57 protein-coding genes and 2 pseudogenes (1 of these 59 only partly in view) are annotated in these 55,470 nt (G+C 73.0%); 25 read left to right on the top strand and 34 right to left on the bottom strand.

Translation table 11 applies throughout. The features are described 5' to 3' along the window. The 5 genes from LQ326_RS35915 to LQ326_RS35895 all read right to left on the bottom strand — a co-directional run. A protein-coding gene (locus LQ326_RS35915) for a ferric reductase-like transmembrane domain-containing protein (protein ID WP_234543257.1) crosses the window boundary here: on the bottom strand, positions 1–671 show its 5' portion. The gene continues 112 nt to the left of window position 1, outside the view; 671 of the gene's 783 nt are visible here — the first part of the coding sequence; the start codon lies at positions 669–671; the stop codon falls past the left edge of the window. Then, positions 668–1,630: an FAD:protein FMN transferase gene (locus LQ326_RS35910; protein ID WP_234543256.1), complete on the bottom strand. Its 963-nt coding sequence runs from the start codon at positions 1,628–1,630 to the stop codon at positions 668–670. Before LQ326_RS35910 ends, LQ326_RS35915 begins: the two co-directional genes overlap by 4 nt. After that, on the bottom strand, positions 1,627–2,016 hold the full coding sequence (locus LQ326_RS35905; protein ID WP_234543255.1) for a hypothetical protein: 390 nt from the start codon (positions 2,014–2,016) through the stop codon (positions 1,627–1,629). The genes LQ326_RS35910 and LQ326_RS35905 overlap by 4 nt, the downstream gene beginning before the upstream one ends. 232 nt (positions 2,017–2,248) lie before the next feature. Then, a complete protein-coding gene (locus LQ326_RS48445; RefSeq protein ID WP_234543254.1) occupies positions 2,249–3,646 on the bottom strand; it encodes a sensor histidine kinase in 1,398 nt (465 codons plus the stop codon). Between the two features lie 6 nt (positions 3,647–3,652). Continuing rightward, on the bottom strand, positions 3,653–4,348 hold the full coding sequence (locus LQ326_RS35895; protein ID WP_234543253.1) for a response regulator transcription factor: 696 nt from the start codon (positions 4,346–4,348) through the stop codon (positions 3,653–3,655). 209 nt (positions 4,349–4,557) lie between these two features. On the opposite strand from LQ326_RS35895, the gene LQ326_RS35890 reads away from it, so the two are divergent. Then, the gene (locus LQ326_RS35890; RefSeq protein WP_234543252.1) at positions 4,558–4,827 is read left to right on the top strand and encodes a hypothetical protein; all 270 of its coding nucleotides are present in this window, start codon (positions 4,558–4,560) and stop codon (positions 4,825–4,827) included. Between the two features lie 719 nt (positions 4,828–5,546). Here LQ326_RS35890 and LQ326_RS35880 read toward each other — a convergent pair. Beyond that, on the bottom strand, positions 5,547–6,671 hold the full coding sequence (locus LQ326_RS35880) for a DUF418 domain-containing protein (RefSeq protein ID WP_234543282.1): 1,125 nt from the start codon (positions 6,669–6,671) through the stop codon (positions 5,547–5,549). Positions 6,672–7,045: 374 nt separating this feature from the next. On the opposite strand from LQ326_RS35880, the gene LQ326_RS35875 reads away from it, so the two are divergent. From LQ326_RS35875 to LQ326_RS35865, 3 genes are read left to right on the top strand one after another with little or no spacing between them, the layout of a single operon-like run. After that, the gene (locus LQ326_RS35875; RefSeq protein ID WP_234543281.1) at positions 7,046–7,723 is read left to right on the top strand and encodes a response regulator; all 678 of its coding nucleotides are present in this window, start codon (positions 7,046–7,048) and stop codon (positions 7,721–7,723) included. After that, entirely contained in the window at positions 7,720–8,835 is a 1,116-nt protein-coding gene (locus tag LQ326_RS35870; RefSeq protein ID WP_234543251.1) for a sensor histidine kinase, read from the top strand. The genes LQ326_RS35875 and LQ326_RS35870 overlap by 4 nt, the downstream gene beginning before the upstream one ends. A gap of 47 nt (positions 8,836–8,882) precedes the next feature. After that, complete coding sequence (locus LQ326_RS35865; RefSeq protein WP_234543250.1) at positions 8,883–9,482, top strand: cation diffusion facilitator family transporter; 600 nt, start codon at positions 8,883–8,885, stop codon at positions 9,480–9,482. Positions 9,483–9,528: 46 nt separating this feature from the next. On the opposite strand, the gene LQ326_RS35860 is transcribed toward LQ326_RS35865, so the two are convergent. The 3 genes from LQ326_RS35860 to LQ326_RS35850 all read right to left on the bottom strand — a co-directional run bounded on the left by LQ326_RS35860 (position 9,529) and on the right by LQ326_RS35850 (position 13,129). Beyond that, positions 9,529–11,736: a bifunctional polysaccharide deacetylase/glycosyltransferase family 2 protein gene (locus LQ326_RS35860; RefSeq protein ID WP_234543249.1), complete on the bottom strand. Its 2,208-nt coding sequence runs from the start codon at positions 11,734–11,736 to the stop codon at positions 9,529–9,531. 14 nt (positions 11,737–11,750) lie between these two features. Next, the gene (locus LQ326_RS35855) at positions 11,751–12,536 is read right to left on the bottom strand and encodes a hypothetical protein (RefSeq protein WP_234543248.1); all 786 of its coding nucleotides are present in this window, start codon (positions 12,534–12,536) and stop codon (positions 11,751–11,753) included. 83 nt (positions 12,537–12,619) lie between these two features. Further along, positions 12,620–13,129, bottom strand: coding sequence for a DUF1877 domain-containing protein (locus LQ326_RS35850; protein ID WP_234543247.1), 510 nt, complete (start codon positions 13,127–13,129; stop codon positions 12,620–12,622). A 335-nt stretch (positions 13,130–13,464) separates the two neighbouring features. Between LQ326_RS35850 and LQ326_RS35845 the strand changes: the two genes are divergently transcribed. Together LQ326_RS35845 and LQ326_RS35840 are read left to right on the top strand one after the other, a co-directional pair. Beyond that, positions 13,465–14,097: an RNA polymerase sigma factor gene (locus LQ326_RS35845; protein ID WP_234543246.1), complete on the top strand. Its 633-nt coding sequence runs from the start codon at positions 13,465–13,467 to the stop codon at positions 14,095–14,097. A gap of 86 nt (positions 14,098–14,183) precedes the next feature. After that, a complete protein-coding gene (locus LQ326_RS35840) occupies positions 14,184–14,978 on the top strand; it encodes a hypothetical protein (protein WP_234543245.1) in 795 nt (264 codons plus the stop codon). A 369-nt stretch (positions 14,979–15,347) separates the two neighbouring features. On the opposite strand, the gene LQ326_RS35835 is transcribed toward LQ326_RS35840, so the two are convergent. The 3 genes from LQ326_RS35835 to LQ326_RS35825 are packed head-to-tail and all read right to left on the bottom strand — an operon-like array spanning position 15,348 to position 17,739. After that, positions 15,348–16,196: a phosphatase PAP2 family protein gene (locus LQ326_RS35835; RefSeq protein WP_234543244.1), complete on the bottom strand. Its 849-nt coding sequence runs from the start codon at positions 16,194–16,196 to the stop codon at positions 15,348–15,350. Beyond that, on the bottom strand, positions 16,193–17,098 hold the full coding sequence (locus tag LQ326_RS35830) for a polyphosphate polymerase domain-containing protein (RefSeq protein ID WP_234543243.1): 906 nt from the start codon (positions 17,096–17,098) through the stop codon (positions 16,193–16,195). The genes LQ326_RS35835 and LQ326_RS35830 overlap by 4 nt, the downstream gene beginning before the upstream one ends. Beyond that, complete coding sequence (locus tag LQ326_RS35825; RefSeq protein ID WP_234543242.1) at positions 17,095–17,739, bottom strand: DUF4956 domain-containing protein; 645 nt, start codon at positions 17,737–17,739, stop codon at positions 17,095–17,097. The genes LQ326_RS35830 and LQ326_RS35825 overlap by 4 nt, the downstream gene beginning before the upstream one ends. A gap of 151 nt (positions 17,740–17,890) precedes the next feature. On the opposite strand from LQ326_RS35825, the gene LQ326_RS35820 reads away from it, so the two are divergent. From LQ326_RS35820 to LQ326_RS35795, 6 genes are all read left to right on the top strand, one after another. Continuing rightward, positions 17,891–18,562, top strand: a complete 672-nt coding sequence (locus LQ326_RS35820; RefSeq protein ID WP_234543241.1) for a response regulator transcription factor — start codon at positions 17,891–17,893, stop codon at positions 18,560–18,562. Further along, on the top strand, positions 18,559–19,941 hold the full coding sequence (locus LQ326_RS35815) for a sensor histidine kinase (protein WP_234543240.1): 1,383 nt from the start codon (positions 18,559–18,561) through the stop codon (positions 19,939–19,941). Before LQ326_RS35820 ends, LQ326_RS35815 begins: the two co-directional genes overlap by 4 nt. A gap of 218 nt (positions 19,942–20,159) precedes the next feature. Further along, complete coding sequence (locus LQ326_RS35810; protein WP_234543239.1) at positions 20,160–20,498, top strand: helix-turn-helix domain-containing protein; 339 nt, start codon at positions 20,160–20,162, stop codon at positions 20,496–20,498. 228 nt (positions 20,499–20,726) lie between these two features. Then, on the top strand, positions 20,727–20,930 hold the full coding sequence (locus LQ326_RS35805; protein ID WP_007383480.1) for a cold-shock protein: 204 nt from the start codon (positions 20,727–20,729) through the stop codon (positions 20,928–20,930). A 471-nt stretch (positions 20,931–21,401) separates the two neighbouring features. Further along, positions 21,402–21,761: a hypothetical protein gene (locus LQ326_RS35800; RefSeq protein WP_234543238.1), complete on the top strand. Its 360-nt coding sequence runs from the start codon at positions 21,402–21,404 to the stop codon at positions 21,759–21,761. A gap of 356 nt (positions 21,762–22,117) precedes the next feature. Further along, complete coding sequence (locus LQ326_RS35795; protein WP_234543237.1) at positions 22,118–22,957, top strand: DUF1206 domain-containing protein; 840 nt, start codon at positions 22,118–22,120, stop codon at positions 22,955–22,957. A gap of 76 nt (positions 22,958–23,033) precedes the next feature. Here LQ326_RS35795 and LQ326_RS35790 read toward each other — a convergent pair whose 3' ends face one another. From LQ326_RS35790 to LQ326_RS35775, 4 genes and pseudogenes are all read right to left on the bottom strand, one after another. After that, on the bottom strand, positions 23,034–23,372 hold the full coding sequence (locus LQ326_RS35790; protein ID WP_234543236.1) for an STAS domain-containing protein: 339 nt from the start codon (positions 23,370–23,372) through the stop codon (positions 23,034–23,036). Then, positions 23,369–23,727 (bottom strand): annotated as a pseudogene (locus LQ326_RS35785) (PP2C family protein-serine/threonine phosphatase); the annotation flags it as partial. The pseudogene LQ326_RS35785 and the gene LQ326_RS35790, both read right to left, overlap by 4 nt. Then, positions 23,716–23,837 (bottom strand): annotated as a pseudogene (locus LQ326_RS35780) (alpha/beta fold hydrolase); the annotation flags it as partial. The pseudogenes LQ326_RS35785 and LQ326_RS35780, both read right to left, overlap by 12 nt. Positions 23,838–23,994: 157 nt before the next feature. After that, complete coding sequence (locus LQ326_RS35775; protein ID WP_181807042.1) at positions 23,995–24,165, bottom strand: hydrophobic protein; 171 nt, start codon at positions 24,163–24,165, stop codon at positions 23,995–23,997. A gap of 360 nt (positions 24,166–24,525) precedes the next feature. Between LQ326_RS35775 and LQ326_RS35770 the strand changes: the two genes are divergently transcribed. After that, complete coding sequence (locus LQ326_RS35770; RefSeq protein ID WP_234543235.1) at positions 24,526–24,978, top strand: ATP-binding protein; 453 nt, start codon at positions 24,526–24,528, stop codon at positions 24,976–24,978. A 3-nt stretch (positions 24,979–24,981) separates the two neighbouring features. On the opposite strand, the gene LQ326_RS35765 is transcribed toward LQ326_RS35770, so the two are convergent. The 3 genes from LQ326_RS35765 to LQ326_RS35755 form a co-directional block, all read right to left on the bottom strand. Beyond that, a complete protein-coding gene (locus LQ326_RS35765; protein WP_234543280.1) occupies positions 24,982–25,830 on the bottom strand; it encodes an RNA polymerase sigma factor SigF in 849 nt (282 codons plus the stop codon). 356 nt (positions 25,831–26,186) lie between these two features. Further along, positions 26,187–26,876 (bottom strand): GAF and ANTAR domain-containing protein, encoded by a 690-nt coding sequence (locus tag LQ326_RS35760; RefSeq protein ID WP_234543234.1) that lies wholly within the window; start codon positions 26,874–26,876, stop codon positions 26,187–26,189. A 210-nt stretch (positions 26,877–27,086) separates the two neighbouring features. Next, positions 27,087–27,320, bottom strand: a complete 234-nt coding sequence (locus LQ326_RS35755) for a hypothetical protein (RefSeq protein WP_234543233.1) — start codon at positions 27,318–27,320, stop codon at positions 27,087–27,089. Between the two features lie 537 nt (positions 27,321–27,857). Between LQ326_RS35755 and LQ326_RS35750 the strand changes: the two genes are divergently transcribed. After that, positions 27,858–28,211, top strand: a complete 354-nt coding sequence (locus LQ326_RS35750; RefSeq protein WP_234543232.1) for an STAS domain-containing protein — start codon at positions 27,858–27,860, stop codon at positions 28,209–28,211. Between the two features lie 177 nt (positions 28,212–28,388). Here the strand turns inward: LQ326_RS35750 and LQ326_RS35745 are convergent, their stop codons facing one another. Together LQ326_RS35745 and LQ326_RS35740 are read right to left on the bottom strand one after the other, a co-directional pair. Continuing rightward, positions 28,389–28,616, bottom strand: a complete 228-nt coding sequence (locus LQ326_RS35745) for a DUF6480 family protein (protein WP_234543231.1) — start codon at positions 28,614–28,616, stop codon at positions 28,389–28,391. Between the two features lie 216 nt (positions 28,617–28,832). After that, positions 28,833–31,472 (bottom strand): beta propeller repeat protein, encoded by a 2,640-nt coding sequence (locus tag LQ326_RS35740; protein WP_234543230.1) that lies wholly within the window; start codon positions 31,470–31,472, stop codon positions 28,833–28,835. Between the two features lie 350 nt (positions 31,473–31,822). Here LQ326_RS35740 and LQ326_RS35735 point away from each other — a divergent pair, with 350 nt between their 5' ends. After that, positions 31,823–33,742 (top strand): N-acetylmuramoyl-L-alanine amidase, encoded by a 1,920-nt coding sequence (locus LQ326_RS35735; RefSeq protein ID WP_234543229.1) that lies wholly within the window; start codon positions 31,823–31,825, stop codon positions 33,740–33,742. A gap of 121 nt (positions 33,743–33,863) precedes the next feature. On the opposite strand, the gene LQ326_RS35730 is transcribed toward LQ326_RS35735, so the two are convergent. From LQ326_RS35730 to LQ326_RS35705, 6 genes are all read right to left on the bottom strand, one after another. After that, positions 33,864–34,895, bottom strand: a complete 1,032-nt coding sequence (locus LQ326_RS35730) for a Ppx/GppA family phosphatase (RefSeq protein ID WP_234543228.1) — start codon at positions 34,893–34,895, stop codon at positions 33,864–33,866. Beyond that, complete coding sequence (locus LQ326_RS35725; protein ID WP_234543227.1) at positions 34,896–35,906, bottom strand: iron-containing redox enzyme family protein; 1,011 nt, start codon at positions 35,904–35,906, stop codon at positions 34,896–34,898. It lies immediately after the preceding gene. Then, complete coding sequence (locus LQ326_RS35720; RefSeq protein WP_234543226.1) at positions 35,903–36,115, bottom strand: CDGSH iron-sulfur domain-containing protein; 213 nt, start codon at positions 36,113–36,115, stop codon at positions 35,903–35,905. The genes LQ326_RS35725 and LQ326_RS35720 overlap by 4 nt, the downstream gene beginning before the upstream one ends. After that, positions 36,099–36,779, bottom strand: a complete 681-nt coding sequence (locus LQ326_RS35715; RefSeq protein ID WP_234543225.1) for a HemK2/MTQ2 family protein methyltransferase — start codon at positions 36,777–36,779, stop codon at positions 36,099–36,101. Before LQ326_RS35715 ends, LQ326_RS35720 begins: the two co-directional genes overlap by 17 nt. After that, a complete protein-coding gene (locus LQ326_RS35710; protein ID WP_234543224.1) occupies positions 36,776–36,985 on the bottom strand; it encodes a hypothetical protein in 210 nt (69 codons plus the stop codon). Before LQ326_RS35710 ends, LQ326_RS35715 begins: the two co-directional genes overlap by 4 nt. Positions 36,986–37,126: 141 nt before the next feature. After that, a complete protein-coding gene (locus LQ326_RS35705; protein WP_234543223.1) occupies positions 37,127–38,698 on the bottom strand; it encodes an FAD-dependent oxidoreductase in 1,572 nt (523 codons plus the stop codon). A gap of 118 nt (positions 38,699–38,816) precedes the next feature. On the opposite strand from LQ326_RS35705, the gene LQ326_RS35700 reads away from it, so the two are divergent. Beyond that, positions 38,817–38,993, top strand: coding sequence for a hypothetical protein (locus tag LQ326_RS35700; RefSeq protein WP_234543222.1), 177 nt, complete (start codon positions 38,817–38,819; stop codon positions 38,991–38,993). 154 nt (positions 38,994–39,147) lie between these two features. On the opposite strand, the gene LQ326_RS35695 is transcribed toward LQ326_RS35700, so the two are convergent. After that, the gene (locus LQ326_RS35695; RefSeq protein WP_234543221.1) at positions 39,148–40,104 is read right to left on the bottom strand and encodes a helix-turn-helix transcriptional regulator; all 957 of its coding nucleotides are present in this window, start codon (positions 40,102–40,104) and stop codon (positions 39,148–39,150) included. Positions 40,105–40,319: 215 nt separating this feature from the next. Here LQ326_RS35695 and LQ326_RS35690 point away from each other — a divergent pair, with 215 nt between their 5' ends. The 4 genes from LQ326_RS35690 to LQ326_RS35675 all read left to right on the top strand — a co-directional run bounded on the left by LQ326_RS35690 (position 40,320) and on the right by LQ326_RS35675 (position 43,958). Continuing rightward, positions 40,320–40,637: an ANTAR domain-containing protein gene (locus LQ326_RS35690; protein WP_234543220.1), complete on the top strand. Its 318-nt coding sequence runs from the start codon at positions 40,320–40,322 to the stop codon at positions 40,635–40,637. Positions 40,638–40,995: 358 nt separating this feature from the next. Then, positions 40,996–41,223, top strand: a complete 228-nt coding sequence (locus LQ326_RS35685; protein WP_234543219.1) for a ferredoxin — start codon at positions 40,996–40,998, stop codon at positions 41,221–41,223. After that, positions 41,220–42,614, top strand: coding sequence for an NAD(P)/FAD-dependent oxidoreductase (locus LQ326_RS35680; protein WP_234543218.1), 1,395 nt, complete (start codon positions 41,220–41,222; stop codon positions 42,612–42,614). Before LQ326_RS35685 ends, LQ326_RS35680 begins: the two co-directional genes overlap by 4 nt. Before the next feature lie 123 nt (positions 42,615–42,737). Then, positions 42,738–43,958 (top strand): cytochrome P450, encoded by a 1,221-nt coding sequence (locus LQ326_RS35675; RefSeq protein WP_234543217.1) that lies wholly within the window; start codon positions 42,738–42,740, stop codon positions 43,956–43,958. A 38-nt stretch (positions 43,959–43,996) separates the two neighbouring features. Here LQ326_RS35675 and LQ326_RS35670 read toward each other — a convergent pair whose 3' ends face one another. From LQ326_RS35670 to LQ326_RS35660, 3 genes are all read right to left on the bottom strand, one after another. Then, entirely contained in the window at positions 43,997–44,671 is a 675-nt protein-coding gene (locus LQ326_RS35670) for a GAP family protein (protein ID WP_234543216.1), read from the bottom strand. A gap of 274 nt (positions 44,672–44,945) precedes the next feature. Further along, positions 44,946–46,028 (bottom strand): sensor histidine kinase, encoded by a 1,083-nt coding sequence (locus LQ326_RS35665; RefSeq protein ID WP_234543279.1) that lies wholly within the window; start codon positions 46,026–46,028, stop codon positions 44,946–44,948. Continuing rightward, positions 46,021–46,725, bottom strand: coding sequence for a response regulator transcription factor (locus LQ326_RS35660; RefSeq protein ID WP_234543215.1), 705 nt, complete (start codon positions 46,723–46,725; stop codon positions 46,021–46,023). Before LQ326_RS35660 ends, LQ326_RS35665 begins: the two co-directional genes overlap by 8 nt. Before the next feature lie 162 nt (positions 46,726–46,887). Here LQ326_RS35660 and LQ326_RS35655 point away from each other — a divergent pair, with 162 nt between their 5' ends. Together LQ326_RS35655 and LQ326_RS35650 are read left to right on the top strand one after the other, a co-directional pair. After that, positions 46,888–47,967, top strand: coding sequence for an endonuclease/exonuclease/phosphatase family protein (locus tag LQ326_RS35655; RefSeq protein ID WP_234543278.1), 1,080 nt, complete (start codon positions 46,888–46,890; stop codon positions 47,965–47,967). A gap of 88 nt (positions 47,968–48,055) precedes the next feature. Continuing rightward, positions 48,056–48,211, top strand: a complete 156-nt coding sequence (locus LQ326_RS35650) for a DUF6131 family protein (RefSeq protein WP_234543214.1) — start codon at positions 48,056–48,058, stop codon at positions 48,209–48,211. Positions 48,212–48,273: 62 nt separating this feature from the next. Here the strand turns inward: LQ326_RS35650 and LQ326_RS35645 are convergent, their stop codons facing one another. After that, positions 48,274–48,993 (bottom strand): DUF4232 domain-containing protein, encoded by a 720-nt coding sequence (locus LQ326_RS35645; protein WP_234543213.1) that lies wholly within the window; start codon positions 48,991–48,993, stop codon positions 48,274–48,276. 196 nt (positions 48,994–49,189) lie between these two features. On the opposite strand from LQ326_RS35645, the gene LQ326_RS35640 reads away from it, so the two are divergent. Further along, entirely contained in the window at positions 49,190–50,590 is a 1,401-nt protein-coding gene (locus tag LQ326_RS35640; protein ID WP_234543212.1) for a helix-turn-helix domain-containing protein, read from the top strand. Between the two features lie 37 nt (positions 50,591–50,627). Here LQ326_RS35640 and LQ326_RS35635 read toward each other — a convergent pair whose 3' ends face one another. Then, on the bottom strand, positions 50,628–50,786 hold the full coding sequence (locus LQ326_RS35635; protein ID WP_234543211.1) for a hypothetical protein: 159 nt from the start codon (positions 50,784–50,786) through the stop codon (positions 50,628–50,630). Positions 50,787–50,903: 117 nt separating this feature from the next. Next, positions 50,904–52,226 carry a phosphatase PAP2 family protein gene (locus LQ326_RS35630; protein ID WP_234543210.1) on the bottom strand — a complete coding sequence of 441 codons (1,323 nt, stop codon included), beginning with the start codon at positions 52,224–52,226 and terminating at the stop codon, positions 50,904–50,906. Between the two features lie 278 nt (positions 52,227–52,504). Here LQ326_RS35630 and LQ326_RS35625 point away from each other — a divergent pair, with 278 nt between their 5' ends. Both LQ326_RS35625 and LQ326_RS35620 read left to right on the top strand, forming a co-directional pair. Beyond that, complete coding sequence (locus LQ326_RS35625) at positions 52,505–53,851, top strand: S53 family peptidase (RefSeq protein ID WP_234543209.1); 1,347 nt, start codon at positions 52,505–52,507, stop codon at positions 53,849–53,851. Positions 53,852–54,329: 478 nt separating this feature from the next. After that, positions 54,330–55,433: a sugar ABC transporter substrate-binding protein gene (locus tag LQ326_RS35620; protein ID WP_234543277.1), complete on the top strand. Its 1,104-nt coding sequence runs from the start codon at positions 54,330–54,332 to the stop codon at positions 55,431–55,433. Positions 55,434–55,470 lie beyond the last annotated feature (37 nt).

Raw genomic sequence — 55,470 nt, 5'->3', positions numbered from 1 at the left:
GCGCCGCCCGCTCGGTGCGCCCAGCCCGGTTGCAGCGGCCCCGCGCTCATGAACGCGGCCAGCACCACGGGCATCGCGGCCGCGGCGACCCCTGCCCAGATCCTCGCCGCGTTCCGGCCGGGCCCCGCCCGGAACAGCCGCCACCAGACGGCGGCGACCACCAGGGCGACGCATCCGGTGTACAGGGCGAGTTGCAGCGTGAGCCGGGTGTCGGTGCCGGTCCCGGCGGCGTGGAAGAGCGCCACCGGCCAGGCCGCGTAGGCCAGCCAGTGCACGCGCTTCCAGCGCCGCTGCCCCATGCGCAGCCGTACCGCGCTGGTGGCCGCGACCGCGAGCAGCAGGTCGAACGCGACCGTGCCCAGCCCCATCCAGAGCGGCCGGTACGACGCGGTGAACGGCACCACTGTCACCAGCCAGCCCAGGTGGACGAAGGTGTCCAGGACCGCGGTGACGATATGCAGGGCCAGGAAGGCCAGGGTCAGCACCGACAGGTTGCGGTGCAGCGCGCTCACCTCGAAACGGGCGAACCGGCGCGGTGTGTAGCGGCCGCCGACGGCGACGCCGAGCGCGACGGTCGTGGTGAGCAGGACCAGGGCGACGGTGCCGCCCGCCCGGGTCGCGTACCAGAGCGGGCTGGGGCCGGCCGCGGCCAGGGTGTCCAGACCGGTCACCGGGCACCTCCTTCGGTGTGTTCCACGGTCTGGTCCGCGGGCCAGCCGCAGACCCGTTCGACGGTTCCGTCCACCCGGACCAGCCGCGCGGGCAGCCCTGCCCGGCGCAGTCGGCCGAGGGCCCGGTCGCCGAGCACGACGGCCTCGGTGCTCGCGATGTTGGCGGCCACACAGCTGATGGCCGCCACGCTGACGGTCCGCCAGACCGGTGCGGGCACGTCACCGGTGACGGGATCGACGATGTGGTGCACCCGCCGGTCCCCGCGGCGCCAGGTGCGCACGGTGGTGCCGGAGGTGGCGAGTCCGCCCCCGGTGATGCTCACCGTGGGCCCGCCCGCCGTGTCGGTGGCCGCGTGGTCGTCGGCGACGGCGATCCGCCAGCCCCCCGGCGGCGGATCACCCGCGGCCGAGAGGTCACCGCCGAGGTTGACCAGGACGCCGTGGCCCGTCACCTCGGCCGCGCGGTCGGCGGCCCGGTCGGCGGCGAGGGCCTTGGCCGTCGCCCCGAGATCGAGCGCGACGCCCCGGGGTATTCGCAGCCGCCGGGCGGCCCGGTCCCACTCCACCGCCCGCCAGCCCGCGGACGGTCCGGCGACGCGCAGGGGGCCCAGGTCCTGCGGGCGCAGCGCGGCGAACGTGACGTCGTAGCCGAGCGCGCGCACCGCGGTCCCGACGGTGGGATCGACGACGCCGTCGGTGGTCTCCGCCGCGTACAGCGCCACGTCCAGCGCCTCGGCGAACAGGGCGCTCACGTGCACGGCCGCCCCCGCCGCCGCGTTGGCGCGGGACAGTTCCGAGTCGGGCCGGAAGCGGCTGCACGCCGCGTCGACGGCGGCGAGTTCCGCGTCGAGCACCCGGCGTGCCGCGTCCATGGCGACCGGGTCGGTGACGAGCAGTGAGGCGGTGGTGCCCAGGGCGCGGAAGGAGACCGAGGCCGGATGCGCGGTGGCGGGGGTCATGAGGCACCCGACGTGGTGTGCGAGGGCTGCGGAGCCGGTGCCGGTGCCGGGGGTGTGGTGGGAGCGGCGGAGCGGACCTTCGGGTGGCCGGCCGAGGCGGTCCGGTGCGGCGCGGTGGTCCGCTTGGCGGACTTGGACGGGGCCGCCGAGTGCGACGGCGCCCGCGAGCCGGCGGGTGTGTCCGGCGCGGGGGCCGACGGGTGCGAGGTGTTCCCGGTCGTGGCCGAGGACTTCCCGGGCAGGGCGTGCGCGTATCCGGTGGCGAGCACGACGGAGCCCGCCGCCGCGGCGGCGGCCACCCAGCGGGTGGTGCTGCCGACCCGGCGCAGGCCGCGTTCACGGCGTCGGGTGGCACCGGTCGACGTGCGGTGGTCGGGGTGGGACATGGTTCCTCCTCGGCCGCGGGTGTGCCCGGGAAGCGCTCGGCACCGTGCGGCCACGCCTGTGACTGTCCGGCCTCCAGCCTGCGCAGGCATCTGTCGGGATCCGGTTCAGGAATCCTTCACAACCCGCAAAGATCGGCGAACCTGCTGGTCAGAGCGGTGAGATGAATGTCCTGGTGAGAGGGGAGGGGCTGGGGACGGGTTCCGGTTCGGCTCCGGAGGGTGCCGGCGGGGCTCAGCCGCCGCTCGTCCCGGTACCGTCGGAGCCGGGCTCCCCGGTCCGCTCGCGTCGGCGCCGTGCCGCGGGCAGCGACAGCGCCACGGTCAGCCCGCCACCGGGCGAGTCCAGCAACTCGGCGGTGCCGCCGTTGGCGGTGATCAGCCGGTGGACGATGGCCAGGCCCAGCCCGGTGCCGCTCGCCTCGGGGTTGCCGAACCTGCGGAACGCGCTCTCCCGTGCGACGCGGCCCATCCCGGGACCGTTGTCGGCGACCCGCAGCCGGACGGTGTCGCCCTGCCGCTTGCCGGTGATCAGCACCCGGCCGCCCGCCTGGACCGCGTCGAGGGCGTTGGCGATCAGATTGTCGAGCACCTGCTCCAGATCGCCCGCCCCGAGGAGGGCGGTCAGCCCGGGGGCGCAGTCGGCGGCGAGCCGGACCTGGCCCGCGTCGGCGACCGGCTCCCACGCCGCGACGCGCTCGGCCACCAGGCGGTCCACCCGGACCGTGACCGGCCGCGGCACCGCGTGCTCGGCGCGCGCCACCGCCAGCATGCCGTCCACCAGCCGGGACAGGCGGGCGATCTCACCCTGTGCGTCGGCCAGCTCGGCGGCGGTGTCGCCGTCGGCGTCGGCGGCGAGCAGGTCGAGGCGCAGCCGGAGCGCCGCGAGCGGGGTGCGCAGCTGGTGCGACACGTCCGCGACCACGGCGCGGTGGCCGTGCACCAGGGCCTCGGTGCGCGCGGCCATCGTGTTGAACGTCGCCGCGAGACGCCGTACCTCCTGCGGCCCCGCCTCGGCCGGCGCCCGCGCGTCCAGCGCCCCCTCGCCCAGCCGCCCCGCGGCCTCGCCCAGCACCCGCAGCGGGCGCCCGACCCAGCGGGCCAGCAGGACCGACATCAGCACGGCGGCGCCGAGGCCGCCGACGCCGATCAGCGTGAGCCAGCCCCACATCGCCAGGATCCGGTCGTGCAGCGGATCGGCGGAGCGGCTGAGGACGGCGACCCCGACGGCGTCCGAGGTGTCGCCGATCGGCACGGCGGTGATCAGCCACTGATCGTCCTGGTGCACCCGGGTGGCCGGGTGGGCGAGCACGGCCGAGGCCAGCTCCGCGGAGTCGTCCCCGGCCGCGTCGGAGCACCCGGCCGAGATCACCACACGGCCCGCGTTGTCGTAGACGGCCGCGCATTCGCCCCTGCGGCGGGCCTCCTCGACGAGGCGGCGCGCCGGTGCGTCCGACCTGTGGTCGGACAGGTACTCCTCGGCGGCGGAGGCGATCGTCCTGGTGTTCGCGGCCGCCTCGGCCCGGAACGAGGTCTGCTCGCGCTGCGTCATCAGCAGCCCGAGCGGCACCACCGCCAGCACCAGGACGGCGGTGATCAGGGCGAGGACGCTGAGCGCGATACGGCGGGTCACGGTGGCTCAGCCCGCTTCGCCGAGGCGGAAACCGCGCCCGTAGACGGTCTCGACCAGTCCGGGAACACCCAGTTTGCGGCGCAGTGCGGCCATGTGGACGTCCAGGACCTTCGTGGGCCCGTACCAGTGGGCGTCCCAGGCGCGTTCCAGGATCTCCTGGCGGGTCACGACCCGGCCCGGATCGGCGGCGAGGCACTGCAGGATGTCGAACTCCTTGGGAGTCAGCGCGACCTCCGCGCCGCCGACCGTCACCTTGCGGGTGCGCGGGTCGACGACGAGCGGCCCGTGGGTCAGCAGTTCGGGCCCGGACGGCCGCACGCGCCGCAGTACGGCCCTGATCCGCGCCAGCAGCTCCGCCAGCCCGAAGGGTTTGACCAGGTAGTCGTCGGCGCCCTCGTCGAGTGCGGCGACCCGGTCGCCCTCCTCGCCGCGGGCGGTCACCACGATGATCGCCACGTCCGACCGGCGGCGCAGCGCGCGGCAGACGTCGACCCCGTCCATGTCCGGCAGGCCGAGGTCGAGCAGGACCACGTCGGGCGGCGGAACGTGGGTGAGCGCGCCGCGTCCGGTCCCGACGCCGGTTGCCCGGTACCCGGCTCGCTCCAGGCCGCGCACCAGCGACCCGGCGAGCCCGGGGTCGTCCTCGACGACCAGCACGGTGAGCGCTTCGGGCGCGGCGCGGGGGCCGGTTTCCTGTTCCACGGCATCCAGCGTAGGGGGACGCGGACGGATCCCGGACCGAGCGCGGGCCGGGCGGCGCACGGCGGCCGTTGCCGTGACCGACCGGCTTTGCCGCATCTGAAGCTTTCCCGAACGGCTCTCCGACGCGGTACGGCGCAAGCTGGTGACACGGCGCCCGCGACCCGACCGACCGCCTCGCGGTACCGCCTTCGCCAGAAGGAGGCCGACCCATGCCCCTGCCCGGACCCGCACAAGAAACCGAACCCGTGCGGCGGCGCGAACGCGGCCTGCGGCGGGTGGGCGCCACGACCCGTCTGACCGCCGTCGCCGCGACGGGCGCCGCCCTGCTGCTCGGAACCGGCTACGCCCACGCGCTGCCGGGCATCTCCGCCCTGGCGTCCCGCGCCGTCGAACACTCCACCCGCGACCAACCGCAGCCCTCGACCGGTGCCCCGGTGTCCACCACGCAGCCGGCCCAGACGACGACCGGCGCGTCCTGACCCGTGCCCGCCCATTGCGGACCGGTGCGCCACCGTCCGGCCGGCTCACGTCGAGCCGGCCGGCGGCCACGAGGGCGTCCGCGTCGGCGTGGGCTTCCGCGAACACATACCCCCCGAGGTATCTTGTAGCCGTGGGGCCCCGCCTTCACGGGCACGTACTTGTGCCACCCGCACATCGGCGTCCAACTCGACCGCGGCCTGCACGCCCCCCCTGATCGTCGAGGACCCCAGGGAAACCCTCGCCTTCCACGACGAGTTGGTCGTCCTCCTCGACGACTGAATCGACGGTGTCACCGGAACCGTTCCTGGAGACTGAGTGGGAGTGAGTCCTGTTGCCAGGTCTCGTGCTCAGCCGAACGCCCCGGACGGTGTTGGGCGTTCTGGTCGACCGCGTTCGCTGCGCGTCCGGGCGGCACGGATCGTGTCCGTGGTCCGGGGATGCGGGGGCGGTGTCCCTCACGTCCTGGGCTGACTGGTCGGGCCTGGACGGGCGGTGTGCTGGGCTCGTGGCTGCTGTGGCACGTGACCTCTCCGTCTCCGGTCTGGGTGGTCCTGTCCGCGGCCGGCGGCCAGGCGTACGACAGCGGGTACGGGTGAACGTCGGTGGCCGTTCACCCCGCACGCCACCCCGAGCCCATGAGGCGGCGGGCGACGACGTCGGTCCGCTCGCGGGCCTCCTGGCAGTTCACCGTGCGCCGGGGCGCCGGGTGCCGGGACGGCTACCTGATGCGGCGGGCCGGCTCGGTGGCCTTGTGCAGCAGGTACTCCAGGGGCCCGCGCCGGAACAGGCGAGTCCAGAGCACGGCCAGCAGCATCGCCGTGCCGATGAAGCCGAGGAGTACCGGCAGCCCCCCGTGCAGGGACTCGTCCTCGATCGCCGGCACGCGCCAGACGCCACCGAGGAACCAGAGGGCAAGGATGTGCAGGACGTACACCGTCAGCGCCATCGTGCCGACCGCCGCGACCGGCCTGGCCAGGCCCGTCAGGCGCGGCATCCGTTCGGCGACGGCCAGGCACCCGGCCACCACCGCGAGCGCGACGCCCGTGTTCCCGAGGACGGAGAAGGCCGTCTGACTGTGCGGCGCCGCCACCAGCAGCCAGGCGGCCGGAGGGTGGGCCACGGGATCGCCGACGGTGTCCGACCACCAGGCGGACGACGCCGACCCGCCGTCCGTGGCGGCCGCCACGGTGGACAGAGCGTGCGGAACCAGACGCAGGGCCAGCCAGGAGCCGCCGTAGCCGAGCACGGCGAGCCCTCCGCCGGCCAGGGCGAGCCGTGACCGGATGCCGGGCCGGTCGAGGTCCAGCCGGGCCACCGCCATACCCGCGACCATGAACGGCATCCAGGTGAGCACCGGGTACTCACCGGTGAACAGCAGTTCCACGAAGCCGTCCGTACCGGTGACGCGGGCCAGCGGATCCCGGGCGGTGACGGCGTCCGCCCAGCCCCCGGGCTCGATCGAGCTTCTGATCGCGTAGAGCAGCAGCGGCATGACCAGCGCGCCCGTGGCGGCGATCAGCGCGAGCGTGGCCGCCCGCAGCCGGTACAGCGGGAGGACGGCCAGGAAGAGCAGCCCGTAGAAGCTGAGGATCACGGCCACGTCGGTGTCCAGGGCGGTCAGGGCGTAGCCGAGAGCCGCCACGACCACGGCGCGGATCACGATCCGCGCCACGGCCTGGCGGCCGGCCCGCCCGGTCCGCGGGCGTGGCCGGCCGGTGATGATGACCAGCGAGAAGCCGGCCAGCAGCGCGAAGAGGGCGGAGGACCGTCCCCGAGCCGTCTCCAGCAGGAATCCCACCGGGCCGCCCACCGTCACGTCGGGGCCGACGTGCGCGGAGTACATCCCGAAGACCGCGAGGCCGCGGGCGAGATCGATGCCGACGAGCCGTCCCGTGGACGGGGTAGCGGCGCAGCGGGCGCGGGTCGCGCCGGAGGGGGCGGACGGGTGGGTGCGGGCGGCGGGGGAGGAGCGTGCCCCGGCGCACTCCTCCGGCACCTCCTCGGACACCTCCACCGGCATCGCCGACGGTGTTTTCAGCGTCATGCCTCGATGGTTCACCGTCGGGCCTCCCGATCCAGCCCGGCGGGTTTCCTGAGTCACCCCGCCGACCGGCTGATGTCACCCCCGCCAACCGGCGGGAATCGCGACCGGCCAGGCAGCGGACGGCTCCCCGGTGGTACGGATCCACCGGTGGTGGTGCGATGAGCGGAGCGCGGGTGATCCGGGTCCTGGTGGTCGACGACGAAGCCCTGGTCCGCATGGGCTTCTCGCACATCCTCAACGCGGCGGACGGCATCGAGGTCACGGCGGCGGTACCCGGCGGCGAGGCCGTGCGCACGGTGCGGGAGCTGATGCCCGACGTGGTCCTGCTGGACATCCGGATGCCGGACGTCGACGGGCTCACCGTCCTGGCGGAACTCCGCCGGCTGCCGGATCCGCCGGTGGTGGCCGTCCTCACCACCTTCGACACCGACGAGTACGTGGCCACCGCCCTGCGCTCGGGCGCCGCGGGGTTCCTGCTCAAGGACACCGACCCCGAGGAGCTACCCCACCTCGTGCGCACGCTGGCCGAAGGCGGCACCGCGCTGTCGTCCAAGGTCACCCGTACGGTGGTGGACGGCTACCTGGACGCCGGCGGGCGCGAGCCCTCCGCCGTACGCCTCGCCGGCCGGCTGACCGAGCGGGAGCGCGCCGTTCTCGTGCTCATGGCCGAGGGACTGGCCAACAACGACATCGGCAGACGGCTCCATCTGAGCACCGGCACCGTGAAAGGCCACGTCAGCGCGGTGTTCGGCAAGCTGAAGGTCAGCAGTCGCGTCCAGGCCGCGCTGATCGCCGAGCGCGCGGGCCTGCTCGTGTCACCGGACGCCGAGGACGCCGAGGACGCCGGATGACCGCCCCGAGACCGCCGGCCGCGGTCCTGGACGTCGCACTGGCCGCCGTCGCACTGGCGGACACCTGGGTGCACGTGGACAGCGGGGACCGGCCCGCCGTGGCCCTGTCGCTGCTCGCCGCCGGAGCGCTCACGCTGCGCCGCAGGCTCCCGCTGACGGCCTTCGTCCTCACGCTGCCGGCCGCCCTGATCACCGACGCGATGTTCGCCATCACGGTCGCGCTGTACACGCTCGCCTCGGTCAGCCGCCATCGCCTCCTGCTGGCCGGGTGCGCGCTGCTCTTCGCCGTCGGCGACTACCTCGCCTGGCCGCCGTGGTCGTCCCTGAGGGTCGCCCAGCTCACCGGGGCGGACGGCCTCCTCCACCTCACCTACACCCTGGCCACCGCGGCCGCCCCCGTCTTCCTGGGCCAGCTCGTCCAGGCCCGGCGTGACCTGTCCCTCAGGCTCGCCGAGATCTCCGAGGCCCGCGAGTACGAGCGGCTGCTGACCGCGCAGAGCATCCTCGCGAAAGAACGCGCACAACTCGCCCGGGAGATGCACGACGTGGTCTCCCACCAGGTCAGCCTCATCGCCGTACAGGCCGGAGCACTCCAGGTCGCCGGCCGGGACACCGAGACCAGACGGGCCGCGGCCACCATCCGGCAGCTCAGCGTGCAGACCCTCGACGAACTCAGACACATGGTCAGCGTGCTGCGCGCCTCCGGCAGCAGGCCCACGGAGCTCACCCCCCAGCCCTCCCTCGCCGACCTGCGGCACCTGGTCGACACCAGCTGCATCGAGACGAAACTTAAGGCGGACCTGCCGGAGAACCTTCCGCCCACCGTCCAGCGCGCCGTCTACCGCACCGTGCAGGAGGCCCTCACCAACGTCCGCAAACACGCCCCCGGCGCCACCGCCACCATCCACATCCACCACCGGGACGGCACCCTGCGCACCACCGTCACCAACACCGCCCCCACCCACCTCCCGCTCACCCTGCCCAGCGCCCACCACGGCCTGGCCGGTCTGCGGCAGCGCGCGGAGCTCCTCGGCGGCACGGTCACCTCCGGCCCCACACCCGACGGCGGCTACGAACTCCACCTGGAACTGCCCACGGAGCCGCCCCGGTGACGGGCAGCGGCTTCCGGATCCGTCCGCGGGTCTGCGAGGATCCCGCGGTGACCAGCACTGACGACACCACCCGCGGGACGCTCGTCCGCCGCGGCCTCGCCCTGGAGTACGCCACCCTCGGCTGGAACGTGATCGGCATCGTGGTGCTCGCCGGCGCCGCGGTCGCGGCGAGATCCGTGGCGCTGGCCGGGTTCGGTCTGGACTCCCTGATCGAGATCGGCGCCTCCACGGTGGTGATCTGGGAGCTGTCCGGTACCGGCGAGGACCGCCGGCGCCGTGCGCTGCGGCTGATCGGAGCGGGCTTCGCACTGCTGGCGGTGTACCTCCTGGTGCAGTCCACCTGGGTGCTGGCCGCCGGCTTCCGGCCCCACCACTCGCCGCTGGGCATCGCCTGGACCGCGGTGACGGCCGCGGCGATGTTCGCGCTCGCCGCGGGCAAGGCCCGCACGGGCGCCGCGCTGGACAACCCCGTGCTCAGGGCCGAGGGCCGGGTCACCCTGGTCGACGGCCTGCTGGCCACCGCCGTGCTGACCGGTCTCCTGCTGAACTCCCTGGCCGGCCTGTGGTGGGCGGACCCGGCCGCGGGCTACGTGCTGGTCTGCTACGCGCTGCGCGAGGTCAGGGAGATCTTCCCCGGCACGCACTGACGCGGGGTCCGGCGGACTCGGCCGGACCCCGCGCCGGGCGGCAGGTTCAGGCGGGGACCCGCGGCGGGCGGTCCTCGCCGGGTGTCTGCGCGTCCGTCGGCGTTCGCAGGCTGCCGTAGCGCTCCATGCGCTGCCACCGCAGCCGTGAGCCCGACACGGCGGTGAAGACGGACTGGACGACCACCAGGTACATCAGCTGGCGGTAGACGAACTGCTGCAGCGGCAGGCTCCACAGCGGCCCCGGGCGTTCACCGTCCAGGCGGAACGCGTACAGGCCCATCAGCAGTTGCAGGAGCAGGAAGGCGAGCCACAGGGCGGTGATCCGCAGGGGATCGAGGAAGACCAGGCCGTAGAGGGCGAAGACGTCGACCACGGGCGCGAGCAGCGGCAGCAGGACCTGGAAGAGGAGGAGGTAGGCCAGACCGCGGCGGCCGAGCTTGCCGGCGGAACCGCGTTGCACCAGCGCGCCGCGGTGCTTCCACATCGCCTGCAGGGTGCCGTAGCACCAGCGGTAGCGCTGCCGCCACAGGGCGCCGAGCGACGCGGGCGCCTCGGTCCAGGCGACCGCCCCCTCCTCGTACACCACACGCCAGCCGGCCCGGCACAGGGCCATGGTGAGGTCGGTGTCCTCGGCGAGGGTGACGTCGCTGACCCCGCCGAGGGCGAGCAGGGCCCGGCGGCGGAACGCCCCGACCGCTCCGGGCACGGTCGGCATGCACTCGGCGAGGTCGAACAGACGGCGGTCGAGGTTGAAGCCGACCACGTACTCGATGTGCTGCCAACGGCCCAGCAGCCCGCCGCGGTTGACCACCTTGGCGTTGCCGGACACGGCGCCCGTGCGCGGGTCGGCGAAGGGCTGCACGATGGTGCGGACGGCGTCGGGTTCGAAGACGGTGTCGCCGTCGACCATGACGACCAGCTCGCAGGTGGCCGCGGCCAGGCCGGTGTTGAGCGCGGCGGGCTTGCCCGCGTTCCGCTGCCGGATCACCCGCACACCCGGCAGCCCCAGGGACTCGACGAGATCGGCGGTGCCGTCGGTGGAGCCGTCGTCCACCACGATGATCTCCACGGGATGGTCCGAGGCGACCAGGGAGCGTACGGCCGCCTCGATCCCGGCGCTCTCGTTGTACGCCGGGACGATGACGCTGACCCGTTCGGTCACCGGCGGCCCCCAGGGTCTGGCCCGGCGCCCCCTGCGCAGGCGGCGGTGGCGGCGGGCCGCGACCAGCACGATCGCCGCGCGCAGCACGCTGACCGCGCCGGCCGCGTACATCAGCACGCCGAGCAGCCGGATCGTCCAGTCGCCGAGCTGGAGCATCTTGATGAGGGCGATGCCCTGGAGGTGGTCGCCCGTTCCGGCGGGCCGGACGGGGCCGGCCATGCCGACCGCGGCGCCGACCGTGGAGAACCGGAAGCCCTGTGCCTTGAGCCGGGGGATCAGGGTGCGCAGGGCGGCGACGGTCTGGGAGCGGTCACCGCCGGCGTCGTGCATCAGCAGGATCTGCCCGGCCGTGCCGTGCGGTGTCGCGTTCGCGAGGACGCGGGCCGTGCCGGGGCGCTGCCAGTCCTCGGCGTCCAGAGTGGAGAGGACCGTGACGTACCCGGCCGCGTCGGCCTGCTTCAGGACGGACCAGTCGGCGTCGTCCAGCGCGTCGTTCTGCGAGGAGTACGGCGGTCTGAGCAGCGCGGTGGTGACGTCGGCCGCGCCGGCCACCGCCAGCTGGGTCTCGCGCAGTTCCAGGGACCGCTGCCAGGGGGCGAGGCGGGCGAGGTCGGGGTGGGTGAAGGTGTGGATGCCGATCTGGTGGCCCTCGGCGACGATGCGGCGGACCAGTTCCGGGTGGGCCACGACCTGGGTGCCGACGACGAAGAACGTCGCGTGCACGTGGTTGCGGCGCAGCACGTCCAGGATGCGCGGTGTCCAGACCGGGTCGGGGCCGTCGTCGAAGGTGAGGGCGATGGTGCGGGCCTTCGGGCGGGCGGTGTGCGGGGAGCCGGCGGCGCCCGCGATCACCGGGCCGCCGCGGGCCACCTGCCCGGGCACCGTGTCGGCACGGCCGCGGGGGCCGGTCACGTCGTCCGAGGTGATCCCGAACATGTGGTGGGTGTAGCCCTGCAGCAGGAGGGCCGCGGACAGGGTCACCACGAGCACGCACAGCAGCAGCCAGTGGGTGCGGGGGGTCACCTGGCGGGTGCGGCCGCGGCCGCGGCGGCGGCGACCGGTCGGCTCGGTCAGGGTGGTCGGATCGGTCACGTCAGGGCCTTGGATCACTTCACGGGCTTGTGGGAGGCGGCGATGGTGCGTCCCTTGGCGGAGGACGTGGCGGTGGCGGTGGCGGTGGCGCCGGTGGTGGGGCTGGCCGTGGGGCTGGCGGCGCTGGTCGGGCCGGGGGTCGCGGAGGTGGTTCCGGCGGGCTGCGCGGTCGCGGCGGACGTGGCCGCGGGGGTGGTCGCGGCCGTCGGCGGGACGCTCTGGCCGACGGCGGCCCGTGGGGCCGAGGGAAGGGAGTTCGCGTCCCCCGCGCCGGAGGCCGTGCCCCCGGCCGGCTGACCGGTACCGGCGGACGAGCCGGTACCGGCCTTGTGGGGTGCGGCCGGGTGCGTGGTGTCCGGGAGCGGGAGCGGGACGAACGGAGCGCTGATGGTGGGGCCGCCGAGCAAGGTGCTGACCAGCAGGGCGACATAGGCGCCGGCGGGGATCACCAGCAGCCGTGCGACGCGCCGCACGCGGCGCTGGCGGCGCCCCGAGGCGTCCACGAAGACGGGCCGTGCCCGGTCGTGCTCGGGTGTGTCCGGCTCCGGTGCGTCCGGTTCATGTGCGGGACGGCCGGAGGCGTCGTGGTGCGTTGGCGGCACGGCGATGACGTCACCGTGGGCAGAGTCCCGCTCCGGCGCGCCGGGAAGGAGCGGGGCACCGGCGGCCCAGGGCGCAGGCTCCACCGTGGCCGTGCCGGCGGGGGTGCCGGTGTCCTCGTGGCCGTGGGCGTACCCGTACCCGATGCGGCCGTACGGCTGCTGACCGTACGCTGCGCCGCTGTCACTCGTCCGCTGCACGAGTCCTGCCCCTCTCCGTGACGACCGACGTGGTCGTCCGCATGGAAAGAGCGCGGGTGGCCGAAACTGTTACACCTCCTGCCTCAGACGGCCACGTGTCCCCCTCCGGACACCCACACGCGCCGCCTCGCGGCAGCTCCCCTGCCGCCTGGGACCGACCTCGCGCACGCCTCGGACCGCCACTTCACCACCGCGTCCCCGCACTCGGCGGTGTGCGCGTAGAACGCCCGCAACTCACGGTGCGCCAGGGCGAGGGCGCGTGGCGTCCCGGGCTTCGGGGTCATTCCGCCGCAGCGGGGCGGCAGCCCGCCCAGGGCGAAGTCCCACAGCGCCTCGAAGTCGGCGTGCTCCAGGAATCCGGCCACCCGGCGGGCCTGGGCCGCCGTGAGCACCAGCAACGGCGGCTTGCGCCGGTCGGTGCGGAACACCGGGCGGCCACCGAGCACCACCTGGGCCTGGGGCCGGTCGCCGGGACCTGCCGGCCCAGCGCCGGTGTAGATGTGCTCCTGATCCAGACAACGCTCGTCCAGAGAGCACTCGTCCCGTCGGCATTCGTCTAGCCGGTATTCGTCCGGACAACGCTGGTCAGGCACCTCCTCGCGGCACCGGCCGGCCGGGCCGCGGGCGGTATCCGCGTCGCTCGCGAAAAGCCGCTCCAGCCAAGCCGGACTGTTCCGCAGTGCCGGGGCGGGCACCGCTCGCAGACGCAGGTACGTACTCATGACAGGGGGAGCGCACGGGAGCGCCGAAGCGTCACCCGGCTCCTGGGGCGCTGCCCGGTGCCGCTGGTGCCCCTGATACGGCGGGGGATCCTGTGCCGTTGTGACGTTTCTGTGAGCGCGCACGCTGGTCACCTTGGGGCCGTCGTGTGACCGGAGCACGGCGGACGGCGTGGACTCGGCAGTGATCGGTGCGAACGAGGGCAATCTTGGGCCAGGTAGGGCAAACCCGGCGTGTGCAGGAGTACGACGGGGAACTGGGCGCGGCGGTGGCGCGTGCCCAGGACGGCGACGAGACCGCCTTCGCGATCGCCTACCGGATCGTGCAGCCGGGCCTCCTCGGCTTCCTGCGGGGGATCGTCGGTGACGACGCGGAGGACGTGGCGTCCGACGCCTGGCTGGAGATAGCCCGTGACCTGGGGCGTTTCCGGGGTGACGGCGCCGGGTTCCGCGGCTGGACCGCGACCATCGCCCGGCACCGGGCGCTGGACCACCTGCGTCGGCGGCGCGTGCGGCCACAGGCCGGCGGTACCGACCAGGACGTCCTGGATCTGGCCGGCCCGCACAACACTCATGAGCAGGCCCTGGAGTCCCTGTCCACCGAGTGGGCCCTGGAGCTGATCCGCGGACTGCCACGGGACCAGGCCGAGGCCGTGCTCCTGCGGGTCGTGGTCGGCCTCGACGGTCCCGCCGCCGCGCGCGTCCTGGGCAAGCGTCCGGGCGCCGTGCGCACCGCCGCCCACCGGGGCCTGAAACGCCTCGCCCGTCAGCTGGGCATCGGCGGTGAAGCGGAGGAGGGTGTGACGGATGTGGCTTCCCGCACGCTGGGGGAGTCGAAATGAACGACAACCGCGACAGGATCGACAGGCAGGCGCCGGATCCGGGACAGCGGACAGAACGAAGCGGTCGGACAGGAACGGAAACGGACATGGGTGAACGGCTGAGCGGCGACGGGCCACGGGGCCGTCGCCGTGTGCGGCCCGGCGGCACCCTGCCGGACCCTCGGGCCGCGGGTGACGACGCCGCACTGGACGCCCCGCTGGAGACGGCACTGGCCGCCGCCGTCCGTGCGGGCGATCCCGCACCCCAGGGCGAGCAGCAGGCCATGGCCGCGTTCCGGGCCGCCCGCGCCTCGGGCGCACCTCGTGCACGGACCCGGCGCCGCGACGACTGGCGCCCGGCAGCCGAGCGGCGGGCCCGGCGCCCGGCGAAACTGACGTTCGGTGTGGTCTTCGCCAGCCTCGCCCTGGGCGGGGTGGCGGTCGCGGCCATCGGTTCCGTCGGCTCCTCCACCGAGGGCGCCGGATCCGATTCCGGCCGGGGCACGACGATCCCCTCGGCGGCCGCCTCGAAACGGCCGGGCGGCGCGGCCCCGTCACCGTCCCAGGGCGGTGCCCGGCCGACGGACCGGCCCGCCACGGCAAAGGACACCGAAGCCCACTGCCGTGCCTACGAGCAGGTCAAGGCAGACGGCAAGGCGCTGGGCGCGACGGCCTGGCAGCGACTGGTCGTGGCGGCCGGCGGTGCGGACAAGGTGGCCGCCTACTGCTCCGGGCAACTGGCGGGGACGACGGCCAGGCCGAGCCACCCGACCCGTTCCGGTTCCGGCAAGCCCGCCAAGGGTGCCTCGAACTCCGCCAACGCCACGGCGCGCGCCACCGGCGCCGCCGGCAACAGCCAGGCGAACGGCGGCCAGGGCCAGGGCAACGGCAAGAACAATTGACGCCCTCTCCTGCCCGAGGGCAGGAGATTCCGGTCCGCACCGCTACGCGATGCCACCTCGGGTTCCTGCTTCACCGGCCCTTGCCGCTCTCCGGGGAGATCGGTCTTACAGGGGCCTCCACAGGCGTCACTTTCCGCCCGTCCGGCGGTAGATCCGACGACTCCGTCATCGGATGAGGCGATCCTAGCCCTGTCGCTGCGGCCCTCCGGGCCACTGAGGGCAGGATGCCCTTCACCTCCACCCTGAAGGGTGGAGGTGAAGGGCAAGTGTTCGGTAGCGCGACCATGCCCGGCCATCCGCGAGCACGCCCGGCCCCGCCCGGCCACGGTGTTCTTCCGCCGCTCGGGGTGGCAAGGGCGCGGCGCGGGGTCAGTGCCCGCTGACGGCGAGTTCGTAGTCGCCGATCAGGTCGCCGAGCAGCGTGCCCGCCGTGAGGTCGCTGGTGACGTGGCCCGCCATGTAGAGGCGGGAGTAGAGGACCTCGTCCTGCATCCACCGGTAGTCCGCGGCGCGGTGCGGGGAGAGGGCGCTGAGGAAGGTGACGGCCGCGGCGGAGCGGGTCGCGTGCCGGGAGGGGTAGGAGTACGGGCCCTTGGCACCGGGCGTGACGGGCTTGTCCGGGCGCAGGGTCGGGTCGAGGACGAACGGGGCCGGCTGCCGGTCCTCGGCCGCCACCTGGTCGCTGATCGTCTTGGCCAGCGTCAGAGCCGCCTTCAGCTCGGCCTTCTCGCTGTTGCCGCGCGTGCCGGGGACCAGTTCGCGCTGGTCGTGGAGGTAGAGCCGCCAGATGTCCTTCTTGCCGTACAGCTCCAGCCAGGTCGCGGCCTTCCTGCCCGCCGCCGTGCGGGACTTGGCGAGGGCCTGGTCCTGGCGGAGTTCGGCGGCGCGCTGCTTCGCCGACGGCGGGGCCGGGACCTGCCGCGCCGCCCAGGCGGTGAAGGCCCGGTCGTCGCGGGTGGTGCCGTGGGCCGTCCGCCACTGCGCGAACAGCGCGTCGGCCTGCGCGCGCTGGGCGTCCGCGGCCGTGCCGATCGCCGCGATCTCGGCGTCGGTGAAGAGCGTGGGCGGCGGGTCCTGCCTGATCCGCTCCGTCGCGCCGGGCTTCTTGGCGGTGACGGCCGTGACCAGTTGCGGTCGCAGGGTGCTGACGGCCACGGCCGCGACGGCGAGCAGGGCGATCAGGGGGTAGCGCCATTTGATGCCACGCAGGACGTTCATGCGGCGGGGGTCCTTTCGGGAAGCGGCGCCGGGAGCTGTCCCGGGAGCGGCGCCGGGCGGGGCGTTGGGCGCGGGGCCGGATGCGCCTCGGTGGTGAAGTGGGCGCGGGCGAGGCGGCGTACGTCGTTGTCGGGCAGGCCCGGGGTGAGCAGGGACTGGCCCACGACGTACTTGCTGAGCGAGACCGGCCGGGCCGCCATGCCGAGCAGCAGGCGGTCGGCGAGGGCGGGGCGCGCTCCGCCCTTGGTCTCGACCAGGACGTGCCCGGGGTCCAGCGCGGCGGTCCGGCCGTCGCGACGGCAGCTCAGGGCGCCGTCGAAGGTGACGCGGCTGCCGTGCCGGAGGTCGGCGAGGGCCGCGCGGACGTACCGGACCTCCACCGCGGCGGACAGCTCCCCGGCCGTGACGGGGACGCCGGCCCGCTCCAGCACCTGGTCGACGAACTCGGCCGCGTGGGCGGTCAGTTCGCCGTACTCGGCGGCCGGGACACGCAGCGCCTGCTTGACCGTGGCGCCGCGGCCGTCCTTCGTCTTCACCTCCACCCGGCACAGACCGTCCTCGGCGTACAGGCGGGTGCGGATCTTCCAGCGCCGCCGCCGCTGCTGGACGTGGGCCCGCCAGGCGCCCAGCTCCGCGGTGTCGAAGTAGGTACTGAGGTAGTTCGTCGTACGACGGCCGTCGCCCAGGTCGAGAACGTGGTGGCTGTCGGCGAGCCGGGCGACGAGGCGGCGGGCCCGGTCGAGCGGGACCAGGTACTTGCGGTCGACCCGGTGCTGCAGCGCCGCCGCCGCGTCCACCTCGGCGAGGGTCGCACCGCGCGGCTCCGCCAGGCCCAGCCGGGCCGCGAGAGACGGGCCGAGGGGCTGGCCGAGGGACTGGCCGAAGGATGGGGCGGCGGTCACGGCGCCATCACCGGCTCGCGAGGCTCGGAGTCCGCGGCGACGGCCGGGTCCGCGGGGTAACGGGCGGAGACCCGGGTGGTCTCACGGACGTAGTCGACCTCGTCCACGACCACCGACAGCGGTGCCTGGCCGAAGCGGAAGGCCACGTCGGCGGCGATCACCGCGGGGTCGGGGTAGATCCGGTCGAGGGTGAGCCGCACCGTGCGGGTCGGCGGCTCGTACGCCGTCGGGTCGTCGACCACGAGGACGGCGAGGAGCACCACCACGTCCAGCGCGACCACGAGCCAGGTCTGCCGCTGCGGCAACCCCGTGCACAGGGCGATCACCAGGGCCACGAAGGTGTAGGCGACGTCCCGGAGAGTGAAGGCCGCGCTGCGCAGCCGGACCAGGGAGAGGATGCCGAACAGCCCGAACCCGACCCCGGCCGGGAACTTGCCGGCGCTGATCGTGCTCATCGCGGCGAACAGGCCGGTGTTCAGCGCGGCCAGCACCAGCGGCATCGCGGGCACGCTGGGCCGGCGCCGGTAGAGCCAGCCGACCAGGAGCAGCAGGGCGATGACGTCGAGACCGCCGCGGGTCATCAGGTCGGTGACCGTGAGGTGGTCGGTGATGCCCTTGGCGGCGAGCACCGATGCGTGCATGGGGGTCCCTTCCGTCACGGCGCGTCGGACGGGGACCGGTCGCGGTCCGCGGAGCACCGCGACCTGAAGGACGGTAGGGACGTCACATGAACAGACCATGAAGCCTTCCCGGTGGCCGTGGCGGGCCCGGCGCGTGGTTAGCCTGACCGGCATGCACTGCCTGGTCGTCGACGACGAGACCCGCCTGACCGATCTGGTCGTCCGCTATCTGACCGAGTCCGGCCACACCGCCGAGGGCCGCTACGACGGGCCCTCCGGCCTCGCCGCCGCCCGCGATCCGCGCCTGGACGCCGTGCTGCTGGACGTGATGCTGCCCGGCATGGACGGCGTCGAGGTGTGCCGGACGCTGCGCGGCGAGGGCGTCGACGTTCCGGTGATCCTGCTCACCGCGCGTGGCGCGATCAGCGAGCGGGTGGCCGGGCTCGACGCCGGCGCCGACGACTACGTGGTCAAGCCGTTCGCGATGGAGGAACTGCTGGCCCGGCTGCGGGCGATATCCCGGCGGCGTCCCGAGTCCTCCGGGCGCCTGCGGGTCGGCGACCTCGTCCTCGACCCCGAACAGCAGCGGGCCTGGCGGGCCGATGCCGAACTGGAACTGTCCCGGCGGGAGTTCGACGTACTGCGGGTGCTCATGGAGAACGCCGGGCGCGTGGTCACCCGCGTCCAGCTGCTGGACGAGGTCTGGGACGGCGAGACCGACCTGCGCAGCAACGCCATCGACGTGCACGTCTCCAAGGTGCGCGGCAAGGTCGACCGGGCCTTCGGCCGTACGACGATCACGACCCTGCGCGGACGCGGCTACCGCCTGGAGGCCGCCCCGTGAACCGCCTTCCCGGGCGGCTGCGGCCGTGGCCGTGGTTCCGGCGGCTGCCCGTGGTCGCCCGTCTGGTGCTGGCCGTCGCCGTCACCATGTCGCTGGTGCTGGCCGGCACGGCGGGACTGGTCTACTGGCGGGTCCAGGCCGCTCTGGACCGGCAGCTGAACGACGACCTGACCACGTACCGACGAAGCCTCGACCAGGCGGTACGGGACGAAGGGCAGCTCCCGCCCGGCCCCAGCGGCAGCCTCCGGCAGGTCCTCGACGCACAGGGCCGGGTCCTGGTCTCCAGCGACGCCCTGCACGGCCGGTCCCTGCTGACCCCGGCCGAACTGGACGCCGCCGCGCACGGGGCCACCGTCCGGCGGGACGTCGGCTCCCTCCTGCCGATCACCTCGGACACCCTGCGTCTGCAGGCCGGCCGGGTCACAGCCGGCGGCCAGGGCCGGATCGTGGTCGCCGCCGTCCGGCGCGGACACCGCGACGAGGCGCTGCGCGAACTCCTCGCCCAGCTGGCCCTCGCCTCCGGCCTGACCCTGATCGCCGCCTCCGGCGTCGGCTACCGCACCGCGCGCGCCGCCCTGCGCCCCGTCGAGCGCTACCGCGGCGGGGCCGCCGGTCTCGCGGACGGCGCCCAGAACCTGCGCCTGGACGTGCCCGCCGACCGCGACGACGAGATCACCCGGCTCGGCCACACCCTCAACCACATGCTCGACCGCCTGGCGGCGTCCGCCGAACGCGAGCGCCGGTTCGTCGCGGACGCCAGTCACGAACTGCGCACCCCGCTCACCCTGATGCGCGCCGAACTCGACGTCGCCCTGCACCGGCCCCGCTCCGCCGGCGAACTCACCGAGACCCTGCGCTCGGTGGACACCGAGGTCCAGCGCCTGATCGAGCTCTCCAACGCGCTGCTGGACCTGGAGGAACTGGGCACCGCCCAGCACCTCAGCCGGGCTCCGACCGACCTCGCCGACCTCGTCGGCGCCGCCGTCGCCCCCCATCTGCGCACCGCCGAGCGGGAGGGGCGGACCGTGACCGTGGACGCCGCCCGCGTGACCGTGGACGTCGACGCCCGGTGGCTGCGGCCCGCCATCGGCAACCTGCTCGACAACGCCCTTCGGCACGGCACCGGGACCGTCCGCCTCACGGCCACCGTCCACGAGGACGCGCTGCGGCTGTGCGTCACGGACGAGGGAACCGGCTTCCCGCCGGAGTTCCTGCCCCGGGCGTTCGACCGTTTCGCCCGCGCCGAGGCCAGCCGCACCGGCGGCGGATCCGGCCTGGGGCTCGCCTTCGTCCAGGCGGTGGCCACCGCCCACGGCGGCACCGCCCGCGCCGCGGACACCGGGCGCGGGGCCTCCGTCGTCCTCGTCCTGCCCTGCTGACCGCCACCCGGACGGACCAGGGCGCCACGGCTGCCGGGCCCGCCGGCTTCACCGTGCCCCAGGGCCGGCCCGCCCGGAGCATTTCTGTCGCGGCGGGACCACATGTCCGTGCCCGGCGGAGTTACGCTTCTCGTACGGGGCGGATGGCGCTGAATTCCTCCGAGTGCGGGTGCCGCGCACGTCCGGGTCCCTCTCCGCGTCCCCGAAACGAAGGTCATATGCCCGCTGAGAATGCCCCGGTCACCGGCAACCTCGACGACGACGACTACCCCGCCTACACCATGGGGCGCGCCGCCGACATCCTCGGGACCACCCCCGCCTTCCTCCGGGCCGTCGGCGCGGCCGAGCTGATCACGCCCCTGCGGTCGGAGGGTGGTCATCGCCGCTACTCCCGCCGCCAGTTGCGCATCGCCGCCCGCGCCCGTGAGCTGGTCGGCCAGGGCACCCCCGTCGAGGCCGCGTGCCGCATCGTCTCCCTGGAGGACCAGCTCGACGACGCCCTGCGCCTGAACCGGGAAATGCGCCGGAAGCTGGACGAGCAGGGTGCGAATATCTAGTACCGCCGACACAGAAATCAGTAATCCAGCCGGATGAGGATTCCTGGAGGGCGCCAAAAGTGCCGGGCCACGCCGCCCCGACCTGTGTTAACGTGACAGCAGTTGCAGTTCTGGTTGCCAGAGATTTTTCTTTGCAGAGCTTTCCGGATTTTTCCGGAGGGGTGATCATAGCGGCGACCCGGCCCCGTAAAGTGCGGGTCCGAAACTGCCCCCCGAGGGAGATTCAATATGGCATCTGGCACCGTGAAGTGGTTCAACGCGGAAAAGGGCTTCGGCTTCATCGAGCAGGACGGTGGCGGCGCTGACGTGTTCGCCCACTACTCGAACATCGCCACCAGCGGCTTCCGCGAGCTTCAGGAAGGCCAGAAGGTTACCTTCGACGTCACGCAGGGCCAGAAGGGCCCGCAGGCCGAGAACATCGTTCCCGCCTGACGCCGACGCGCACGTCGCGAGCCACGGGTTCGCGCATCATATGGCTGGGGCCCGCACCCTTGGGGTGCGGGCCCCAGCCATATGCCTTTCGCGCCGCTTTTCCTGTCGCGTCGACAGTCCGGGCTCCCGCGTCGAGGGGTCCGGATTTTTGCTTTCCTTGTGATCCCCGCAGCGGTCCGGCCGTTGCGCGACGTGTCCCCCGAACGGCGTCCCCCTCGCTGTTACCGAAGCCATTGGGCCGTTCGACGGAGTCGAGGCGGGGACAGGCCGGTGCTCAGGCCTCTCCCGGTATCCATGACCCATACAAGGGACAGTTACAAATATATCCGCATTTCGTAACGTGAATCCGTTCCGTGCTCCGGTGTGGTCCTGCGGCGACACAGTGTGGCTCCTCGGCATCGAGCCGGGAATCCCGGACTGCTCGCCCGGCCCGACCAGGGCCGGTCCGCACGAACGTGAGGTGACGGATTCATGTCTGTTTCCCGTACGACGCTCCGCCTGATCGCCACCTGTGTGGCTTCGGGCGCACTCGTCGGCGCGGCCGCCCTGCCGGCCCTGGCCGCCGGACCCGGCCCTGACCGCGACAGCGGAAGGCGCTACTCACACAGCCACTGGAGCGACCGCGACGGCCGCTTCGACGACCGGGACCGGGACCGCGACCGGGGTGGGCGCCCCGGCTGGGACCGGGACCGGAATCACGACCGCGACCGCGACCGCTACCGTGACCGCGACTGGCGTGGGCACCGAGGCTGGGACCACGACCGGATCGGGCGCCCCGGCTGGTACGGCGACCGGCACGCGGATCACGACCGCTACGACGGGCGCCGCTAGGCGGCTCATCCACTCGCCGCCGTCCGTCGTCACAGCCGGCGCGGCCACCGCACCCCGGCCGGAGGGCCGAAGACCGTTTCTCCCGGTCTTCGGCCCTCCGGCCTTGGGGGCCCGGCACGCGCGCGGCGGCCCGCCGAGGCCGACAGCCGGGGCTCCGTCGGCCTCGGCGCGGAGGCCGGATCGAACGTGTGCGGGGCGAGGGTTCGCGGGTGGTCGACGCGCGCCGGTGGGGGAGCGGCGCATCACCTGGGGAGGTCGAGCGCCGCGCCCCGCCGACAGCGTGCCGAACCGTCGTGAACGGGCCGGCGGTGACTCCGCCCAGGATGGTCTCGCCCTTCGGGGGCATCCGGTAGGGCATGGCTACTGGATCGGCAACAGCAGGCGGGCGCGGTCAGGTTCGCCGTGCGGCGAACGGCAGAGCGGTCGCGGCGGCGGCCCGTGCGGGCTTCGTCGGCCGCGGGGTCATCTACGCGCTGATCGGTGTTCTCTCACTGCGGATCGCGTTCACCGGCGGGGGCGGGCAGGCCGACCGGGGTGGCGCGGTCGCCGAGATCGCCCAGAAACCCTTCGGCACCGTGCTGTTGTGGCTGCTCGGCATCGCCCTGGCCGGGATGGCCCTGTGGCGGCTGTCCGAGGCCGCCTTCGGGCAGGCGGGTCCCGGCGGCGAGAAGCCGGGCAGGAGGGCGATGGCCGCGGGCCGTCTCTGCTTCTACGGATTCGTCGCGTACTCCGTGCTCTCCTACGCGGCCGGGGACAGGGGCAGCGGCAGTGGCAGCTCCGACAAGAACTCCCGGGACGTCACGGCGAAGGCGCTGGCCTGGCCCGGCGGGCAGTGGATCGTCGGCGTCGCGGGCGCCGCGGTGGTCGCCGCCGGCCTGTGGATCGCCGTCCGGGCTGTCCTGCGCACGTTCGAGAAGCATCTGAGGATGTCCGAGATGTCCCGGAGGGTGCGTGAAGTCGTGTCCTTCCTCGGCATGTTCGGCGGTGCCGCCCGGGGCATCGTCTTCGCCACCGCGGGCGGCTTCGCCATCGCCGCGGCCGTCCACCACAAGCCCGGCAGGGCCAAGGGGATGGACGACACCCTGCGCACGTTCGCCGGCACCCCCGCGGGCCCCTGGCTGCTGGCGCTGATAGCGGTCGGCCTCATGGCCTTCGGGGCCTTCTCCTGGGCCGGCGCGCGCTGGCGCGAGGTCTGACGGACGCTGGAACGCGGTACCCGCCAAGTTGCCACCGCGCGACGGGAGATCGCGGACCTCCCCCGGTGAAGCGGCGTCAGGGCTGGGCGGCGCCAGGGCTGTCGGGGAGGACGGGGAAGATCTGGTCGAGGCCGACGATCCTCAGCACGCGCAGGGTGTGGGCCGGGACGGCGGCGAGCGCGACGTCGGCCCCGGTGGCGTGGGCGTGGTTGCGGGCGACGATCAGGGCGGTGCTGCCGCTGGAGTCGCAGAACTCCAGGCCGGCCAGGTCCAGGACGAGGCGCTGACCCGGCCGCAGGGCGAGGGTGGTGACCAGGGCACGCAACTGTGCGGCGGTGGTGTGGTCGAGTTCACCGAGGACCTCCGGAACGGGGCCGGTCGTCACGGAACGGGTGTTGATCTTCAGCGGGCTCATTTCGTGTTCTTCGTCGTGGAGCCGGCGGTGGGGACGCCGAGGGCGAGCAGGGCGTCGTCGTCGAGTCCGTCGCCGAAACTGTCCAGCAGGCCGCTCAGGGCGCGGATGACGGCGTGCGGGGACCGGCCGGCGTGGCCGGCCACGAAGGCGCGGAGCCGGTCGTCGCCTTACAGGGTGGTGCGGTCGGCACCGGTACGGGCCTCGGTGACGCCGTCGCTGTACAGCAGGAGGGTGTCGCCGGGACCGAAGGTGGTGGCGACGGTGGTGAAGGGCGCGGAGGGCACGATGCCGACCAGGAGACCGCCGGGGTGTGCAGGAAGCCGGCGGTGCCGTCCGCGCGCAGGACCAGGGCCGGTACCGTCAGCCGCCACATGTTCTGATCGCAGCCGAACCGTGGGCCAGCACCACCGCCGGCCCCCGCGGGTCGCCCATGACAGTGACGTTGTTCCTGCGGCCGACATCCATTGCCTCACCCTCTCCGACCCAGCTCACCACTCCAGCACGCCCGCGCGTCACCGCCCGGCCCGCCTGACACCGCGACAGGTGCCCGTGCACGGGCACACCCGCAGGGACCGGCCGTCATGACGGCCGGTCCCTGCGGACGGATATGCGCGACGTCAGCTCACCATCGATACCAACGTCCCCGGCCACCGCCGGCGCTGGTGGAGCGCGCCACGAATCCGAGCAGCCACACCACCAGGACGGCGAGGGCCACCCACCACAGAATCTTGACGGCGAATCCGGCACCGAAGAGGATCACCGCGAGAAGCAGGACAAGAAGAAGCGGAACCATAATTATCGACCTCCTGCCGTTCCGTGTGCCCCGCTGTCGCACTGTCATTCGCGTTCGGTGCCTTGTTTGTGAAGGGAAAGTGCGGGCACTGGTGGGGTTATCGCGACAGCTGCCCCATTACCACGAGAAGGCATGTTCCACGACTGGCGAAGGGCCTTCCCGGAAACAATCCGGGAAGGCCCTTTCTCGCTTGTGTCGTCATCGTGTCGATGTGCCCGGTCTCCTCATGAACCCTCATGAACAAGGAGACGGCGGGTAAGCGGAATTGCACGACGGCGAGAGCCGGGACGAATGGACGACACAAGACGACCTAAGACGGTACGACGACGAAAGAACAGGCCGACCCACGGGAAGAGTTCTATGGTCACCCCGCTGAAGAATCGGGCTTCGGACGAACAGGAACCGGGGGCGCCCCTGCGGTACAGCGCCACCTGGGAGACCACGGACACAGCGATCACTGACGCTCGAACTGCCGTACGCGCCCTGCTGGCCCGGGCCGGCCACCCTCCGGACCGACTGCCCAGCCAGGACGCCCAGCTCGTCGTCAGTGAACTGGTCACCAACGCGGTGCGTCACGCACCCGGTCCCGTCGGGCTGGCGCTGTGGGTGTCGCCCGACGCCGGCCTGCTGCGTATCACCGTGAGCGACACTTCCCCCTGTCCGCCCGAACTGCTCGCACCCGATCCCCGCCGCGTCGGGGGGCACGGCCTGCATCTGGTCGTCCGGCTGTGCGGCCGACTGGACACCGTTTCACGTGAAACCGGCAAAGAGGTCGTCGTACACCTCCGCCTGCGCGGGCCCGACAGGCCCTAGGAGTCAGGTGAGCATGCCTTCGCGCAGGCGGGCGAGGGTACGGGACAGGAGCCGGGAGACGTGCATCTGGGAGACGCCCAGGTGTTCGCCGATCTGGGCCTGGGTGAGCTCCTCCACGAACCGCAGGTGGATGATCTGCCGGTCACGCTCGGGGAGTTCGGCGATCAGCGGGGCCAGGGTGTGGAAGTCCTCCACCAGTTCCAGCGCGGTGTCCTCGGTGCCGATGAAATCCTGCAGGACGCTCTCGCCGTCCTCGCTGTTGTTGATCGTGGCGTCGAGAGAGGAGGAGTTGTAGCCGTTGGCGGCCAGGCGCGCCTCGCGCACCTCGTCCTCGGGCAGGCTCATCAGGTCGGACAGTTCCTTGACCGTGGGGGTACGGCCGAGGCGGCTGCGGAGTTCGTCGGTGGCGCGGGCGAGCTGGACCCGGGCTTCCTGGAGCCGCCGCGGGACGTGCACGGCCCAGGTGGTGTCGCGGAAGAACCGCTTGATCTCGCCGACGATGTACGGCACGGCGAAGGAGGTGAACTCGACCTCGCGGGAGATCTCGAAACGGTCGATCGCCTTGATGAGTCCGATCATGCCGACCTGGACGATGTCCTCCATCTCCTCCGGTTCGCGGCTGCGGAACCGGCCGGCCGCGAAGCGGACCAGGGACATGTTCATCTCGATCAGTGTGTTGCGCGCGTACTGGAACTCGGGCGTGCCCTCCTCCAGAACCGCCAGCTGGTCGAAGAACACCTTCGACAGCTCGCGCGCGTCCCTCGGCGCGACCTTGGCGGGGTCCGCGATCTCCGGAACGCCCAGCGTCTGCCCCGTCTGCCCCGCAGTCTGAACGGTCGTCGTCGGCACGATGCCCCTCCCAGTCGCTCGCCCTCGTCCTCGCCGGTTCGTCGTCCGGCAAGCACGCGCCTACCCCGGCCGCCGAGCCGCATTCCCCCAGCCGCTGTCATTCTTCGCCGGGCTCGCCGTTTCCGTTCGGGCCGGGGCGGCCTCCTGCCGTGGGTTCCCCTGGGGAACCAGGCGGCCGGCGCCGCGGCTGGGTACGGGCTTCGGCGGTGAAAAAGCCGGTCCGTCTCCCGGTGGCGTGTGCGCACGGCCGGACGGGGGACTCGGAGGCCAAGCCGGGTTCGGCAGCGATCCCCTGGGGACTGGCCCGGCCCAGGCTTCTCTGGTTCAGCCGAAGTGCCAGAGGAGCCGCCCGTCCGGGGTCACGTCAGAGTGCCCTCTTCGCGGACCCGGCGGGCGACCTCGCGGAGTTTGATGTTGTTCGCCTGGGAGTAGCGGCGCAGCACGTTGAACGCCTCCTCCTCGGTGAGGCGGTGGCTGCCCATGATGATGCCCATGGCCTCGCCGATGGTGTGGCGGGTGGTGAGGGCCTGCTCCAGCTGGGCGTGGGTGCGGGCGCTGGAGAAGGCGACCGCCGCGTGCGAGGCCAGCAGCCAGCCAGCCAGCTCGCTGGCCTCGGTGAACGCTCCCGGCTTGTGGGAGTAGAGGTTCAGCGCCCCGAAGTCGTCGTCCTCGGTGTACAGCAGGAAGCCCATCATGCTGCCGATGCCGAGCCGGTGGGCCTCGGGAGCGAAGGCGGGCCAGCGCTGCCGCTCGCCGGTGAGGTCCGCGATGCGGAAGACCCGGTCGCCCCGCGAACTGTGAGCCGTGTCGAAGCACGGCCCTTCCCCCAGCCGCTGCTGCAGCCGGTCGCTGTCCGCGACCAGCTGGTCGGTGGGGGCGAGCGTCTCCACCCGCGCCTCGTGCAGCACGAGGATGCCCGCCGCGTCACAGCCCTCGACCAGTTCGGTTGCCGACGCGGTGATCCGTGCCAGGGTGGCGTCCACCGAGTCCTGTGCCAGGAGCTCCCGCGCCATCGATGCCATCTGCTCCGCGAACCGATCCCAGTCCACGTCGTCCTCCGTTACTCGTCCCGTCCGGACAAGCCTCGTCGTCAGCTTTGCACGCGAGGCTCACGGCTACCACGCAAGCGGATACCCGTGACGGGCCCGGAGATGACTGCGGGGCTGCGGCATACGGCGGTGTTCGAGCTCCGGGAGGCGGTGGGGCGGCTGGGCCGACGGGGGTCCGCGGGAGCCCCGCCGGCCCCGGTGACCAGCCGCTCAGGCGCTCAGGCGACTGCGCAGCAGGGCCTTGCCCAGATCCGCGCCCTTGCGGCTGTCAGCCTGTGCCTTGCTGAACAGCTCGACCAGCTGTTCGTCCTTCGCCCGCTCGGCGTCCTTGATGTACGTGTCCAGCCGGAGGGCGTTGTCCAGGCAGCTCTCGACGTACCAGAGAAGGTTGTAGTCCTTGTCGGAGGTTCCGGTGATGTTTCCGGTCTCGGTGGCGCTGGCCATCGTCGCATCACTCCGTAGCGTTGTGTCGAAGCGGGCTCAGCCCGCCGGTCTCGCCGCCGAGTACCCAGGCCGGGCGGTGCGCACCGGGAAAGAGCCCGGCGATCTCGGGAGCCGGCCCGGCAGGGGCGTGCCCTTCCGCGATCCGCGGGCATGGGCCACCGGGGCGGGGGTACCCGGTGCGGATTCACAGCGCCGGGCCCCAGCGGGCCTGCGTGGCCGGTCCGCGGAGCGGCGGACGGTCCGGTCGGCATGCGTCCGGGGCGGGCGCCGCGCGGTCGGCACCGCACCTTTGTGCGTGCGGTCCCGCCCGGGCGGTCTGGTCGCCGACAGGCGGCTGTGACAGGCTGGACGGACAACCAGCCTGGTCTGGTGGGAGAAGCCCGCGCCGCCGAGCGGTCACCGAGAAGGTGACCGGTGGCGGGTACGGGTGGCCTCGCCCGGCTGGGAGCGGCGCCCTGTTGCCGCGCCCTGGACGGCCTTCTTCCGGCAGTGGGAGCCGACCGTGATGGTCTTCGACCCCGAACGGTGGTTTGCTCCATGCCGGTTTTCGACGTACGGATCAGCGATTCTCCCACCCGGATCGTCCTCGCGCTGAGCGGGGAACTGGACTATCCCGCACGTGTGCGGGCGGCCGCGGTGACGGGTCCGTTGGCGCTCGGCGGCCGTGATCTCACGGTCGACCTGACGCGGGTGGGCTTCATGGACGCCGGGGGGCTGGGGATGCTGCTGTGCCTGCGCCGGCGGGTCGTCGCCGGCGGCGGCGTGATGGAGCTGCGCGGCACACGTCCCCAGGTGTGGCGGGTACTCGAACTGACCGGAACCGATGCCCAGTTCGGTACGGTGGCCGACGCCGCCGGGGATGGGGTGGCGCTCCCGCGTTCCGGCGGCTGACGGGGCCCGGTGCCTAGTGCTGCGACCGGAAAGGTTCACCGGCTCGCGACGCCCGGCACGGCACCTCGCCGCGTTGTCGCATCACCCGAGTACATCCAGTACGCGGGCGATGCTCCGCCTTGCGATGCACCGCACCGGACGCCGCGAGCTTTCCGGCAAACCTTCCCGGCCACAGCACTAGCCGATCAGTGCGACCACCATCGCGATGAGGCCGATCACCACCAGCAGCACCACCCCCATGATCAGGACGAGTGGCATGGCCGCCCAGCCCTTGCGCAGCTCGGGCGGCTCGGGATGGGAGATTCCGGAGATGCTCCCCTCCGCAGGGGGAGTCTCACCGGGCGCTGCCCCGCCACCCGGTTCGAGTCCCGGGGTTCGGCGCGGCTCAGGATCAGGAGTCGTCATGGCACGGACTCCTCTCGGTTCTCGGTCGGCCGCGGCCCGCGGGCCTTCGTCCGTCCGGCCGGCGGCGCGGTGAAGGGGCTGATCTCGGGCTTCCCGCGCCCGTGCCGCCAAACGGCGGACGGCTCGGCACCCCGCGATCACGGCTTGTGACCGCGGCGCCCTGTCCGGCACAGGGGTGCCCCCGCAGGCCGGGGGCACCCCTGTCATGCCGTTGCGTCAGCGCAGGCCGCGCACCTTGATCGTGTAGATGCCGCGGCCGTGGGTGGCCGCGTACAGGGTGCTGCCGTCGGGGCCGAGCTTCAGCTGGAGCACGGCGACGGCCGGGAGCGAGCCGACGCGCTGCCACCGCGTGCGGCCCGGCGCGCGGTAGACGACGCCGAGGTCGGTGGCGACGGCGAGGCCGCCGTTCGGCGTGACCACGGCGGAGTCGGCCGGCACGTCGGGGAGGTTCGCCGAGACGTCGGTCCAGGTGGTGCCGCCGTCGGTGGACTCGAAGACGTGGCCGACGCCCGCGCCCGGTCCCTCGGTCCAGTGCCGGGAGAAGCCGTTGACCGCGAGGAAGACGTGGTCGGCGTTGTCCGGGTCGACGGCGAAGCCGCTGAGGTAGCGGTTGGGCACGGTCCCGGTCACGGGCAGGGTGATGTCGTGCCAGCCGGTGCCGTCCGCGTTGCCGACGGCGATGCCGCGGGCGAAGCCCTGGTTGTTGCAGGGGCCGCACCAGCCGACGTACACCTTGCCGCCGGAGGCGGCGACGGCGGTCGCGGTGCGGCCGGCGCCGAGGTCGTACACGCTGGTCCACTCCGAACCGCTGCGGATGGCGTAGCCGTGGGTCTGCACCCACACGTGCCGGCCGCCCGCGATCCACGTCGAGCTGTTCTTGGCGTCGGCCGCGAGCGGGGCGATGAAGCGGGCCTCGCCGGTGGCGTTGTCGGCCGGGGCGACGTTGTACGACGTGGCCTTGGAGGCGTCGGTGCTCCAGCTGCCGTCGTTGACGGCGCAGTTCTGGGTCACCTGGATGGCGAGGTAGACATATTCCTCCGCCAGGTCGCAGCCGTTGGCGGGGTCGGTGAGGGTGTCGCCGCCGTCACCGCCGAAGTTCGACCCCATGACCGTGTCATTGCTGCGGAGGATCGACTGCCCGTTGTCCTGGAGGCCGCCGGTGACGGACACGCCGCCGTGGTCCGGGTCCTTGCCGATGCCCACCGAGTAGTACTGGAGGGTGTCGATGGTGCCGTCGTTGAGGGAGGTCCAGTCGGTGGCGTGACCGGAGGCGTCCTGGGATCCGTCGACGGGACGCTTGTAGACGCCGCCGTCGTTGCCGACGTACACGAAGCTCTTGCCGTGGTAGCTGCCGATCGCGACGCCGTGCTGGTCGGAGTGGGTGGTCTGGTTGCAGTCACCGGTCTGCTTCGCCGGGTCGATGGACCAACAGGAGAAGCCGAAGTTCCAGTACGGGCCGACGGTGGACCAGGTGCTGCCGCCGTCCTTGGTCTCGAAGACCTCCTCCAGGCCCGCGTAGACGTGCTCCGCGTCCGCCGGGTCCACGGTGAGGAACTGGTTGTACCAGGCCTGCACGCCCGGCATGTAGCCGCTGCTGGTCAGCGCCGAGCCGTCGGCGGCCAGGCCCTTGTAGTCGGCGATCTTCGTCCAGGGACCGGTGGGGGAGCCGGACTTGGAGACGTAGATGCCCTCCAGGCCGCTGTCCGGGTTGGTGTTCAGCTGCTCGGGCGACTGGTCGACGGCGTAGTAGCGGGAGCCGTCGGCGGAGCGGGCGAAGGTGACGTTGCCGACATCGCCGGCGTCGGTCGGCAGGTCGCCGAAGCCGCTGCTGATCCGCTGCCAGCTGCCACCGGACCTGGTGTAGAAGCCGTTGTAGTCGTCGCCGCTGCGCCAGCCGACCGCGAGGACCACCTTGCTCGGGTCCTTCGGGTCGATCGCGATGTCGTTGGCGATGTTCTTGTACGCGGCCAGGTCGTCGTCGGCCTTCGAACCGCCCGGCAGATAGTCGGGGTTGGGGGCGAACTCCAGCTTCCAGGCGCCGGTGAGCTTCTTCGTGGAGTGGCTCCACACGCCCTCGCTGGTGGCCGCCCACACCTTGCCGCCGCCGAAGCGCAGTTCGTGGACGGTGGTGGACTCCAGTTCGTCGCCGCCGACCCGGCTACGGGCGGAGAACGTGCCGTGGTGCGGGTCGGACAGGACGTAGACGCCGCTGCCGAGATAGGCGTCCGCGTTGGTGGTGGCCTCGCCGGTGCCCAGCCACAGCCGTCCCGCGCCGTCCAGCGCCAGCGCGCCGGTGGACTGCGAGGGCAGCTTGTCGCTGATCGGCTTCCAGTGCCCGCCGCCCCGCTTGGACCGCCATACACCGCCGCCCGCGCTGCCCGCGTACACGTACCCGTCGTCATCGGCAGCCATCGCGGCCATCCGGCCGGTGACGTCACCCGAGCCGCCGCTGGAGTTGGAGTCGATGTCGCGGTAGCGGGAGTCGTCGGAGTTGTACGGGAGGTCGGTGATGTTGCGCCAACTGCCGCCCGTGCCAGTCAGGTTGTTCAGGCCGGCCCAGGCGGCGCCGTACGCGCCGGGGGCGACGACGCCGGGCGAGGTGCGGGCCTCGGCGTACTGGTCCGCGCCCTCGGCGATCTCGTCGGCCTCGTTGCCGCCGTCGTCGTCCGCCGTCGCCCTGGGTGTGATGGCCCCCCTCGCATGCTCCCGCTCGGCGGCCAGCCGGGCGAGCGCGCGGACTCCGAAGGGGCTGCCGGCTCCGCCGGGCGCGGCACCCGCGGGTATCGCGACGAGCGCGGCGGACGCGGTGATGGCACAGATCGTGAGCCATCGTCTCTTACGGGTTGGTGCTGACACCAGATCCTCCCAAACGGGCAGTTCCACAGCCGTCGCACAGCACCCGATCACCGGCCGCGGCGGGTGTCCGGGATTTGGCCAGTTATTGACCAGAACCTGTCACCTCGGGCGCGCCGGGTCCGCGGCATCAACCCGGAGTCGACGACCAGGAGGTCACGGCACCTGCGGAGCACCGCGCTTTTCGGCGCGGGGAGCGGCATGCGGGGCGAGTAACCCGCTGAGCCTCGCGGTGTCTCAACTTTCTATAGTTCCAGGGAGGTTGTGAGGGCATCGTCGGCCGGCCGGGCGCCCTCGGCGGAACCGCGGACTCTTCAAAGTCATCTCTTCAAGTCGACGGAGAACGGAGCAGCATGACCTTGTACAGACGGAACTCCACACGGTGGCCGGCGTCGGCCGTCGTCGGAAGTGTCGTGGCGGCCGGGGCGTTGGCGCTCCTGCCGTCGGCGGCCCAGGCGCAGACCGGAACCTCCCGGCCGTCCGGCGCGCAGGCCGACTTCGCGGCCGCGGCGGCGAAGTACGACGTCCCCGTGTCCGTGCTCATGGGAGTCACCCGCGAGGAGTCCGGCTGGCAGTCCCACCCGGGCTACAGCGACAAGGGCGGTTACGGCCTCGGCAATCTCACCGACGTGACGACGGACATGCTCGTCGACGGCGCGGCCGGCGCCGGTGGCCGCTCGGACCTGTCCACGCTGGTGAACCGGCCCGGCATGCACACCCTGCGAACGGCGTCGAAGCTGACCGGCATACCCGCGGCCCGGCTGAGGACCGATCGCGGGGCCAACCTGGAGGGGACGGCCGCGCTGCTGGCGTCCTATCAGAAGACCCTCACCGGCAGCCTGCCGCAGAACCCGTCCGAGTGGACCGCGGCCGTGGCCGAATACAGCCACCTCACGGACAAGAAGGCCGCCACCCGGTACGTCGACGGCGTCTTCCGGGCCATCGCGTCGGGCGCCGAGCAGCAGACCGCCCAGGGAACGCTGCGCCTGGCCGCGGACCAGGGCGCGCGGCCCGACCTGTCACAGCTGGACGAGCTCAGGCTGACGAGCGCGGACACCACCACCGGCGCCGAGTGCCCGGCCACCATGGACTGCGCCTACGCGCCGGTCGCCGTCACGGGCCACAACGGCCAGGTGTCGAACCGGCCCGCGAACGGCATCCAGATCGACCGGATCGTCATCCACACCGCCGAGGGCACCTTCGCCTCCGCGCTGTCGACCCTGTCCGCGCCCGGCGCGATCGTGTCCGCCCACTACCTGATGGACACCGACGGCAGCACCACCCAGCTGATGCCGGCCGAGGACATCGCGTACGCCGTCGGCAACTACCACTACAACCTGCACTCGGTCTCGATCGAGCACGCGGGCTTCACCGCGCAGGGCGCGCAGTGGTACACCGACGCCACCTACCAGCAGACCGCCGAGCTGGTGAAATACCTCGCCCAGCGGTACGACGTGCCGCTGGACCGGCAGCACATCCTGGGCCATGACAACGTTCCCGGCTCACTCGACTCGAACCTCGCCAAGCAGCACTGGGACCCGGGCACGGCCTGGGACTGGAACCGCTTCATGAGGCTGCTCGGCGCGCCCGCGGCCAAGGGCCCGCACGGGGTGGGCCCGGCCGGCTCGGTGGTGACCATCGCTCCGCGGTTCGAGAGGAACACCCAGTCCTACACGGTCTGCCCGGCCGACGACCCGTCCGGTGTGACGACGGCCTGCGGCGAGGTCGCGCAGCCGTCGAACTCGCTGTTCGTGCGCCAGGCGCCCGCCGCCGACGCGCCGCTGCTCCTCGACCCGGACGTGCACCCCGGCCTGACGGCGGGCACCGACCAGATCAGCGACTGGAGCGACCGGGTCCAGGCCGGTCAGCAGTTCGTGGTGGCCGGCCGCCAGGGCGACTGGACCGCGATCTGGTACGACGGCCAGGAGGGCTGGATCTACAACCCGTGCGGGCGCAACACCGTCCCGACCACGGGCGTGACGGTCATCAGCGCCGTGGGTCCCGACGCCGCCCCGCTGTACGGCCAGGCGTACCCGGCGGCATCCGAGTACCCCGCCGGCCTGTCGCCGTCGAGGCAGGTCGCGCTCACGGCACCCGGCTACCGGATCCCGGTCGGCCAGGCCTACGTCGTGGACCAGCCGGCCGCGGCCGCCGACGACTACTTCGCCTCGGGCGCCGTGGTGAAGGGCGCGCAGAAGTACTACCAGGCCCAGTTCAACAACCGGACCATCTACGTGAACGCGGCCGACGTGACGGCCACCGAGGCCCGGTGATCCCAGGCCCCCGGACCCGGCAGCACCTGAACGCCCGGACGTGCCCGGAGCCGAACGGCTCCGGGCACGTCTGTTCCGGCTCCGTCAGCCCGCCGGATGGCCGGTGGGCCGGTGCGCGGCCTCACGGCTCCGGCGTGGACGCGGTCCGGGGCAGTGGCAGGCGGCTGACGACCGCCCCGTCGAAGGGCCGTCCGAAGGTGTGCGTTCCGGTCTCGATGTCGGTCCACCAGTCGGCGCCGTCCTCCAGGTAGCGCAGCAGGATGCCCTCGCGCAGCGCCCAGGGGCAGACGGCGACGGCCTTCACGCCGCTCAGCTTCATCGCGGTGTGCCCCACGATCGCGCCCGCGAGGCTCTGCCGGGCCCGGGGCGCGGAGATGCCGGGCAGCCCGGAGCGTTCGGCCGCCGGCAGGGCGGCCAGCCGGTCGATCGCGCGGCGCAGGTCGCCGCGGCGCAGGACCCGTTCGGCGAACGGCCCGTGCCGGCCGGGCGCGGCGCCGCACAGCCGGGCGAGCTGCTGGAAGGTGCGGGAGGTGGCGACGGCGGTGTGCGGATGCTCCCAGCGGATACGGGCGGTGGCGTCGCGCAGCTGGTGGCGCACCGCACGGCGCAGGGCCTGCAGCTCGGCATCCGACGGCGCGCCGTCCTGGTCGAGGTACTCCCTGGTCAGCCTGCCCGCGCCGAGCGGCAGGGAGGCGGCGAACTCCGGCATCCGGCCGCGTCCGAAGGCGACCTCGAGGGAGCCCCCGCCGATGTCGAGGACGGCCAGCGGCCCGGCGCGCCAGCCCATCCAGCGCCGGACGCCGAGGAAGGTGAGTTCGGCCTCCGTCTCACCCGGCAGCACACACAGCCGTACGCCCGTCTCCTCGCGCACGGCCCGCAGGACGGCGGCACGGTCGGGGGCGTTGCGCACGACGGCGGTCGCGAACGCCAACGGCTCCGGCGCACCCCACCGGGCGGCGATCTCCGTGGCCTTGCGTAACGCCTTGACCAGGTGGTCCGTGGCCTGTTCCCCCAGCCGGCCGTCGGACGCGACCTGCTCGGACAGCCGCAGTTTCCATTTGGCGGTGTGCACCGGCAGCGGCACCCCGGCCGTCACATCGGTCACCACCAGCCGCACCGTGTTCGAACCGGCGTCCACCACGCTCAGCCTCATTTAGGGCCGAGTACCCACCGTCGCCGGAATGATGCGGCCCGTGCGCAGCGCGTTACGGCCGGCACGCCAGTCGGCCAGCAGCCGGGCCGCCAGCCGGTCCTCCAGGAGACCGGTCGCGCGGATCCCGAAGACCACGTCGGCCTCCAGCGACGGTTCGTCCGCCAGCAGTCCGGCGACCACGTCGTGCCGTACGACCTGTTCGTGCACCGCGTCCGCCTCGACGTGCTCGGTGTAGAAGCGCACGGCCGCCTCTCCCGCGCCCATCCGGCCAAGCGCCTCGGCCAGGCGGCGGGAGGCCGGGGAGGACGTCACCTCGACGGTCGCGAAGTGGCCGACGAGCGCGCCGCGCAGGGCCCGGTGCAGGCCGAACAGGGACATCATGTTGACGGTGGCCAGGGCCTCGGCCGGTGCGGCGTCGACGTAGCGGCCGTACGCCGTGTCCAGGTCCAGGTCCGTCATCAGGTCGGCGAACAGCCGCGCGTGGATCTGGTCGGCGCGGCCGGCACCGAACTCGTCGAACTCCACCGCGACCATGGCGGCCTTGGCCCGTCCGCGCAGCCGGGGGATCACCCAGGCGTGCGGGTCCGCCTCCTTGAGGTGGTAGAGCGAGCGCAGGGCGGCGTACTCCCGGAACTGTTCCAGGGTGCCGTGGTCGCGCAGGAAGTACGAGAGGCTGCCGCCGTCGTCGCCGACGGGTTCCAGCTGGAGCGCGTCCAGGGCCTGACCTGCGGTGCCGGACGCCTCGACCGGCACGTCCGCGCGCAGCGCGCCCAGGAAGCGGTCCTCCAGTGCGGCGCGCAGGGCGAGCAGCCGGGGGTCCCACTCGAGGTCGTCGGGCACCCCGGCGAAGCCGAGGTAGTGGAGTTCGTAGAGCACGTACAGGGCCAGTTGGAGGTCGTCGCCGTAGGGGTCGGCGGGCGGCGGTGGGGCGGCGGACTCCGATCCCCGCATCAGATCGGTCAGCGCGGCCGAGAACGGGCCGCGCGGCTCGGGCAGGCGCACGTCGCTCATGAGGTCTCGTCCCGTTTCGTACGGCGGCGGTGGCTGGTGTCGCACCAGGGCGGGGTCCGGGTACGGCGGCAGGTGCAGACGGCGACCACGAAGCGGTGGGACACCGTGATCCGGCCGTTCTCGTCCACGACCTCGACGGGGCCCTCCACCAGGAGCGGCCCGTCGCGCTGGACCCGGATGCGGCGGGGGCGTTCAGGTGTGTGCGGCACGGATCACCACCAGCTCCTCCGTGGTCCGGTCGGCCACCAGGCCGCTCTCGCGCAGCCAGGTGAGCCGGGAGTGCAGGACGCGTCCGAACGGCAGCCGGACGCGGTCGACGACCTCGGCGCGCAGACCGGCGGTACCGAGCCGGCCCAGGGTCTCCTCGACGCCGCTCAGATGCGAGTGCACCATCAGCAGCGTCCCGGCCGGGCGCAGCACCGTGGGGGCCAGCGCGCAGATGCGGTCGATCAGCAGCCGGCCGTCCGGGCCCGCGTCCCAGGCCCGGGCGGGGCCCCGGGGCGGGCCGTCGGCGGGCGGGGCGGGGACGTACGGCGGGTTGGTGATCACGAGGTCGAACCGGTGGCCGGGGACCGCGCCCGCCAGGTCACCGTGGCGGATCCGCACCGTCTGCCCGTTCAGCAGGGCGTTGCACCAGGTGGCGGCGAGGGCCCGCCAGGAGATGTCCACCGCCGTGACGCGGGCGCCGTGCCGGGCCGCTTCCACCGCGAGCGCGCCGCTGCCGGTGCCGAGGTCCAGGACCTCGGTGCGGCTGGTGATCCGCTCCCGGCACAGCGCCCGGCCCAGCAGCGCGGTGTCGGTCTGCGGCCGGTAGACGCCTGGCGGGGTCCAGCAGTGGAACCGGGGAGCGGGGACGAGGGAGTCGACGGTCATCGTGGCACCTCGCACCGGCTCGACGCCTTCGTCGGCCGGCCGGCGCCGTCGCCCGCAGCCGGGGCGACGGGCGGGTCCACGGCGCGCACGAACTCCGTCCGCACGCCGTACTCGGCCGGCCGCGCGGCGACCACCGAGGCCGGCGCCGCCGTGCCGGAGGGCGCGGGGGGCTTCTTGGGCGTGCGGTTGACGACGAGGGCTTTCACAGGTCTGCTCCACGGGCCGGGATCGAATGGGTGCGCGAACCGAACGCGCCACACGGGTACCCCTGGGAAGCAGACGTAACGGGGGAGGCACCGGGTGGGGGCGGTGCCGGTGGGCGAGGCACCGGTGAGGGCGGTGCCGGGCTACGGGTGGTTCCGCGTTCCGGTGTCCGATCGTCCGGAGCCGGTTGCCTCCATGTCGCGCTTCTCCAGCGGTCGCACGGCCGGGCCCTGGAGGATGCGGCCGTCGGGGGCGAAGCGGGAGCCGTGGCAGGGGCATTCCCAGGCCTGTTCCGCGCGGTTGAAGGCGACGAGGCAGCCGAGGTGGGTGCAGTGGGCCGAGACGGCGTGGAGCTGACCGCTGTCGTCCCGGTGGACGGCGCACGGGTGTCCGCCCATCCGTACCACCGCTCCGTCTCCCGGGGCGAGGTCCTCGGGGGCGGGTGCCCTGACCGCCGCCAGCCGGTCGCCGACGAAGTGCCTGGCCACCTGCGCCTGGTGCTTGAGGAACGCCCCTCCCTCGCGGACCACGGAGGCCAGCCGGCGCGGGTCGTACAGCCCCGCCCACTCGCTCTCGCGGCCCTCGACGAGGTCGCTGATCAGGCCGCCGGCCATGATGCCGCCGCTCAGGCCCCAGCCGCCGAAGCCGGTGGCCACATAGGTGTGGCGGCTGCCGGGGTGCAACGGGCCGACCAGGGGCACGGAGTCGGTGGAGTCGTTGTCCTGGGTGGCCCAGCGGTGGGTGACCGTCAGCCCCGCGAAGCGGCTGTCGGCCCAGGCGGTCAGCCGGGCGAAGCGCTCCTCGACGTCGGCGGTGCCGGGGGTGAAGTGCTCCCCGGTGACGACCAGCAGCCGGGTGCCGTCGGGCTGGGGAGCGCTGCGCACGGACCGGGTGTTCTGCTCGGGCGTGATGTACATGTCGCGCGGGGCCCGGTCCGCGTCGAGGGTCCCCGCGACGACCAGCTCACGGCGCGGGGAGAGACGGGTGAACAGCAGCGCCCGGTCGAAGACGGGGTAGTGCGTGGCGACCACGACCTCACGCGCCCGCACCGTCGCACCCACGTCGGTCGACAGGACGCAGGGCTCGCCCTCGGAGAGGCCGGTGACACGCGTCCCCTCGTACACGGCACCGCCGTGCCGGCGCAGGTCTTCGGCGAGGGCGCGCAGGTATTTCACGGGATGGAACTGCGCCTGGCCGGTGACCCGCACCGCGCCGGCCACCGGGTAGGGCAGCTCGGTCCCGGTGACGAACTCGGCCGGCAGGCCCGCCTCGCGCGCCGCCTCGGCCTCCGCCCGCAGCTGCCCGACGTGCTCGGGACGCTCGGCGTACGTGCAGGCCGCCGCCTCCTCCCACTCGCAGTCGATGCCGAGGTCGGAGACGATCTCGGCGGCCCGGCGGATCGCCGTCGACTGCGACTCGGCGTACAGCCGCGCGCCCTCCCGGCCGCGTGTGCGGCGCAGATGGTCGTAGACGAGGGTGTGCAGCGCCGTCAGCTTCGCCGTGGTGTGGCCGGTGACCCCGGCGGCGAGCCGGCCCGCCTCCAGCACGGCCACCTCGCGGCCGCGCCGGACCAGCTCCCATGCGGTGCTGAGCCCGGCGATCCCGCCGCCGACCACCGCGACATCGACGGAGACGTCCGCGTCCGGCGGGGGAGCGGGCGCCCCGTCCGGCGCGGTCTCGATCCAGTACGACCCCCGCAGTTCCTGAGCGTTCATGACGGCCGGGTTCCCGCCCTGCGCGGGCGACACGCACGACCGCGCGGGGCCGGAGTTTGTCCGGGCCGGACCGGGCAACTCGGCGGCCAGGCGACGAGCAGAGAGAAGATGAGCCGCCGTGACCAGGCACACCACACAGAAGCCCGCCCTCCGAGTGGCGAAGACCGGCTGGGCGAGGGCACGCCACCTCCCACGCGACCGGATTTGCACGTGGGTCGCCGCCGTCGAGCGCGACAGCACCTCGGCCGCCCCGCCCACGGGCGGTGACGGGAACATCGTCCGGGGCGACGACTGAGCCCGTACGGAATCGAGCCGGTATGGAACCGAGTCGGTACGGAACCGGTTCCGTACGGAGCGGAGCCCGCCTCCCCGCGTGCCCCTGGCCTGGTGCCCTGGCACGCCGTCTCCCGCACGGCCGGCCGTGCGGGAGACGTGCTGTCCGAGCCCGGTCAGCCGCGCAGCGCCTCGGCGGGGCCGGTGGCGTACGTGGCCCGGTACAGGGCGGCGAAGCGGCCGGGGTGGGTGAAGCCCCAGCGAGCCGCGATGCCGGCGACGGTGGCACCGCCGTGGGGGTCGGCCGCGAGCAGGTCGTGGTGCGCCTGCGCCAGGCGGACCCGCCGGAGGTAGGCCGTCGGCGTGGTGTCGAGATGCCGGCGGAAGGCGTACTGGAGCGTGCGGATCGTGACGTGGACGGCGCCCGCGATGTCGGCGACGGTGATCGGCTGGTCGGCATGGTCGTCGATGTAGGCGATGGCCCGTCTCAGGGTGGCGGGGTGGGCGTCGCCCCGGTCCTGTCCGGTGGGGTCGGTCCGGGCGGTGTTGGGGAAGGCCGCCAGGACGCTCGCGGCCAGCAGCTGGCCGCCGGCCGAGACGAGCAGCGGCTCGGCCGCCGTGTCCGGGTCGGCCAGGACCTGGTCGCGCAGGTAGAAGATGGTGGCCCGCAGCCGGTCGCCGGCGGCCCGGGACCGCGGCCGGTGCCCGGTCAGCCGTACCGGCTCGCCCGGCCGTGCTCCGGCGGAGGCCGCCACCTGGTCCAGCAGACCGGGATCGAGCATCGTGATGTTGTAGCGGGCGTTGCAGATCCGGCCCGCGTACGGCAGGTCGTGGGGCGCGAACAGCACGGTGTCACCGGCGGCGAAGGAGTCCCGCACGCCGTGGAAGACGTGGTCCTGGATGGTTCCCTCATGGACGACGCAGAGACAGATCCTGCCGAGCGGGGAGACCGAGTACGACATCTCGAAGTCCAGGTCGATCTCGTCCACGCTGAACGACGTCGTCGCGTCGCGGCGTACGCGTGCGGTACTGGCGCCGGGGGTGGTGCTCCCGATGCGCATGCGCGCGTATGCCTGGGAGAGGAAGTCCTCCGTCGTGCCGAGGTCGTCGCTTTCGAATACGAGCGAGTCCATCTCTTCCTCTTTCCCCGGCGTCGGCGCTTCAACGGGGAGACGGACGCCACGGCGCTCACGCGCGTCGAGAGCGGCTTTCGTTTTGTGGACAGCGAGGGCGTCGACCGTGCGTCTGCGGTCCCTCTACGCGGGCCGGTCGCGGGCAGCAGTAAGGGCGACCGGCATGACAGCCCGACCAGAAAGCGCTCCTCACGATGCCCGAGGACACCGAAGACATGGACCCCCTCGCCCGGATCACGGCCCTTGAGACAGAGATCGCCCAGCTCCGCCACGCCGTCACCGCCCGTGCGACGGTCGATCAGGCCATGGGCGTGGTGATCGCCTACGCCGGGGTGACCCCCGAGACGGCGTGGGAGATCCTCAGGGAGGTCTCGCAGCACACCAACACCAAGCTGCGGGAGATCGCCGAGCAGATCAGACAGTGGCCGCACTGCGAATGGCTTCCGGACGAGGTACGGCACGCCCTGGGCGCGGCGGTGCTGGCACGGTCCGCGCAGCCCCCCGCCACCGGGGCGGCCGTGCCGGACCGGTGACCGCGGGCCGGGCGCGTGCGCCGCGCCGGGGCCGTCCGCGCGTCCGCCGCGGCCGGACCACCCGCCGGACGCGGACCACCCGCCGGACGCGGGCCGGGCGCCGCTGACGCGGCTGTTTCCGTTGCCCCGGCCACCCGGCTTCCCGGCGTGCGGGTGATGTGGGCGCGGCATAGGCTGATCGGGTGAAGTCGCGGAATCCCTAGGCGGTCTCTCACCGTGGCCGGTCGCCCTGGCGCACCGGCCGATTCCTGCCCGCGTTCCTTCTCGCGATCACCAAAATCCTTCTGCCGAGACCCGACGAGCGCGGTGCGCCGCCTCCCGGTACGGGTCCGCAGCCTGCAGCCCCGTGGAGGCCGGGATGCGAGTCGTCGTTGATCTCTCCCGATGTGAAGGCTATGCGCAGTGCGCGTTCCTGGCTCCGGACGCGTTCCGGTTGCACGGCGAGGAAGCGCTGATGTACGACCCGGAGCCCGACGACGCCCTGCGCGACCGGGTGCTGCGCGCGGCGGCGGCCTGCCCGGTCCAGGCGATACTCGTCGACCGGCTGGAGGGCCGGCGGATCCCGGTGGAGGCGGCGAGGTCATGACCAGTGCCGACAACCTGCGCGCGTTCAGGCGCGACGGCCGCATCGTGATCGTCGGGGCGTCCCTGGCGGGGCTGCGGGCCGCGGAGTGCCTGCGCGAGGAGGGTTTCACCGGATCGCTGACGATGATCGGCGACGAGCTCGGCGAGCCCTACGACCGTCCCCCCTTGTCGAAGCAGGTCCTGACCGGGTGGGTGCCCGCCGACGGCACCACGCTGCCGCGCCGGCGTGACATCGACGCGGAGTGGCTGCTGGGCGTGCCCGCGAGCGGGCTGGACCTGGCCACCGACCACGTGCGGCTCGCCGACGGCCGCGAGGTCCCCTTCGACCGCGTGCTGATCGCCACCGGCGTACGGGCCCGGCCCTGGTTCGTGGAGAGCGAGGCAGAGCTGGACGGGGTGTTCGTCGTACGTACGCGCGAGCATGCCGAGGGCCTGCAGCGCGCCCTCGCCGCCGGACCCTCCCGGGTGCTGGTCATCGGCGCGGGGTTCACCGGCTCCGAGATCGCCTCCGTCTGCCGGGAGCGGGACATCCCGGTGACGGTGGCCGAGCTCGGACCGTATCCGCTGGTCGGGGCGCTCGGCGCCATGATCGGCGAGGTGGCGGCGGACATGCAGCGCGCCCACGGCGTCGACCTGCGGTGCGGGGTCAAGGTCACCCGGCTGGAGGGCGACGCCCAGGGGCGGCTGCGCCGGGCCCACTTCGACGACGGCAGCACGGTCGACGCCGACGTGGCCGTGGTCGCGCTCGGGGGCATCCGCAACACCGAGTGGCTGCGGGGCTCCGGACTGGCGGCGGGAGTCTGGGGCATCGCCTGCGACACGGGCTGCCGTGCCATGGACCTCAACGGGCTGATCACCGACGACGTGTTCGTCGCCGGGGACGTGGCGCGCTGCCCGAACCCGGTCTACGAGTACCGGCTGATCTCGCTGGAGCACTGGGCCAACGCGGTGGAGCAGGCCGAGATCGCCGCCCACAACATGATCCACGGCCAGGCGGACCGCTGGCCCCACCTGTCCATCCCGCGGTTCTGGTCGATCCAGTTCGGCGTGAACATCAAGTCCGTCGGCGTGCCGACCTTCGCCGACGAGGTGGTCGTCACCCAGGGCTCGGTCTCCGACCACCGCTTCGTGGCCGCGTACGGCTACCAGGGCCGGGTCACCGCGGCGGTGACGTTCAACAACGCCAAGTGGCTGGACCACTACCGGCAGCTCATCGAGACGGCCGCGCCCTTCCCGCCGCCCTGCCCCACGCCCGACCAGCCCGTCGACACGAAGCCGGTGCCCGTCGACTTCCCCGGGCCCCTCCTGCTCGCCCAGGGCGCCACCGTGGTCGTCACCGGTCACGACCCGGGGGAGCGCCGGGTCACGGCCGCGCACCAGCACCACCGTTAGGCCGCCGGCAGAGGCGGTCGGCAGAGGCGGCCGGGAGAGGCCGTCGGCGGAAGCCCCCTGTCAGGAGCCCACCGTCAGGAGTGCACCGTCAGGAGCCCCCCGTCAGGAGGAAAGGACCCCGAGATGACCACGACCGAGGCGCCCGACATCCTGCGCCGGATCCTCGACTACTCCTCCCGGCCCGACCCGTACCCGCTCTACGCGGAGCTGCGCAGGACGCCGGTGGCCCGGCAGGAGGACGGCAGTTACGTCATCAGCACCTATCGCGAACTCGCGGACATCCTGCACAACCCGCACCTGAGCTCCGACGTCCGCAACCTGGCGCATCCGATGCCCTCGGCCGAGGGCGCGCCCGTCCCGGCGTTCATCAACATGGACCCGCCCGAGCACGACCGGCTGCGGCGGATGGCGATGCGCCACTTCGGCCCCCCGCACACCCCGGGGCTGGTGACCGGCCTGGAACCCACCCTGGCCGACATCGTCGGCGGGCTCATCGACGACTTCGCGGACAAGGATCGGATCGACATCGTCGACGACCTCGCCTACCCGTTCCCCGTCACGGTGATCTGCCACCTGCTCGGCGTGCCGCGCGAGGACGAACCGCGGTTCCGTGTGTGGGTCAACGACATCATCAACTCGATCGGCTACGACCCGAAGACCGATCCGAAGGAGAAGCTCGACGACGGCGTGCGAGCCCGCCAGAACCTGCGCGAGTACCTCGGCGGACTGGTGGAGCAACGCCACGGCCACCCGAGCGACGACCTGCTGTCACGGCTGGCCAACGACGACGGTCCGGACGGGCGGATGACCGACGAGGAGATCATCAGCACCGCCAACCTGCTGCTGATCGCCGGCCACGAGACCACCGTCAACCTCATCACCAACGGCATGCTGACGCTGCTGCGCCACCCCCACGTGCTGCGACGGCTGCGCGACGAACCGGACCTGGTCGTGCCGCTGGTCGAGGAGCTGCTGCGCTACGAGCCGCCGGTGCACATCATTCCCTGGCGGGCGGCGTACAGCGACGTCACCGTCGGGGACACCGTCATCCCCAAGGGCTCGCAGATCATGCTGATGCTGGCCTCGGGCAGCCGCGATCCGAACCGCTTCCACGATCCCGACCGCTTCGACCCCGGCCGGCGGGACAACCAGCACCTCGGCTTCGGCAGCGGCGTCCACCTGTGCTTCGGCGGCCCGCTGGCCCGGCGGGAGGCCCATATCGCGCTGGGCCAGCTGGCACGCCGCCTCGACGGGCCCCGGCTGGTCGCCGACCCGCCCCCGTACCGGCGCAGCCCCGTGCTGCGCGGGCCGATCCATCTGCAGGTCGAGCGGAACGGTGGTTAGTGCGCCGACGGCCGCGCACCGACCGGGGGCGGCGGTCCTCAGGCGAGGATGCCGACGCCGTCCCCGAGGAGTTTGAGGCCGAGCACGAAGAACAGGACGGCCATGACGGCGACGTTGTTCCGCGCGGCCCACTCCCGCCAGTCGGCGAGGATCGTCCGGGCACGTTCGCCGAGGACCAGGTAGACCGCGAGGGGCGCGAGCACCCCGAGGGACGCGATGGCGACAAAGATCGCCAGGGCGCCGGTCTGCTGCGTCACGGGGATCCCGGCGGAGCTGATCGAGGCGGCCGCGGCGATGGTCAGCGGCGCGTTCTTGAGATTGCCCGCGGAGAGCAGCAGCCCCAGGCCGAGGATCTTGGCGGGGGTGAAGCGGTCGATCGCCGCCATCCACTTCGGGAGCTGTGCCTGGGAGGCGTCCTTGGGGCGGCGCCGCCACTGCCGGGCGCCGAAGAGGGCGAGGAGTGCGCCCAGCGCGAGTTTGAGGGCGCCGACCCAGGTGGCGGGCTGCTTGTGGGCCGAGGCGCCGCCCGTTCCGCCCACGGCCAGCATGATCGCGCCGAGCGCCGCGAGCCCCACGACCCAGCCGAGGGCGAACAGGAGGCCGCCCAGGCGTCCCTGCGGGGTGGTCAGGACGAGGATGATCGCCACGATCGGCAGCGGGCTGACCGCGACGCCGGCGGCCAGGCCCAGCACTTCACCGACAGCGTGTCCCACTGGGGCCTCCGGGGGAGATGACGCGGCGTGCCCGGCCCTGGTGGGGACACAGCCCTCTGCGCCATCGTGGCGCCCACCGCCCCGGCCGGCCATCGGCGGCCGGTGAACGGGTGAGCCGCCACCGTCCGTGCCCTCGCCGCGGGACGGCCGGCACCCGGGCGCCGGGCGGCCGTCGCGGGTCGGTGCCGGGGCTGGCGCGGTGGCGGCCGTCGCCGGTTCGTGCCGGGGTGCCGGGCGGCCGTCGCCCGTCGGCGAGGTGGGGGCCGGGGCGGCGTCAGTTGTCGGCGCGTGGGTCCGCCGCGGGGAGCTCCACGGTGATGCGGAGCCCGCCGGTGGGGCGTGGGGTGAGGGTGAGGGTTCCGTCGTGGGCCTGGGTGATGGTCTTGACGATCGCGAGGCCCAGGCCGACGCCCGCGTGGTCGGCGTGGACGCGTTCGGTGCCGCGCTGGAAGGGTTCGGTGAGTGTCGCGGCCAGCTGCGGGGTGACCTGCTCGCCGGTGTTCTCGACGGTGAGCACCACGGTCCCGGGGCGGGCGCCGGCATGGACCCACACGCTGCCCCGCTCGGGCAGGTTGTGGACGATCGCGTTGTGCACGAGGTTCGTCGTCAGCTGCAGCAGGAGCGCCGGCGAGCCGGTCGTGGGAGTGATGTCGCCGCTGGTCCGGAGGGTGACGCCGTGCTTCTCGGCGAGGGGCAGGAGCATTTCGGCGGCCTCTTCCGCCAGCAGGGACAGGTCGACGTCCGCCCGGGTGAAGGACCGCTGGTCGGCCCGGCTGACCAGGAGCAGCGCCTCGGTGAGGTCGATGGCCCGGGTGTTGACGGCGTGCAGGCGGGCGATGATCTCGCCGGTGTCCCGGTCCGGGTCGGCGCGGGCCACGTCGAGCAGTGCCTTCGAGATCGCCAGCGGGGTGCGCAGCTCGTGCGAGGCGTTGGCCGCGAATCTCTGCTGTCCGGCGACGTGCGCTTCGAGGCGGGCCAGCATCGTGTCGAAGGCGTCGGCGAGTTCGCGGAACTCGTCCTTGCGGCCCGGCAGCCGGATCCGGTGGGAGAGCGAGCCGTCCGCGGCCATGCGGGTGGCGTCGGTGATCCGGGTCAGCGGGGCGAGCATCCGGCCGGCGAGCAGCCACCCTCCGCCGAGGCCGAACACCAGCAGGAACGTCAGCGCGACGGCCGCGGTCGGAGCGAACGAGCGTACGACGGCGGAGCGGTAGCCGGGTATGAGGATGAGCCCGACATGGCTCACCCGGTTCAGGAACAGCCACCCGGCCCCGAGCATCAGGACACCGGCGAGCATGAGGAACCCGGTGTAGCTGAGGGTGAGTTTGACGCGAACGCTCAACCCGGGCGGCCTATCCACGGTCACCTCCCGCTTCCTCGGGTCCGGCCGTGTCCGGCTGCGTGCCGATGCGGTACCCGGCGCCGGGCACCGTGGCGATGATCCAGGGCTCGCCGAGCCGTTTGCGCAGTGCCGAGACGGTGATGCGCACGGCGTTGGTGAACGGGTCGGCGTTCGCGTCCCACGCGCGCTCCAGGAGCTCCTCGGCGCTGACCACACCGCCCTCGGCGCCGACGAGGACTTCGAGCACCGCGAACTGCTTCCTGGTCAGCGCGACATAGCGGCCGTCCCGGTAGACCTCCCTGCGGAACGGGTCCACTCGCAGACCCGCGATCTCCCGTACCGGCGGCCTGTTGTGGGCGCGCCTGCGGTCGAGCGCCCGGAGCCTGAGCACGAGTTCCTGGAGTTCGAAGGGTTTCGTGAGGTAGTCGTCGGCTCCGAGTTCGAAGCCGGACGCCTTGTCGTCGAGGCGGTCGGCCGCGGTGAGCATCAGGATCGGCATGCCGCTGCCGGAGGCGACGATGTGCCTGGCGACCTCGTCACCGGACGGCCCGGGGATGTCGCGGTCGAGGACGGCGATGTCGTAGCTGTTGACGCTCAGCATCTCCAGCGCCGTGCCACCGTCGCCCGCGATGTCGGCCGCGATCGCCGCCAGCCGCAGGCCGTCGCGGATGGCTTCCGCCAGATAGGGCTCGTCCTCGACGATCAGCACACGCATGTCATCGAGGCTACGAGCCGGCACCTGTCGTCGGCGTATCGAAAACCGCATACGCCCCGGCAACACGGCACCGCGTGGGCTGGTGGCATGCACCGAGTCCCGTTCTCAGCACGAACCACGCCCCGCCGGCTCCTTGACGCCGTGCGCCCGCCGGACGCCGCGGTGACGCGGGTGCGCACGGCGGAGCCCGGACAGCGCGGCGCCGTCCGCCGGGACGACGCCGGGTCCGGCGCCTGGCGGGCCCGCGTCCGCCGGGCGGTCCGCGGCGCCTTCCGGCCCGGGCCCTGGCGGCGCGGCCCGGTCCTCGCGGCGGCGGCGCTGCTGCTCGGCCTGCTCATGCTGCTGCACGCGCGGATCACCGACCACGCGGGCCTCGGCAGCCTGGTGGAGAGCTTCCTGCCGTGGTTCGGCCTGTTCGTCCCGGTGCTGCTGGCCGGGGCGCTGTGGCGCCGCTCCGCCTCCGCGGTGGCCGCGCTGCTGTTGCCGGTCACGGTGTGGCTGAGCCTCTTCGGCGGGCTGCTCGGCGACAGGTCCCAGCCGGGCGGCGACCTCGTCGTGGTCGGTCACAACGTCGACGCCGGCAACCCCGACCCGGCCGGCACCGCCCGTGACCTGGCCGCCTCCGGCGCGGACCTGCTGGCGCTGGAGGAGATCACCCCGCAGGCCAGGGGCGTCTACGAGAGGGCTCTGGCGACGGCGTACCCGTACCACACCGTGCAGGGCACGGTCGGGCTGTGGAGCAGGCTGCCGCTGTCGGGCACCCGGCCGGTCGACATCGAGACGGACTACGGGCCGCTGGCGGCGACCAGGCCGGCCGCCGCCAGGCTGGCCTACAACCGGGCGCTGCGCACCACGGTGACCACGGATCAGGGGCCGCTGGCGGTGTACGTGGTCCACCTGGGGTCGGTCCGGGTGCTTCCCCGCGGCGGCTTCTGGACGGAGAGCCGGGACCGTGGCGCGAAGGCGCTCGCCAAGGCCGTCGCCGCCGAGCCGGACCAGCGGGTGGTGGTGCTCGGCGACCTGAACGGCACCATGGACGACCGCGCGTTCGCCGGTCTCACCGCGCGGCTGCGCTCGGCGCAGGAGGCGGCCGGGGACGGTTTCGGCTTCAGCTGGCCGGCGGAGTTCCCGGTGGCGCGCATCGACCAGATCCTGGTCCGCGGGGTGCGTCCGGAGAGGTCGTGGGTGCTGCCGCCCACCGGCAGCGACCACCGGCCGGTGGCGGCCTCGATCAGCTGGTGACCACCGGGGGCGGGCCGGGCATTACCTCGCCGCTTCGGGGAACCCGGCGACCAAAGGGAAGTCGCGGGACGCGGTAGGAGGTACGGTCATGATCGCCCTCGGCATCATCCTGCTCATCGTCGGATTCCTCACGGGCATATCGATCCTGTGGACGCTGGGCATCATTCTGGTCGTGATCGGGGCTGTCTTCTGGATCCTGGGATCCATGGGACACGCGGTCGCCGGCCGACGCCACTATTGGTGAGCGTGATCATCGATGAGCCCGTCCGGTGACGGGAGGCGGCGCTGTGAACGGGCGGTCGGAGCTCACCAGTTGAGGGCGTCGTTCATCGACTGCTGCCAGTACGTGACCTTGAGCGAGTCGTCGATGTAGACGCCCTTCGCGGGCAGCGACGGGTGGGCTCCGGTGCCGACGCTCTCGTTGCCGGAGCGGCCGTGGAAGTAGACGGTCAACGAGTTGACGGTCTGGCCGTTCGTGCCGCTGCCGTCGGTGGCGGACAGACTCACCGAGGCGTAGCCGGACTCGCCCGGCGCGAGCGTGACGACCGCCTGCGGCCGCGAGTCCTCGATGACCGGGGGCACGGCCTGCGCCTCGCCGAAGCGGACGGCCGGGTAGGTGTAGAGGTAGCAGGTCCTGCTGCCGGTGTTGGTCACCGTGAGCAGCATGTGGTTCACGGGCCGGTTCAGCGGGGCCGCGACCGTCTTGGTGTTGGAGCCCTCGCAGGTGACCGGCCTGCCCGCGGAGGCAGACACCTTCTGCTTCGGCTTCGGCTTCGACGCGGAGGTGGCGGCACCGGCCTTCGAGGAGTCCGGGGTGGCCGGAGTGGCCGGGGAGGAGGCGCTGGAGCGGGAGGGCGCCGCGGAGGAGGACGGGGAGGCCGGGGAGTGCGTGGCCGGGGTGCCGGCCGCGACGCTCTCGGCGTGGACGCCCGTGCCGTCGTCGCACGCGGTCATGGACAACGCGGCGAGTACGACGGTCGTGGCGGCGCCGACGAGACGGGTGCGGGAGGTGCGGAGGATGGACATGTGGCCGTGCCCCTTCGGTGTTCGGATGGCGGTGGTGATTGGATGACCGAAGCCTGCGAGGCGGTCTGTCCCAGCCGCCAGGCACAGCGGGCAGTCCGGGACACTGGAACGCGGAAACACGCTCTGACCGGGGAGAACGCGGGGGCCCTGGAACGCGGGACTGGAACGCGAGGGGCGCGAGGGGATGGGGGAACGGGTGTCAGGGGCAACGGGGGCGGACGCGGCGGACGCGTTCGCGCTGCTGCTGCGGGAGCTCAAGGACCGCTCGGGACTCAGCTACGGGGCGCTGGCCAAGCGGCTGCACATGAGTACGTCGACACTGCACCGTTACTGCAACGGCACCGTGGTGCCCGTTGAGTACGCGCCGGTGGAGCGCCTCGCACGGGTCTGCCGGGCGACGCCGCAGGAACTGGTGGAGCTGCACCGGCGCTGGGTCCTGGCGGACGCGGCACGAGCGAGCCGGGGGGAGGCGGGCCCTGCGGACACCATCGGCACGGCGGATCCGGGACCGTCGGCACCGAAGGACCGGGACGACGGCGAGGGCGGGCCCGGTGGTGAGGCCAACGGCGAGGGCCGGCTCGGTGGTGAGGGCGACGGTGAGGTCCGGCTCGGTGGCGAGGACGGCCGCGAGGGCGGTGAGCCCGTCGTCGTCGACGTGCCGCCCCGGCCCGCGCCACGTCGGCGCCGTACCGTGCTGATCGCCTCCGCCGCCGCGGTCGCCGTGCTCGGGGCCGCCGTGCTCGCCGTGCGGCTGCCGCACGGCGACACGGGTCACCAGCAGGCGGCCGGTGCCGCCTCCGCCGCCGCCCCGAGCACCGGCACGGCGGGCGCCCGGCACCCGTCCGCCGCCCCGAGCCCGGGTGCGAAGGGGCACCGGCCGTCCGCGTCGGCCTCCGCCGCCGCCACCGAGTCCGCGTCGGCCGGGTCCGGGAGCGCGGAGGGCGACGGCGAACGGGCGGGCGGCGCCCAGGGCGCCGACGGCGGCACCACCGGCGCCGCCGTCCCGCTCACCGTGCACACCCGCCCCTACGTCTACGACACCCCGTGCAGCCAGCACTTCCTCGTCGACAGCGCACCGGCGCAGGTCGGCCCGCCCGCGATGAGCGAGCAGGACGCGCCGCGCTGGGCCGCGGCGTACGGGGCGGTGTCCTCGGGCGAGCAGGAGGTCGCCCTGACCGTCCAGGGCACCGGCACGGAGACCGTCGTCCTGGAGGCGCTGCACGTGCGCGTCCTCAGCAAGGGCGCGCCGCTCGCCTGGAACGACTACTCGATGGGCGTCGGCTGCGGCGGGAACGTCGGCACCAAGTCGTTCGGCATCGACCTCGACGAGGGGAGTCCCACGGTCACCGTCCAGAACGGCCAGCGCGACTTCCCGTACAAGGTCAGCGAGTCCGACCCGGAGGTCTTCTACGTCTTCGCCCGCACCACGGCCCACGACGTCCGCTGGGACCTCACCCTGGACTGGTCCAGCGGGAGCCGTCGCGGCACGGTCCGCGTCGACAACGCCGGCACCGCGTTCCGCACCAGCGCCGACGCGGGCCGCCCGGGCTACGACTACCCGCTGGGCGGCGGCGAGTGGGTCGAACGGGACGGCTGACGGGACCCGGCAGAGCCCGCGGCCGCCCCGGGCCGGCTCAGCGGGTGACCATCACCGCGTCCAGGGTGACGGTGGAGCGTGCTGACGTGCTGCCGGAGAGGACGCGCAGCTGCACCTGGTGGGCGGTGACCGTGGTGCCGAGGGTGCGGGTGAACACCACCTGCCGGTAGGCGGTCTTCGCGGCGTAGCTGTCCACCGTGCCGACCGTCCTGCCGTCCACCAGCGGGCGCCGGCAGCAGGCGTCGGCTGCCGGTGCCCGGTGCCCGGTGCCCGGTGCCGGCGCCGGAAGCGGTCACGGACCGCCCCGGCCGGCTCAGACCAGTTCGGGCTGCGGTGCCGGGAAGCGCGACGTCGGATCGGTGCGCGGTTCCCAGCGTGTGACGGTCCGTACGTAGTGGTAGACCACCGAGGCGGTCGCCAGCACGAGCAGCGGTCCGTACAGCCAGGGGCGCGTGGCCATCTCCAGCGGCAGCCAGCGGTAGGACACCAGGAGCGCGGCGAAGACCGCCGTACCGTGGACGACCAGGCGGATGCCCGTGCGCTCCCAGCCGCGGTCGTGCGCGCGCAGGGCGCCCTCGACCGTGAGCGCGAACACCGCGCCGGCGAGGAGGTCCGCGCCGTAGTGGTAGCCGAAGCCCAGGGTCGCGGTGAGCGTGGCGACCAGCCAGAACGCGCCGGCCCAGCGCAGCGCCCGGGGACCCCTGCGGGAGTGCACGAAGATCGTGGTGGCCCATGCCGTGTGCAGGCTGGGCATGCAGTTGCGCGGGGTGAACCCGTCGTACCGGATGGGGTGCGGGGCGGTGACCGGCGGCGTGGTGCGCGGCCACAGGTCGGCCACCGGCCAGTGCCCGTGCGGAGGCCGCGCCGGCCAGAGGCTGACCGATGCCCAGTGGTCGGCGCCGGTGCCGTAGGCGAAGACCGGTCCGACCACCGGGAAGATCATGTAGACGGCCGGTCCGAGCAGGCCGATCAGCAGGAAGGTGCGCACCAGATGGTGGCGCGGGAAGCGGCGCTCGGCCGCCACGCCGCGCAGCTGGTACAGCGCGACGGCGACCGCGGCCACGGCGAGCTGGCCGTAGACGACGTCGAGCACGTTGAAGCCGACCGGGCCGGTGGCCGTGACGATCCGGCCCACCAGCCACGACGGGTCGCCCAGGGCGTGGTCGGCGGTGGCCACGTACGGGTCGAGCACCGTCGGGCGGGTCTTCGAGGTGATGAGCAGCCAGGTGTCGCCGGTCTTGCGGCCGGTCACCAGCAGCAGGCCCAGCCCGGCGCCCTTCAGCAGCAGTACGCGTTCCGGGCCCGTGCGGCGCAGCACGGCGACGGCCGCGCAGCCGAGCAGCACCCACAGCGCGCCGTTGCCGAACGGCTGGCCGTGGGAGACCCCGGTACCCGTCGCCCACCGGGCCGCCGCGAAGACGAGGTCGATGCCGACCGCGGCGGCGAGGGCGACGAACCGTTGCCGCCAGGTGAGCACCACCATCGTCAACGCCAGGCCCGCATAGAGCAGAAAGCCGGATTTGGGCGCGTACGCCAGCTCGCGTGCCTGGTTGGTGATCGGTCCCGGCAGACCGTAGTGACGTGCGGCGACCTCCAGGACGACGAGGAACGCGAAGGCCGTGGCGGCGGCAGCCACGGCCCAGGGTCTCAGGGGTATGTGTCTCAAGGCTCGGCCGATTGTTAGAGGATGCGGGTGACTTGGGGTCCTGTTCAACGGGGGAAGACGCAAAGACCGCGACCCGGGTTGCGGCTTTGTTCTCGACAACAGTGGGACGTTAATGAAGGGACAACGCACGGTAAAGGGTTCGGCATCGTCGGTTCAACGTACTTGATCTGTGCATGACCCGTCCGGTGTGATGCGCGAAGACCACGTAGAGATCACTTCGTGAGACTTCGAACAACAAGGGGGGATCCATGCACATGGCCCGAACCGGGCGGGGCCTCGCGGCTGCCACGTCCGTGGCCGCGCTGGCGGTCACCGCACTGGCGAACGCCGCTCCCGCCGCCGTACCGCACACCCTCGCGGTACCGGCCGTCGTCGGGCACACCCTGGCGCATGACGTGAGCAGCCCGCTCTCCAACGCGCAGTGCCAGGCCAAGTGGCAGATCAACTGCTACAACCCGCTCCAGTACCGCACCGCCTACGACCTGAACGCCCTTTACCGCAAGGGCGTCACGGGCAAGGGGCGCACCATCGTCATCGTCGATTCGTACGGCTCACCGACCGTGCAGCACGATCTCGACGTCTACAGCAAGCAGTTCGGGCTGCCCAGCACCAAGGTGAAGGTCGTCAAGTGGGGGCACGTGCCCGCCTTCGACCCCAAGAACTCCGACATGACCGGCTGGGCCGGCGAGACCACCCTGGACGTCGAGATGGCGCACGCGGTGGCGCCCGCCGCGAAGATCGTCGTGGTCGAGACGGCGGTCTCCGAGACCGAGGGCACCACCGGTCTGCCGGAGATGATGGACGCCGAGAAGTACCTGATCGACCACAACGTCGGCGACGTCATCAGCCAGAGCTTCGGCGCCACCGAGAACACCTTCCCCGGCTTCGCCAAGGGTGACTTCTCCAGCATCAAGAAGCTGCGGTACGCCTTCCAGGACGCAGACCGCAAGCACGTCACCGTGCTCGCCGCCTCCGGCGACGGCGGCGCCACCGACCTCCGGGCGGACGGCAAGACGTACTACGACAAGCGCGTCAACTCCTGGCCCTCCTCGGACCCGTTGGTCACCTCGATCGGCGGCACCCAGCTCCACCTGAACGACAAGGGCGACCGGGTCAAGCCGGACAGCGTCTACAACGACTACGGCTCCGGCGGTGGCGGCCAGTCCCACGTGTTCACCCGGCCGTCCTTCCAGAACGGCGTGAAGAGCAAGGTCGGCACCCGCCGCGGCACCCCCGACATCTCGATGTCCGCCGCGGTCGACGGCGGCGCCTGGATCTACTCCAGCTTCGACCCGGCCGCCACCGGCTGGGACGTCAGCGGCGGCACCAGCGAGGCCACCCCGCTCTTCGCGGGCATCGTCGCCCTCGCCGACCAGGCGGCCGGCCACCGGCTGGGCAACATCCAGAAGCGGCTGTACGACCTCTACGGCCGGCACTCCAAGGGCACCGGCATCGTCGACGTCAACGACGGCACGAACAACAGCTACCAGGGCGTGACCGGCTACCGGGCGGTCAACGGCTACGACCTCGCCACCGGCGTCGGCACCGTGGACGCCCTCCGCTTCGTCCCGGCCCTCGCCAAGCAGCGGCCCTGACGCTCCCCGCACCACACGGACGACGGCCCGGGTCCCGCACCCGGGCCGTTTCCGTCGGCGGTGTCACCGGGCGGCAGGACCATCCGGCCGGGACCGGACGCAGCGGCCCGGACGGGCGGGTGACGGCCGCCGGGGTCGCGGCAGCGAAGACAGCGCGCCGGGCGAAGGGCGGTGCGGACGGCGAAGTCCCGGACGTGGGGCGGCCCCCAGGCGACTCGCCGCCTGGCCGCGGCCCTTGCACCGTCCCCGTCCCGCCGGTGGGCCGACTCCCGCCGCACCGGCCCGGCCTGGGCGGACGGCTCGCCGGTCCCGTACTCTGGCCCGACGTGCGGGACGCGCTCCAACTGCCTTGTTGTCCTGTCGTCTTGACGTACCCGGTCGCAGCGCGTTTGCTTCCCTTCACATCATCCGTCGCGCATGACCCTCCCCCACTCGGAAGGCGCCTGATGTGATCGTTCCTACCCTCCGCGGGATTCCCCTGCGCCGCCTCGCGACCATCCTGGCCGCCTCCGCGTCCGCTCTCACGCTCACCGCGTGCGGCGCCGTCGACGGCCTCGGGGGCGACACCTCCGCGTCCCCGAAGAAGGGCGACGGCATCACGGTGGGGCTGCTCCTGCCCGACAAGCAGACGGCCCGCTTCGAGGCCTTCGACCACCCCATCTTCGCGAAGGAGGTCGCCTCCCTCACGCACGGCAAGGGCAAGGTCGACTACGCCAACGCCGAGTCGAGCGAGGCCCGGCAGAGTCAGCAGTTCCAGGAGATGGTGTCCAAGAAGGTCGACATCATCGTGGTGGACGCGGTGGACGCCGCGGCCATCGCGCCGGAGGTCCGGAAGGCCAAGGCCGCGGGCATCCCCGTCATCGCCTACGACCGGCTCGCGCGGGGCCCGATCGACGCCTACGTCTCGCACGACAACGAACTCGTCGGCGAGGTCCAGGGCCGCGCCGTCGTCGAGGCACTCGGCAGCAAGGCCGCGACCAGCAAGATCGTCATGATGAACGGCGACCCCGCGGACCCCAACACGGCGAGTTTCAAGGCGGGCGCCCTCGCCGAACTCAGGAACAAGGTCCGCATCGCCGAGGAGTACGACATCGACAAGTGGTCGCCCGCGGTCGCCGAGGCCGACATGAAGAAGGCGATCCGGGCCGTCGGGCTGAACAACATCGCCGCCGTCTACTCGGCCAACGACGACATGGCCGGCGCCGTCATCGACGCGCTGAAGCAGGCGGGCGCCACCACGATCCCCCCGGTCACCGGACAGGACGCCAACCTGGACGCGGTGCAGCGGGTCGTCTCGGGCGAGCAGTACATGACCGTGTACAAGTCGTTCCTGGACGAGGCCACCGACGCCGCGCAGATGGCCGTGTACAAGGTCCAGGGCCGCGACATCCAGTACGACGCGCTGACCCAGGGCAAGGTCGACAGCCCGACCGAGAAGAACATCCCCGCCACGCTCGTGCCGGTGGTCGCCCTCACGAAGAACAACATCAAGGACACGGTGATCGCGGACGGCGTCTACACCGTCGCCGACATCTGCACCCCGAAGTACCAGTCGGCGTGCGCCGCGATCGGCCTGACCTAGGGGCTGTCCGGCCGATCATGCCGCAGACGCGGGGGCT

This window comes from Streptomyces shenzhenensis (assembly GCF_021462265.1).
Classification (GTDB): domain Bacteria; phylum Actinomycetota; class Actinomycetes; order Streptomycetales; family Streptomycetaceae; genus Streptomyces; species Streptomyces shenzhenensis.
Note: the sequence above shows the minus strand (reverse complement) of the source record. Positions and strands in the feature narration are given on the sequence as shown.

Bases quoted from the DNA above. Each gene is read 5' to 3' on its own strand.
- LQ326_RS35910 (WP_234543256.1), bottom strand. From the start codon at position 1,630: ATGACCCCCGCCACCGCGCATCCGGCCTCGGTCTCCTTCCGCGCCCTG.
- LQ326_RS35905 (WP_234543255.1), bottom strand. From the start codon at position 2,016: ATGTCCCACCCCGACCACCGCACGTCGACCGGTGCCACCCGACGCCGT.
- LQ326_RS35890 (WP_234543252.1), top strand. From the start codon at position 4,558: ATGCCCCTGCCCGGACCCGCACAAGAAACCGAACCCGTGCGGCGGCGC.
- LQ326_RS35880 (WP_234543282.1), bottom strand. From the start codon at position 6,671: ATGTACTCCGCGCACGTCGGCCCCGACGTGACGGTGGGCGGCCCGGTG.
- LQ326_RS35870 (WP_234543251.1), top strand. From the start codon at position 7,720: ATGACCGCCCCGAGACCGCCGGCCGCGGTCCTGGACGTCGCACTGGCC.
- LQ326_RS35840 (WP_234543245.1), top strand. From the start codon at position 14,184: ATGGGTGAACGGCTGAGCGGCGACGGGCCACGGGGCCGTCGCCGTGTG.
- LQ326_RS35835 (WP_234543244.1), bottom strand. From the start codon at position 16,196: ATGAACGTCCTGCGTGGCATCAAATGGCGCTACCCCCTGATCGCCCTG.
- LQ326_RS35825 (WP_234543242.1), bottom strand. From the start codon at position 17,739: ATGCACGCATCGGTGCTCGCCGCCAAGGGCATCACCGACCACCTCACG.
- LQ326_RS35820 (WP_234543241.1), top strand. From the start codon at position 17,891: ATGCACTGCCTGGTCGTCGACGACGAGACCCGCCTGACCGATCTGGTC.
- LQ326_RS35810 (WP_234543239.1), top strand. From the start codon at position 20,160: ATGCCCGCTGAGAATGCCCCGGTCACCGGCAACCTCGACGACGACGAC.
- LQ326_RS35805 (WP_007383480.1), top strand. From the start codon at position 20,727: ATGGCATCTGGCACCGTGAAGTGGTTCAACGCGGAAAAGGGCTTCGGC.
- LQ326_RS35800 (WP_234543238.1), top strand. From the start codon at position 21,402: ATGTCTGTTTCCCGTACGACGCTCCGCCTGATCGCCACCTGTGTGGCT.
- LQ326_RS35795 (WP_234543237.1), top strand. From the start codon at position 22,118: ATGGCTACTGGATCGGCAACAGCAGGCGGGCGCGGTCAGGTTCGCCGT.
- LQ326_RS35790 (WP_234543236.1), bottom strand. From the start codon at position 23,372: ATGAGCCCGCTGAAGATCAACACCCGTTCCGTGACGACCGGCCCCGTT.
- LQ326_RS35775 (WP_181807042.1), bottom strand. From the start codon at position 24,165: ATGGTTCCGCTTCTTCTTGTCCTGCTTCTCGCGGTGATCCTCTTCGGT.
- LQ326_RS35770 (WP_234543235.1), top strand. From the start codon at position 24,526: ATGGTCACCCCGCTGAAGAATCGGGCTTCGGACGAACAGGAACCGGGG.
- LQ326_RS35755 (WP_234543233.1), bottom strand. From the start codon at position 27,320: ATGGCCAGCGCCACCGAGACCGGAAACATCACCGGAACCTCCGACAAG.
- LQ326_RS35750 (WP_234543232.1), top strand. From the start codon at position 27,858: ATGCCGGTTTTCGACGTACGGATCAGCGATTCTCCCACCCGGATCGTC.
- LQ326_RS35745 (WP_234543231.1), bottom strand. From the start codon at position 28,616: ATGACGACTCCTGATCCTGAGCCGCGCCGAACCCCGGGACTCGAACCG.
- LQ326_RS35735 (WP_234543229.1), top strand. From the start codon at position 31,823: ATGACCTTGTACAGACGGAACTCCACACGGTGGCCGGCGTCGGCCGTC.
- LQ326_RS35730 (WP_234543228.1), bottom strand. From the start codon at position 34,895: ATGAGGCTGAGCGTGGTGGACGCCGGTTCGAACACGGTGCGGCTGGTG.
- LQ326_RS35725 (WP_234543227.1), bottom strand. From the start codon at position 35,906: ATGAGCGACGTGCGCCTGCCCGAGCCGCGCGGCCCGTTCTCGGCCGCG.
- LQ326_RS35715 (WP_234543225.1), bottom strand. From the start codon at position 36,779: ATGACCGTCGACTCCCTCGTCCCCGCTCCCCGGTTCCACTGCTGGACC.
- LQ326_RS35705 (WP_234543223.1), bottom strand. From the start codon at position 38,698: ATGAACGCTCAGGAACTGCGGGGGTCGTACTGGATCGAGACCGCGCCG.
- LQ326_RS35695 (WP_234543221.1), bottom strand. From the start codon at position 40,104: ATGGACTCGCTCGTATTCGAAAGCGACGACCTCGGCACGACGGAGGAC.
- LQ326_RS35690 (WP_234543220.1), top strand. From the start codon at position 40,320: ATGGACCCCCTCGCCCGGATCACGGCCCTTGAGACAGAGATCGCCCAG.
- LQ326_RS35685 (WP_234543219.1), top strand. From the start codon at position 40,996: ATGCGAGTCGTCGTTGATCTCTCCCGATGTGAAGGCTATGCGCAGTGC.
- LQ326_RS35680 (WP_234543218.1), top strand. From the start codon at position 41,220: ATGACCAGTGCCGACAACCTGCGCGCGTTCAGGCGCGACGGCCGCATC.
- LQ326_RS35675 (WP_234543217.1), top strand. From the start codon at position 42,738: ATGACCACGACCGAGGCGCCCGACATCCTGCGCCGGATCCTCGACTAC.
- LQ326_RS35660 (WP_234543215.1), bottom strand. From the start codon at position 46,725: ATGCGTGTGCTGATCGTCGAGGACGAGCCCTATCTGGCGGAAGCCATC.
- LQ326_RS35650 (WP_234543214.1), top strand. From the start codon at position 48,056: ATGATCGCCCTCGGCATCATCCTGCTCATCGTCGGATTCCTCACGGGC.
- LQ326_RS35645 (WP_234543213.1), bottom strand. From the start codon at position 48,993: ATGTCCATCCTCCGCACCTCCCGCACCCGTCTCGTCGGCGCCGCCACG.
- LQ326_RS35625 (WP_234543209.1), top strand. From the start codon at position 52,505: ATGCACATGGCCCGAACCGGGCGGGGCCTCGCGGCTGCCACGTCCGTG.